Source organism: Sphingomonas sp. PSPC2-2 (assembly GCF_049897725.1).
Classification (GTDB): Bacteria; Pseudomonadota; Alphaproteobacteria; order Sphingomonadales; family Sphingomonadaceae; genus Sphingomonas.
Genome location: NZ_JAFCWU010000006.1, coordinates 169,679 through 225,459, shown reverse-complemented (window position 1 = coordinate 225,459; position 55,781 = coordinate 169,679). Strand labels below are relative to the sequence as shown.

Here is a 55,781-nt window from a genome sequence, read left to right as displayed (position 1 = left end):
GCACAACTGCACCTGCCCCGCCGCATGATGCGCACGGTGCGTGGTCTGCGCCTGGAACATCAGTTCGTCGAACGGCAAGTCATACAGCGCCGCGATTTCCCCGCGCGTCCAGTCGTTCCTGACTTGCTCCCCTCCCGCTTGCGGGAGGGGTTGGGGGAGGGCCTGCTGGTACGGAGCAGCACTCGTTGCACTGCCCTCCCCTAGCCCAGTTTCAGGTGAACGATGCCCCGCATCGTTCAGGTCCGTCTGGGGGACGGACCGACCTGAAACTCGCAAGCGGGAGGGGGATTCCATCACGTCACTCATTCCACACTTTCCTCAACCGGGGGCATATTATGCCCCAGCAATCGCAACACTTCGCCCGCCGCCTCGACCAGATTGGTGCCGGGCCCGAAAATCCCCTGGACGCCCGCATCGCGCAGGAATTGGTAATCCTGCGCCGGGATCACCCCGCCCGCGATCACCTTGATGTCGCCGCGCCCCGCGTCCCGCAAATGGCCGATCAGCTCGGGGATCAAGGTCTTATGGCCCGCCGCAAGCGACGATGCGCCAACCACATCGACATCACGCTCGATCGCGAGCTTGGCGGCTTCGGCCGGCGTCTGGAACAGCGGCCCCGGCACCACCTCAAAGCCGAGATCGCCGAACGCCGACGACACCAAATTCGCACCCCGGTCATGCCCGTCCTGCCCCATCTTGGCGACGAGCATGCGCGGTTTGCGGCCATTGCGCGTTTCCAGCGAAACGACGCCGTCCTTCAAGCCCTGCCACGCGGCGTCGAAGGCGTGCGCGCCGCCGTAAATGCCCGACACCGGCGTCGGCACGGTGTCATAGCGCCCGAACACGTCCTCCATCGCGGAGGAAATTTCGCCCAAAGTCGCCCGCTGCCGCGCGCATTCGACCGCGAGCGCGAGAAGGTTCGATCCTCCCCGGATCGGGGAGGTGGCAGCCGCAGGCTGACGGAGGGGGGCCTCCGCACGCGACCCGCCCGCGTGGGGCACGCCCCCTCCACCCTTCGCTATATGCTCAGGGTCCCCCTCCCCGTGCCGGGGAGGATTGGCGCGCGCCCCCTCGCGTAACGCCTCCAAAGCCGCCTGGCACTTCGCCTCATCGCGCCCGGCCTTCACCCGGGCGATCCGCGCAATCTGCGCCTCGCGTACCGCGACATTGTCGACATCGAGAATGTCGATCGGGTCCTGCTCGGCCAGCTTGTACTTGTTAACGCCGACAATGACGTCCTCGCCCTTGTCGACCCGCGCCGCACGGCCCGCCGAGGCTTCCTCGATCATCGCCTTGGGCCAGCCTGCCGCCACCGCTTGCGCCATGCCGCCCTCGGCCTCGACGCGCTGGATGATCTCCCACGCCTTCTCGACCAGTTCCTCGGTCAGGCTTTCGATATAATAGCTGCCGCCCAAGGGATCGACGACCTTGGTCATCCCCGTCTCTTCCTGCAGCACGATCTGCGTGTTGCGCGCGATCCGGGCGGAGAAATCGGTCGGCAGCGCGATCGCCTCGTCGAGCGCATTGGTGTGGAGCGACTGCGTGCCCCCCAGCATCGCCGCCATCGCCTCGACAGTGGTGCGAATCACATTGTTGTACGGATCCTGCTCGGTCAGCGACACGCCCGACGTCTGGCAATGCGTGCGCAGCATCTTGGAGCGCTCGTCCTTGGCGCCAAGATCGGTCATCACGCGGTGCCATAGCTTGCGCGCCGCGCGCAGCTTGGCGACCTCCATGAAGAAGTTCATGCCGATCGCGAAGAAGAAGCTCAGCCGCCCGGCGAACGCATCGAGGTCCAGCCCGCTCGCCATCGCAGCCTTGGCATATTCGCGCCCGTCGGCGATCGTGAAGGCCAACTCCTGCAGCTGCGTCGCACCCGCTTCCTGCATGTGATAGCCGGAAATCGAGATCGAATTGAACTTCGGCATATGCGCCGAGGTGTAGGCGATGATGTCCGAGATGATCCGCATGCTCGGCGCAGGCGGATAGATATAGGTGTTGCGGACCATGAACTCCTTGAGGATGTCGTTCTGGATCGTGCCGTCGAGCTGATCCTGTGACACCCCCTGCTCCTCGCCCGCGACGATGAAGAAAGCGAGGATCGGGATCACCGCGCCGTTCATCGTCATCGAGACCGACATCTTGTCGAGCGGGATGCCGTCGAACAGGATCTTCATGTCGTCGATCGTGTCGATCGCCACGCCCGCTTTGCCGACATCGCCGGTCACGCGCGGATGGTCGCTATCATAGCCGCGATGCGTCGCCAGATCGAACGCGACCGACAGCCCCTTCTGCCCCGCCGCCAGGTTACGCCGGTAGAAAGCGTTGGAGGCTTCCGCAGTCGAGAAACCCGCATATTGCCGGATCGTCCACGGCCGCCCCGCATACATTGACGCGCGCACCCCGCGCGTGAACGGCGCGAAGCCGGGCAGACCGGGATCGATCCCTGCCACATCAGCCGCAGTGTAGAGCGGCTTGACGTCGATCCCTTCCGGCGTGTGCCAGGTCAGATCACGCCCCTTCACCTCTTTCGCGGCGAGGGCCTGCCAGTCTTCAAGGGTGGGTTTGTCTGTCATCGGTCCATTCCTCCTCTCCCATCGGGAGAGGATACGAAGGCTTAGCCGCGCAGCGGCTTAGCCGAAGTTGGTGAGGGTGACCCTCACCCTTCCGCCGCCTTACGGCGGCTCCCTCCCTCTCCCAAAGGGAGAGGGAATGCAACTCACGCCCCCTTGAACACCGGCTTGCGCTTTTGCAGGAAGGCGATGCCGCCCTCCATCGAATCCGCACTGCCGCGCACGGTGCGCTGGTTCTCGGCTTCCTGCAGCATGGCGGCGGCATAATCGACTTCATAGGCGTGGCGGATCTGCCGCCGCATCAGCCCCAAGGCCACCGTCGGCCCCGCCGCCAGCCGATCGGCCAAAGCGAACGCCTCGGCATCGAGCGCATCGTCGGCGACGACCTTGTGGATCATCCCCCAGTCGAGCGCCTTGGCCGCCGCGACGCGCTCGCCCAGCAGCATCATTTCGGTCGCGCGCGCACGGCCGATCAGCCGCGGCAGCATCCAGCTTGCGCCGCCATCGGGCACCAGCCCGATATTGACGAACGCCTGCAGGAAATAGGCCGTCTCGGAGGCCACACAGAAATCGGCGGCCAGCGCCAGGCTGCAGCCGATCCCCGCCGCCGGCCCGCGCACCGCGCTCACCACCGGCACGCTGAGTTCGGCAAGCGCCGCGATCGTCGGGTTATACGCCTCGGTCAGCGCCTTGAAGGTGGTGTTGCCCGGATCATGGCTGCCCAACGCCCCGCCCGCGACATCCGCGCCCGAACAGAAGCCGCGCCCGTTCGCCGCGATCAGCACCGCGCGCGCACCGTCCAGCGCAGCCAGCGCCTCCCGCAATTCCACGAACATTTCGGGCGGCGCGGCGTTCAGCCGCTCGGGCCGGTTGAGCGTCAGCACCAGCACGTCGCCGCGCCGTTCCTGCTGGATCATCGTGTCGGTCATGGCCTCTCCCTATCTTCGCGCGCATGCTGTCCGGACAAAGGCGCACCCACGCAACGTCGCTTTGATCCGTCCCTACAGAGCGGACATATCATGCGTCCACTCGCCTATGTCACGGGGCATGCCGCGTCAGCCGTGCGCCAGCGCGGGCGTTTCCATCACTTCGACCAGCACGCCCCCCATATCCTTGGGGTGCAGGAAGACGATCGGCGTGCCATGCGCGCCGATACGCGGCTCACCCAGCACCGTCACGCCCTTGGCCTTGAGCGCTGCCACCGCCGCATGGATTTCGGGCACTTCGAAACAGACATGGTGCTGCCCCCCGGCCGGATTCTTGCGCAGGAAGCCCGCGATCGGCGAGCTGTCGTCATACGGCTCGATCAGTTCGATCTGCGTGTTGGGCGTGTCGATGAAACACACTTTCACGCCCTGCGCGGGCAAATCGAACGGCGCGCCGATACGGGTCGCGCCCAGAACGTCGCGATACAAAGCGATCGAGCGTTCGATCGAGGGCGTGGCGATTCCGACATGGTTGAGCCGCCCCAGCGTGAAATCGGCGGCAGCGGAAGACGGCTCGGTCATCGACAATCGGCCCTTTGCAAACGCTTATTGATCGTCCGGTGTCGCCGGAGCGGCCGGCGCCGCGGCGGCCACCAGCGCGCGCGCGGGCGGCTTGCCCAGTTCATAGCCGCACGCCGTCAGCACTTGCCGGATCGGCGCTTCGCCGGGGCCCGTAAACTGCGCTTCGACGATCTTCTCCTCGGGGTCCACCACGCGCACCTTGATCGCTTTGCCGTGCGCGATCATCGCGGCGAGGTTGCTCACCACCAGATCGTCGCTGACGAACGCGCCATTGCCCGGAAATTGCCAATTGGTGCCAAGCCAGCCGCCATCGTCGATGTTGATCGCCACCGGGCGCGGCTGTGCCGCCGCGAAGCCGGGCTTGGGGATGAATTGCAGCGAGACGATCTTCTCGCTGGTCGCATCGCAGCGCACCACCAGGCGCGCTGTGTCATCGCTCGACCAGGCGGAGGTCGAGGTCGCGACGCTCTTGCCGCTGGTGCGCGTCTGCACCGCCCAGGGGGCAGGCGCAGCGGCGGGTGCGGGCGCTGCCGCCGCCTGGAGCAGGAGCAGCGCGAGCATCACTGTGCCACCACGCTTTCGGGCAGATCCTTGCCGAACACCCGCTGATAATATTCCGCCACCAGAGCGCGCTCCGTTTCATCGCATTTGTTGAGGAAGGACAGGCGGAAGGCAAAGCCGACATCGCCGAAGATCAGCGTGTTCTGCGCCCAGGTGATCACGGTTCGCGGGCTCATCACGGTCGAAATGTCGCCGTTGATGAAGCCGCGTCGCGTGAGATCCGCCACGCGCACCATATTCTCGACCTGCTTCTTGCCCTCGGGCTGATCATATTCGCCCGATTTGGCGAGCACGATCCGCGCCTCGACCGCCGCTGGCAGATAGTTGAGCGTGACCACGATGTTCCAGCGGTCCATCTGACCCTGGTTGATCTGCTGGGTGCCGTGATACAGGCCCGACGTATCGCCCAGGCCCACCGTATTGGCGGTGGCGAACAACCGGAAATAGGGGTTGGGGCGGATCACGCGGTTCTGGTCGAGCAGCGTCAACTTGCCCTCGGTTTCCAGCACGCGCTGGATCACGAACATCACGTCGGGGCGGCCCGCATCATATTCGTCGAACACCAAGGCGGTCGGCGTCTGCAGCGCCCAGGGCAGCAGCCCCTCGCGGAATTCGGTGACTTGCTGGCCGTCCTTCAGCACGATCGCATCGCGCCCGATCAAGTCGATGCGGCTGATATGCGCGTCGAGGTTGATGCGGATGCACGGCCAGTTCAGCCGCGCGGCGACCTGCTCGATATGCGTCGATTTGCCGGTGCCGTGATAGCCCTGCACCATCACGCGGCGGTTGTGCGCAAAGCCTGCGCAAATCGCCAGCGTCGTGTCCTTGTCGAACACATAGGTCGGGTCGAGATCGGGCACGCGCTCATCGGCTTCGCTGAACGCCGGGACTTCCATGTCCGAATCGATCCCGAACAGGTCGCGGACCTTCTTCATCTGGTCGGGCGCGTCGAGGATCGTAGTCTCGCGGCTGTCGGGCTGAGTGTTCGGAATCGTGGTCATTGCTGAATGCTCTGCAAGGTGGTTGCCCCCTCCCTAGCCCTTCGTATCGCGCGAAGTCGAGACGTGAGTTTCATGCAATTTTGGGCGGCAGTTCGAACACAGTGCAGAAGCGTGCGGCGAGTGCGACATCGCCGCTGACCGCCAGCCGCCCCCACGACACCACCTCCGCCAACGGCGTCGTGCCGAACAGCGCGGGCAGAAAGGCGTTGGGCTCGCCTTCAAACACCGCATCGGGATCGGCGACGTCGCCGCGGCTGACCGTCAGCGCGCCATCGGCAATGCGGGCACCATAACGCTCCTTACCGAGCACGAAACCGAACGCCCCGGCAAAGCCCCGCGCTCGTTCGGGGTGAAACATCATGCGCAGCGCCAGCATCAGCGCCACGCGCGAAAAGGGCAGCGACGGGTCATGCGCGGGCGACCGCAACGCCCAGCGCCCCAGCGCCATCACGATCGGCTCGGCTTCATACCCCCACGGCGTCAGCGCATAGACCTGGACATTGGCGGGCGGCGGCAGCGTCGCGCGCGCGAGAATCCCTGCCGCCTCCAGCCCCTGCAACCGCTGCGTCAGCACGTTGGCGCTCAGGCCCGGCAAACCGCCGCGAATTTCGCTGAAACGTCGCGGCCCCAGCAGCAATTCGCGGATGATCAGCAGCGACCAGCGCTCCCCCACGAACTCCAGCGCCAGCGCGGTTCCACACGCATCGTCATACCAGCGCTTCGTCGCAACCGGAGGGGTTTTGGTCACTTTTTCTAACTTCATGGTTGTTTTAAGTAACCTGAAGATGCATCAAATACAAACAGCGAGTCGCAAAAGGAGAGGTGCGCCGTGGCCAACGCCGTCTTTATCAATTTGCCCGTTGCCAACGTCGCTGCGTCCATCGCCTTTTACGAAGCGATCGGCTGCACCAGAAACGAGCAGTTCTCCAACGCCTCCGGTGCCGCGATGACGTGGTCGGATTCGGTCAGCTTCATGCTGCTCGCCCACGATCTGTACAGCAGCTTCACCCCCAAACGGATCATCGATGCGCACGCGACCAGCGGCGCGCTGTTCGCGCTGGCGCTCGATTCGCGCGAGGCGGTGGATGCGTTTGCGGCGCGCTCGCTGGCGGCGGGCGGGCGCGAGGCGCACGGCGCGGAGGACGAAGGCTTTATGTATTCACGCGGGATCGAGGATCCCGACGGCCACGGCCTCGGCCCGTTCTGGATGGATGCCGACGCCGCGCCCGCTGCGCAGCCGCAGGCGGAAACGGCCGGCTGACCCGATCAATCCCGCCACCCACCCTCGAACGATCAGGAGAGGACGCATGTATATCGACGGCTTCGTGATCCCCGTGCCGACCGAGCGCAAGGCCGAGTTCCTCGACCATGCGCGCCTGGTCGACGCGATGTTCCTGGAACTCGGCGCGACGCGCATCGTCGAGGGCTGGGGCGACGACGTTCCGGCGGGTCAGCACACCGATTTCGCACGCGCCGTCGCCGCGACGGCGGAGGAAACGGTGGCGTTTTCGTGGATCGAATGGCCCGACCGGGTGACGCGCGATGCGGCAATGGAAAAGATGCGCAGCGACCCCCGGATGGCGGACACGCCGATCCCGTTCGACGGCAGGCGCATGATCTTCGGCGGGTTCGACCCCGTCCTCGACCTCACGGCCTGACCTTAACGCGAGAGGAGCGCCCCATGACCAACCCACACGGCACCCCGATCTGGTACGAGTTGCAAAGCATCGACCCGCCCGCGTCGAAAGCGTTCTACGATCACGTCATCGGCTGGTCGATCGGCGAGCCCACTCCCGAAATGGATTACCGCATGATCGAAACCGGGCACGGCGCGGTCGGCGGGGTGATGCGGCTGACGCCCGAGATGGCAGCGGGCGGGGCGAGGCCCGGCTGGCTGTTCTACCTTGGCGTAGACGATGCCGATGCGACTGCCGATGCGATCAAGGCCGCAGGCGGAACGGTGCATATGGGCCCGTGGACCATGCCGGGGGTCGGCCGCATGGCGGTGGTCGCCGATCCGCAGGGCATCCCCTTCTACATCATGCGCGGCGACAGCGACGCATCGAGCACCGCTTATGAGCGCACCGGCATGGGCAAGTGCAACTGGAACGAGCTGATCACTCCCGATCAGGACGCCGGCGACGCCTTTTACCGCAGCGTGTTCGGCTGGAACTATCCCGACGTCATGCCGATGGGGCCGATGGGCGAATATCGCTTCATCGCGGTCGGCGACCTGACCTTCGGTGCGACGATGCGGCATGACGGCTCGGGCCCGCCGCCCGGCTGGCGCTTCTATTTCCGCGCGCCCGATATCGAGGCGGCAGCCGCCAAGGTGACCGAGGCGGGCGGCAGCGTGACGATGGGGCCGATCGAGGTCCCCGGCGGCGACCGCATCATCGTGGCGAGCGATCCGCACGGCGTCGTCTTCGGCGTGGTCGGCCCGGGTGACGCTGCCGTCGCGGAGCATTGAGCGATCAGGCGAACGCCGCCGCGCTCTTTAGCTGGGTATAGGCTGCGATCACGTCCTGCAGCTTGCTCTCGAAACTGCGGTCGCCGCCATTGCGATCGGGGTGATATTTGCGCACCAATTCGGCATAGCGTTCGCGCAAACCGCGCCGGTCGACATCGGGGGCGAGCCCCAGCACCTTGAGCGAGCGCCGGTCGACCTCCGACAAAGGCCGCCCGTCCTTCCGCTCTGGCTCCATCTTGCGCCGGAAACGCGCGCCGATCGCGTCGAGCGGGTCGCTGAAATCGGACCATTTCGGCGGCACGTCCCCGCCCGAATGCGCGAAGGCGCGCGTCTCGCGCTCCCATCCGGCGAACGGGCGCTGTTGCGCGTGGATTTCCTCGGGGCTCATACCGTTGAAGAAATTGTAGCGCGCGTTGAACGCGCGGACATGGTCGAGGCAGAACCAGCGATAGCCACGCGGGCCATCCGCACCGAAACGCGGTCCATCGCCCGCCGGCGCGCGAAATTCACCGGCTTCGTTGCAGCCCGGTTCCTCGCACACGCGCCCGCTTCCCTCCACGCGTCCGTGGAAGCGCGGGGCGGGCCGCTCTCTCGCGCCATCTTTCTTGTCGTCGTCGCGGGCCACGCGGCTCCCTCAAATGCAAAAGCGGTCTATATAGGCGCGATGACAGACCCTGCCACCGCCCCCCATCCGATTCCGCGCCCGATCGTCGACGAGATTCGCGACCGCCTCGTCGCCGCCCTCTCCCCGACCGCGCTCGATGTCTCCAACGACAGTGCGCAGCATGCCGGGCATCTGGGTGACGACGGCACCGGCGAATCGCACTTTACCGTCACGGTCGAATCCGGGGCCTTTGTCGGTTTGTCGCGCGTTGGGCGACAGCGTTTGGTCAATCAGGCGCTGGCGGACCTGCTGCGGGACCGCATTCACGCCCTCGCGATCCGCGCCCGGGCTCCGGGAGAATAAGCGATGCGCTACGGTCTGTGGTATTGGCCCGGAATCCAGGGCCGTGGCGAATTCATCAGATTGCCGCTGGAGGCAGCGGGGATCGCCTATGTCGAATGCGGCCGCGTCGAGGGTGAGGACGCGCTGGTCGCCAACATCCTGCTTTTTCTCGGCGACCATCATCAGGTCGGCGCATCGCGCATTGCCGACCGGTTGTGGCTCAACCAGTTGCAGCTGACGATCGCCGACATGGTCACCGAGGTCCACAGCGTCCACCACCCGATCGCCGGGTCACTGACCTATGAGGCGCAGAAGGACACTGCGCTCGCGGTAGCCAGGGTGTTCCGCGAGGAGCGCATGCCCAAATTCCTCGATCACTTCGAGCAGGCGGCCAATAGCGGTTCGGGCGAATGGCTAATCGACCATCACTGGACCTATGCCGACACGTCGCTGTTCCAGTTGGTCGAGGGGCTGCGCTATATGTTCCCCAAGCGGATGGCCGCGCTCGAGCCCGCTTATCCCGGCCTGATCCGCATCCACGATCTCGTCGCCGATCTGCCCGGCATCCGCGCCTATCTGAAGAGCGAACGCCGCCTGCCCTTCTCGCAGAACGGCATCTTCCGCCATTATCCCGAGCTCGACGCTGCATGACCCGCACCCCCCGCCCCGCCGCGCGCATCGTGTTGCTCGATCCGGCGGGGCGCGTCCTCTTGTTCCGTTTCGACCCAGATGACCGCCCGCCTTTCTGGTGCACGCCCGGCGGCGCACTCGATCCGGGCGAAGACTATCCCGCCGCCGCCCGACGCGAATTGCTGGAGGAAACCGGCTTCGATCTCGATCCCGGCCCCGAAATCCTACGCCGCGTGGTCGATTTTCTGACGATCGAAGGCGTGCCCGTCACCGCCGACGAACGCTATTTCCTCGTCCGCGCGCCGCACGACCGGATCGAGACGCACGGCCACACCGCGCTCGAACAGCGCGTGATGACGCGCTGGCGCTGGTTCACCCGCGCGGAACTGACGCAAGCGACCGAGCCCTATTTCCCGAGCGACCTGCTCGCCCTTCTCGCCGATCTGGAGGCACAGCCATGACCAATGACGATCTGATCCTGCAGACGATCACCCCCTCGACCCACGATCTCGGCGGCTTCAAGGTACATCGCACCTTGCCGTCGCGACCGCGCACGATGGTCGGCCCGTTCATCTTCTTCGACCAGATGGGCCCCGCACGGCTGGAGGTCGGCACCGGCATCGACGTGCGCCCGCACCCGCACATCAATCTGGCGACGGTCACCTATCTGTTCGCAGGCGCGCTCGGCCACCGCGATTCGATCGGCAGCGACGTGGTGATCGAGCCCGGCGCGGTCAATCTCATGACGGCAGGGCACGGCATCGTCCATTCCGAACGCTCGCCCAGCGCCGAGCGCGCGGTCGGCCCCGAATTGTCGGGCATCCAGACCTGGCTTGCCTTGCCCGAAGCGGATGAAGAGCGCGATCCCGCCTTCGAGCATGTCGCCAAGGCCGATCTGCCGACGGTCGAGACGCCGGGGGCCCGTGCGCGCGTGGTGATGGGCAGCCTATGGGGGCAGAGCGCGCCGACCACCACTTATGCCAGCACGATCTATGCCGACATCGTGCTCGATGCAGGCGGCGCGGTGCCGATCGATGCAGAGGCCGACGAGCGCGCCATCTACATCGCGATTGGCGAAGCGACGCTCGACGGCATGACGCTGGAGCCGATGACGCTCTATGTGCTCAAACCCGGCGTCGCCGCGACGCTGCGCTCCGCCACCGGTGCGCGCGCGATGCTATGCGGCGGCGAGGCGTTCACCACCCCGCGCCACGTCTGGTGGAATTTCGTCTCGTCCAACCGCGACCGCATCGAAGAAGCCAAGCGCGCCTGGACCGCAGGCGAATTCCCCAAGGTGCCCGGCGACGACAAGGAATGGATCCCGATCCCCGGCGTGCCGAAGACCGTGAGTTATCCTTAAATCTACTCCCCTCCCGCTTGCGGGAGGGGTCGGGGGAGGGCATGTTGAATCGAACGCGCGGTGAGAGAAGGTCAGGCCCTCCCCTAACCCCTCCCGCAAGCGGGAGGGGAATTTCAATGCCCACCTTCACCCTTACCCCCATCCCCCTCCCGACCGGCGTAACGCTCGACGTCGCCACCGCCGGCGACCCGGCGCACCCGCCGATCATCCTGCTCCACGGCTTCCCCGAATCGCACCGCACCTGGCGGCACGTCATCCCGCAGCTCAGCGCCGATCATTTCGTCATCGCGCCCGACCAGCGCGGTTTCGCGCGCTCGTCCAAGCCAGCAAATGTGTCCGATTATACCCCCGACAAGATGGTCGCCGACTTGCTCGCGCTCGCCGATCATTTCGGCCTCACCACCTTCACGCTGGTGGGCCATGATTGGGGCGGCGCGATCGCGTGGATGGCGGCGCTGCAAAACCCTAAGCGCATCACGCGGCTGGTGATCGTCAACGCGCCGCACCCGTTCGTCTTTCAGCGCACGCTGTTCGACGACATGGCGCAGCGCGCGGCGAGCCAATATATCCGCGCCTTCCGCAACCCCGATTTCGAAAAGCACGTTGCCGGTATCGGCCTGTCGGCGTTCTTCGACGGCAGCTTTTCGGCGCATACCGATCTCGCCAAGCTGGCCGAGGAAAAGCCCATCTATCTCGACCAATGGGGCCAGCGCGGCGCGCTCACCGCCATGCTCAACTGGTATCGCGCCAGCCCGATTATCGTCCCGGCAATGGACGAAACGCCCGAGCGCCCGGCCTTTCTCGACGCGCCGTTTCCCCCGATCCAGCAGCCGACGCTGGTGGTGTGGGGCCTCAAGGACGCCGCCCTCCTACCAAGCCAGCTCGAAGGTCTCGACGCGCTCGTCCCCGACCTGACGCTGGTCAAGGTCGATGCCGGGCATTTCGTCCCCTGGGAAAACCCCGACGCGATCGTCGCGGCAATCCGGGAGTGGGAACCCTAATCCTCCCCGGTACGGGGACGCCACCTAAATCCTCCCCGGAACGGGGAGGGGGACCGTGAGCATTCAGCGAACGGTGGAGGGGGCTCTCCCCAAGCGGTCCGCCCGTGGCAGCCCCCCTCCACCACCAGCCTGAAGAAGGCTGGCGGTCCCCCTCCCCGTGCCGGGGAGGATCAAACGCGCACCCGCGCCGCTTCAGGCAACGCGACCGAAGGCAGCGCATCCCCGGACTCTGCCCCCGTATCGACCCACGTCCCATGCGCATGCGCCGTCGCAACCGTCGCCCATTCCCCTGAGCCCGGCCACGACCGCGCCCGCACCACCTGATGCCCGAGCGCCCGATCGGGCTCCATCATCACCCAGCCGAGCGGCCGCTCCGCGCTCGCCCGCGCGCCCGCCGCCTTCATCGCAGCGCGGATGCGCTCGGCCACCGGCTCGGGCAGATATTGCCACACCACCGAATGCATCAGCACGCGCGTCACGCCCGCTTCCTGTGGCTCGGCCAGCCGCGCTTCGATCCAGTCGGCGGCATCGGCCTGCACCAGATCGACCCCGCGTTCGACCTGCATCGCGATCGCCGCGCGCACCCGCACCAGCCGTTCGGGCGTCTCGGGCCAGACATAGGCTGCCAGCCGCGCCGCCACCGTGGGATCGGTCGCATCGAGCGGCTGGACGTCGCAGCCACGCACCGACACGATCTCCAGCGGCACCACCGGCGCAGGCGGCCCGCCCCACTCAGGCGTAATCGTCACCGGCGAGTCGGCAGGCCCATAAAAGGTCCCGCCCAGATCGAAGCGATAGCGGTCGATCAGCAAATTCAGCCCCGCGCTCGACCCGATCTCGAGCAGCTCGATCCTCGGCCCGTGCCGCCGTGCGATCTCGATCAGCCCCAGCAGCAACGCCGCCGATCGCCCCGGCTCATTGGTCTGCGGCGGCCCGTCGAGCCACGGCAGCAGCGCCGCTTCGTGTTCGGCCAGCACCCGCTCCAGCGTGGCGATAATCTCGGCCTGTTCGGTCACGCGTCCCGCAAAGACCGCCGCCAGCCCGTCATCCCTGCCCGCCTGCACCAGCGCATGCAGCCCGCCAAAAAAGCGCAGCGGCAACGCATCGCGCGTCGGCTCGCCCGGCCAATCGAGGATGCGCGCGCCCATCGCGGTGTCGCGCGTCAGCCCCGCCGCCACCGCCGCGCACATCCGGCCATAAATCGGCGCGGCATTGGCGTCGCAATAATGCTGCTGAATCAGGAACGCCCCGCGATTATTCTGCTCGCTCGCCATCTGCCATCTCCGTTTGCATATCCGTTCGTTTCGAGCGTCGTCGAGAAACCGGGCCTGGCGCGGCGCTGCTGTTTCTCGACTGCGCTCGAAACGAACGGGGGGGGTATCGTCGGCCCCGTTGTTGCGCCCACCCCCGCCCGCAAGTAAAGCCCGGCGGATATGGCCGATCCCATCATCATCGCCGTGCCCAAGGGCCGCATCCTCGCCGAGGCTGTTCCGCTGCTCGAACGCGCCGGAATCGTTCCCGAAGCCGCCTTTCGCGACGAGGATTCGCGCGCCTTGCGCTTCTCGACCAACAATCCCGGCATCGACTTGATCCGCGTCCGCGCGTTCGACGTCGCCACCTTCGTCGCACACGGTGCCGCGCAGCTTGGCATCGTCGGGTCGGACGTGCTGGCGGAATTCGATTATTCGGAGCTTTATGCCCCGGTCGATCTCGGCATCGGCCATTGCCGCCTGTCGGTCGCCGAGCCCGCCGCAATGGCCGCGCAGGACGATCCGCGCGGCTGGAGCCATGTCCGCGTCGCCACCAAATATCCGCACGTCACCGAAGCGCATTTCGCACGCCGCGGCGTCTCGGCGGAATGCGTCAAGCTGAACGGCGCGATGGAACTCGCGCCTTTGCTCGGCCTCGCCCCGCGCATCGTCGATCTGGTGTCGTCGGGCCGCACGTTGAAGGAAAACGGCCTGGTCGAGGTCGAAGTGATTTGCGAGGTGACCAGCCGCCTGATCGTCAACCGCGCCGCGTTCAAGACGCGCGGGCAAGTGGTGCCGCTGGTCGAGGCGTTCCGCCGGGCGGTTGCGCAGGAGGTGGCGGCGTGAACACTTGTCACCCTCACCCTTCCGTCGCTTCGCTCCTCCCTCCCTCTCCCAATGGGAGAGGGAAGGGGCCCGCGCGGCAAAGCCGCGTGGGAAGGGTGAGGGTGACCAACCAATGATCCGCCTCACCACCACATCCCCCACCTTCGCCGCAGACTTCACCGCTTTGGTCAACGCCCGCCGCGAAGCCGATGCCGATGTCGCGCGCGACGTAACCGCCATCATCGCGCGCGTCCGTGACGAAGGCGACGCGGCGGTGCGCGCCTACACCCAAAGCTTCGACCGCCACGATCTCGACGCCACCGGCTGGCAGATCGACCGCGAAGAATGGCGCGCCGCCTATGACGGCCTCGCCCCCGATCTGCGCGCCGCGCTCGATCTCGCGGCGGAGCGCATCGCCACCTATCACGAGAAGCAGAAGCCGCAGGGCAGCGACCTGACCGACGCGCACGGCATCCGCACCGGTGCGCGCTGGAATGCGATCGAAAATGCCGGGATCTACATTCCCGGCGGCCGCGCGGCCTATCCCAGCTCGGTGCTGATGAACGCCATCCCCGCCAAGGTCGCGGGCGTCGATCGCGTCGTCATGGTCACCCCCACCCCCGATGGCGAGATCAACCCGCTGGTGCTCGCCGCCGCGCACATTGCCGGCGTCGATGAAGTGTGGCGCATCGGCGGCGCGCAAGCCGTCGCCGCGCTTGCTTATGGCACCGACCGCATCGCGCCGGTCGACGTCATCACCGGCCCCGGCAACGCCTGGGTCGCCGAGGCCAAGCGCCAACTCTACGGCGTGGTCGGCATCGACATGGTGGCGGGTCCCTCGGAAATCGTCGTCGTCGCCGATGGGGCGAACCGCGCCGACTGGATCGCCGCCGACCTGCTCAGCCAGAGCGAGCATGACCCGACCAGCCAGTCGATCCTGTTCACCGATGACGCCGCCTTTGCCGATGCCGTCGCGGCCGAGGTCGACGCCCAGATCGCCACGCTCGCAACATCCAAGGTCGCGCGCGCGGCATGGGACGCGAACGGCGCGATCATCCTGGTGCGCGACCTCGACGAAGCGCTGCCACTGGTCGACCGCCTCGCGCCCGAACATCTCGAACTGGCGTGCGACGATCCGCAGCCGCTGTTCGACCGCGTCCGCCATGCCGGATCGGTGTTCCTCGGCCGCCACACGCCGGAAGCGATCGGCGATTATGTCGCCGGCCCCAACCACGTCCTCCCCACCGGCCGCCGCGCCCGCTTCGCCAGCGGCCTGTCGGTGCTCGATTTCATGAAGCGCACCAGCTTCCTGCACTTGGACCCCAAGGGTCTGGCGGCGATCGGCCCGGCGGCGGTCGCGCTCGCCGAAGCCGAAGGCCTCCCCGCCCACGCAAGATCGGTGGCGCTACGGCTGAAATAACCTCACCGTCACCCCGGGCTCGTCCCGCGGTCCACCGCGCCGCATAGTCGGCAAACGATCGTCACGGACGACCGTGGACCCCGGGACAAGCCCGGGGTGACGGTCTGCGCGGCTGGTCCGGTGCCCCCCAAAAACACCCAACTTCCCGTTCCCCGCTTTTTCGCTTAAAGGCCGCGCAATGTCTTCCCACGCCACCCCCCGTACCGCCGCCCGCTCCAAAGCACGCGCCGCCGCCCGTCTCGCCGCCGTCCAGGCGCTGTATCAGCATGATATGGAAGCAACGCCGATCGCGCAGTTGCTGAGCGAATTCCACAATCACCGCCTCGGCGCGACGATCGAGGATGCCGAATATGCCGAGGCCGAAGTCGGTTTCTTCGACGATGTCGTAAAGGGCACCGAGGCGCGCCTCGGCGAGATCGACACCGCCATTGCCGGAAAGCTTGCCAAGGGCTGGAACCTCGCCCGGCTCGACAAGGCGATGCGCGCGATCCTGCGGGCGGGCACCTATGAATTGCTGGCGCGCGCGGACGTGCCGGTCGGCACCGTCATCACCGAATATGTCGATGTAGCGCACGCTTTCTTCGACAAGCGCGAGGCGGGTTTCGTCAACGGCCTGCTCGACGCCATCGCCAAGGACGTCCGCGCATAAAGATGGCGGAGGTCATCAACCTCCGCCGCGCCCGCAAGGCGCACACCCGCAAAGCGGCAGAAGCCACCGCCACCATCAACCGCGCCGCCTTCGGGCGGAGCAAAGCTGAACGCGAGGCGGCGGCAGTGGACGCCGGGCGGCTGGAACGCGGGCTGGATGGGGTGAAGCGGGAGGAGTGAGCAAGGGCGATTGTCCGCTCTCGCCCAATATCTGCCACTTAGCCGCTCTTGTTGGCGTCCCTATTGCGGACGTTCACGCAGTTCTCCACTCTCGCGTCATGCCTTCCCAGTGCATCCGAGCCGCATTTGCCTTGATCGCGTCGCTATCGTTAGCGGGTGCGATGCCCAACCCTCCTGACAATAACTACATAGCCTTAACTGCGTCCGATTTGCGAAATATGGTGTTAGGTCACTATATTCGTGATTGTGAAGGTTCAGTAGACGCTGGTCCTCTCATAATAGAACGGAACGCGCGCTTTGAGAAAGTGACTGGTTTTGGGTCCTATGACGGAACATACTCTACGCATCAAAACACGATTTATTTCGTGACAAGGCACACCAAGTCGCCAATAATTTTCTTCATGAGATTTTTCAAAGATACCAGTGGTAGCTTATTCGTCACCGACGAACTGAATCGAACTCCTTACCCCATCCATATTCGACCCATTGATAGCCATGCGCACGATCTGACCTGCGCGCATAGCCCCCGTCCGACTAATCGGTAATCTTCCGAAAAGCCGCCAGACCCCTCCCCACCACCCGCAGACATCCGCCCCCGCCCCCGCTACACCGGCGCGCATGACCGAAGCCGATTTCCTCGCCGCCTTGCGCGCGCTGCCGCTGCATCCAGGGGCGTTGGGCCTGCGCGATGACGCCGCGCGGCTGGGGCGGCTGGTGCTGACCAGCGATACGCTGGTCGAGGGCGTGCATTATCTCGCCAGCGATCCAGCCGGGGATGTCGCGTGGAAGCTGGTGGCGACCAACCTGTCCGATCTCGCCGCCAAGGGCGCGGTGCCGGTCGGGGTGATGCTGAATTATCCTTTGCGTGCTTCGCAGCCGCCGCCCCCGCGCTCAACCCGTCACCCCGGGCTTGTCCCGGGGTCCACCGCGCGGCAAGACCAACCGCCGCAGGACACGCCGCACCGTGGACCCCGGAACAAGTCCGGGGTGACGGGGACGGGCACTGCGGAAGCGACCATGGGCGATGCCGAAAATTGGGACACCGCCTTCCTCACCGGCCTCGCCGAGGCGCTCACCCGCTTCGCCGCGCCGATCCTCGGCGGCGACACCGTCTCGCTCCCGCCGCACGCCCCGCGCGTGCTCACGCTCACCGCGCTCGGCGACAGCGCGCACGCCCCCAGCCGCAGCGGCGCGCGCGCAGGCGATGCGCTGTACGTCACCGGCACGATCGGCGATGCCGGGGCCGGGCTCGCCATTGCGCGCGGGGAAAGCGGCCCCGCCGATCTGCTCGCCGCCTATCGCCGCCCGCAGCCGCGCCTCGCCGAGGGGCAGGCGCTCGCGCCGATCGTCAGCGCGATGATGGACGTGTCGGACGGCCTGCTGATCGACGCGCACCGCATGGCCCAGGCGAGCGGCCTCGCCGTCACCATCGATCTCGCCACCGTGCCGCTCTCCGACTCGTACCGCGCCTTCGTCGGCGACACGCTGCCCGCGCGCCTAACCGCCGCCACTGCAGGCGACGATTATCAATTGCTGTTCGCGCTTGCCCCAGACCAGCCCCTTCCCGTCCCCGCCACCCGCATCGGGAGCTTCTCGCGCGGGGAAGGCATCACCCTCACCGACGCGGGCGCGCCGGTCGAACTGCCGCCCCGGCTCGGCTTTCAGCACGGGTAGCAACCGCCGCTTGCCAAGCCATCCCCCGGCGCTAGTCTGGCGGCCAAGCGTGGGGGCGCAAGGAGAGTCTGTCCGGGCGACCATCCCACCGGAAACCATGGGAAAGGATACGCATGACGATCGTCTATGCCGCCATCATCTGTGGGCTGATCGCCGTCGCCTACGGCATCATCACCAGCGCCCAAGTCCTCCGCGCACCGCCCGGCAACGAAAAGATGCAGGACATCGCCGCCGCCATTCAGGAAGGCGCGAAAGCCTATCTCGGCCGCCAGTACCGCACCATCGCCATTGTCGGGGTGATCGTGCTCGCTTTGGTGTGGGTGTTCCTCGACGGAATGCGCACCCCCATCTCCGCCGTCAGCTTTGCGCTCGGCGCGGTGCTGTCGGGCGTGGCGGGCTATGTCGGCATGAACATTTCGGTGCGCGCCAATGTCCGCACGGCGGAGGCCGCGCGCACATCGCTGCAAGGCGGGCTGACGATGGCGTTCCGCTCGGGCGCGGTCACCGGCTTGCTGGTGGCGGGGCTCGGCCTGCTCGCGATCTCGGGCACCTTCTGGTATCTGGCGGGCACGAACGGCAGCGCGGCGGGCGCGCCCGTCGTGGTCAAGGCGCTCACCGCCTTGGCCTTCGGCGCCTCGCTCATCTCAATCTTCGCGCGTCTGGGCGGCGGCATCTTCACCAAGGCCGCCGATGTCGGCGCCGATCTGGTCGGCAAGGTGGAAGCCGGCATCCCCGAGGACGACCCCCGCAACCCCGCCACCATTGCGGACAATGTCGGCGACAATGTCGGCGATTGCGCCGGCATGGCCGCCGATCTGTTCGAAACCTATGTGGTCACGATCGGCGTGACGATGATCTCGGTCGCGCTCGCGCTCAAAAATGCCGATCATCTGCTGCAGGTTATGACGCTGCCGCTCATCGTCGGCGGGGTGTGCATCCTCACCTCGATTATCGGCACCTTCTTCGTGCGGCTGGGCAGTAGCGGCTCGATCATGGGCGCGCTGTACAAGGGCTTCTGGGTCAGCGTGGGCCTGTCGATCCCCGCCATCTATTTCGCCACGCAATATACGCTGGGCGACATGAACACGCCGCTCGGCGGCAACGCCTTTCTCGGCGATGTCGGCGCGTTCACCGGCATGAAATTGTTCGGCGCGATGATGATCGGCCTCGCCGTCACCGGGCTGCTGGTGTGGATCACCGAATATTATACCGGCACCAATTTCCGCCCGGTGCGCAGCATCGCCAAGGCATCGGAAACCGGCCACGGCACCAACGTCATTCAGGGCCTGGCGATCAGCCTGGAATCGACCGCTTTGCCCACGCTCGTCATCGTCATCGCGGTGATCGCCGCCTATCAGCTTGCGGGCGTGATCGGCATCGCCTTTGCCGCCACCGCCATGCTGGCACAGGCCGGGATGGTGGTCGCGCTCGATGCCTATGGCCCGGTCACCGACAATGCCGGCGGCATCGCCGAAATGGCGGGCCTGCCCGATGACGTGCGCCACCGCACCGATGCTCTGGACGCGGTCGGCAACACCACCAAGGCGGTGACCAAGGGCTATGCGATCGGCTCGGCCGCGCTCGCAGCGCTCGTGCTGTTCAACGCCTACACCTCGGACTTGGGCCGCGATTTCCCCGATCTCACGGTCAATTTCCAGCTCTCCAACCCCTATGTCATCGTCGGGCTGCTGCTGGGCGCATTGCTCCCCTATCTGTTCGGCGCGATGGGGATGACTGCGGTCGGCCGCGCGGCGGGCGCGGTGGTCGAGGAAGTCCGCGCGCAGTTCCGCGACAATCCCGGCATCATGGCGGGCACCAGCCGCCCCGATTATGCCCGCACCGTCGATCTCGTCACCAAGGCCGCGATCCGGGAAATGATCATCCCGTCGCTGCTGCCCGTACTCTCCCCGATCCTGGTCTATTTCGTCATCACTAGCGTGGCGGGCCAGGCCGAGGGCTTTGCCGCCTTGGGCGCGATGCTGCTGGGCGTGATCGTCTCGGGCCTGTTCGTCGCGATTTCGATGACGTCGGGCGGCGGCGCGTGGGACAATGCCAAGAAATATATCGAGGACGGCCATCACGGCGGCAAGGGCAGCGAAGCGCATAAGGCCGCCGTCACCGGCGACACGGTAGGCGATCCGTATAAGGACACGGCAGGCCCGGCGGTGAACCCGATGATCAAGATCACCAATATCGTCGCGCTGCTGTTGCTCGCGGCCTTGGCGGCGGCAGGATAAGGTTCACGGCGCGGCGGCGGCACTTCATCCGCCGCCGCGCCGCGCGACATTCCATCGATCAGGTCGGTCGGTAGGCAGCGACGCTCTGCATGGCCCCGCTCACCAGGCAATTCGCCACGCAGATCAGCACATGGCCGTCTTTCTCGGGCGGATGTCCGCTATACACCTCGAGCACCGCGCGCTTGCCAACGGCGGGGCTGGCACCAATCTGCAAGGTCATCACATTATTGGGGGCCTGCGCCATCAGCCCGGAGAGCGGGCCGTAAATGCCCTCCTCCTGCTGCACGACGGTTTGCAGATAGCTAAGCGGCTGGTTGCCGTCGCACGCTTTTTGAACAATCGACATTAGCAGGGCCCTCCGACCGCAACCTTGAAACGTTGGCAAAAGGTCTCGAGTTTCTCCGTCGTCCGCGCTGCATCGAGCAGGTTCAGCGCATTGAGGAGCGGATCGGCGTCGCTCGGCTCCCCGCCCGACACGCGCTGCAGCAGCCCCAACTGTGCCGCCGTTGCTGCTTTCAGGAGAATAGCGATCTTTTCCCGGCGGTCCTGCAAATCCTGTGCAACCGGCGCGACGATCTGGATCGCCTTGATGTCTGCATTTGCCTGGGTCGCCTGCACCCCCGCGTGATTGGAAATCTCGGTGATGGCACCGGGAAGCGTGCCAGCAAAGGCGTAGTCATCGATGTCGTTGAGCGCGCGGAACAGCGAATATGCGGCGACATCCTGCGATTCGCCCTCGCGGATGCGGGCCAGCACTTCGCGCCGTTTCGCCACCATCTGCGCCAGCATCGCGGGCATGGTCATGTTGTACAGCGCCTGCTTCTCGAACGAGGCGCGCGCCCCCAGTACGCCGGCCGAGGCCGCCGACAGCGCCTTCGACGCCGCGCTCACCGAGCCGACCCCGTTCAGCGCAAGCGCGATCCAGTCGGTTCCGACACCGAAGCCGACCCCTTCTTTGTAAAGATTGCGCTCATATTCGCCAAAACGCAGGTCGATCGCGCGCAGCCGGGCGTCGATGATATCGTTGCGGCACGCCTTCTTGGCCTGGCAGGAGTCATAGGCGGTGACCTTTGCTGCCAGCAGATACGGCGCAATTTCGGCATTGACTTGCGTAGTATCGAACGCCGAATTTGGAAATCCGCTCACGGTCGCGCACCCGGCAAGCGACATGGCAAATCCCCCGACGGCCACTCTTCGCAAAACATCACCCATCCCGCGCGCGATGATATTGATCGGAACTAATGGATCACCTGGCACCTCCACCCCCTCCCCATATCGTTTATTAGAAAGCAAACTCAAACTGACACAGTGTGCTGCTATTATCAATAAAATGATGTTTTCTACAGTCGAGTTATATTTCAGATATTTATGTGCCATCTCGTGTCAGGCACGCTGCAACCATGCCTGCGGAGTCTTTGGATCGGCATGGCAGGTACAAAGAAACGGCACCGCACTCGCACATTTTGTGACGGGTGGTCGTTTTCACACAATAATCGCGTTTTTTCTTTTCATCCCCCTTGTCAGCGCGCGCGTCGGCAATAAAGCTCGGCTGCATCCTGGGGGAGGAAAATCACCGTGATACTATACCGTTACTGGCAGGCGCTGGCGATCATGACTGCGGTATCCGCCGGTGTCGTCCACGCGCAGGGGCCCGCGCCGGTTGCCGCCCCCACCGCCGCCACCGCGCCGCTCCCCGCCGAAGCCTTTGCCAGGCTCCCCTTTCTGCAAAACCCCGAACTCTCGCCCGATGGCACGCGCGTCGCGGTCAAGATGGCGATCAAGGGCGAGCAACGCTTCGCCATCGTCCCGCTCGACGACACCAGCAAGCTGGTGATGATCAGCCCCGGCCCCAACGATCTCAACAGCTGGGCCTGGGTCAATAATGACTGGCTCGTCGCCACGATCGGTGCCACCGCCCCGGTCGAGGGGGATAGCTGGTATCTGCGCCGCACGATCGGCATCAGCGCCGATGGCAAGAAGATCAACGTGCTCGGCAAGGATCTCGCCGCGCAAGGGGCCGACGACATCCTGTGGATCGCGCGCGATGGCAGCCCGCACATCCGCCTCGCCCTGCAAACCTCGATCTATCGCGATACCGCAGGGTTCTGGCCCGAAGTGCGCGATTTCGATGTCACCAACGGCCACAGCGTGCAGGTGCAGCCGCCGCGCGAAACCGTCATGGACTGGTATGCCGATGGCACCGGCACGGTGCGCTCGGGACTTGCCTATGACGATGACACGCGCTCCTACCGCTTGCTCTACCGCGACAGCGCCGCCCAGCCCTTCCGCACGCTCGTCAAGGCGAAGGGCAAGGATGCCGATCTCGGCAACACCCCCGCCATGTTCCTGCCCGAACCCGGCAAGGCGCTGTCGATCAGCGATGCCGATGACGTGACCGCGCTCTATCCGCTCGATCTGGCAACGCTCAAGACCGGGGCGAAACTGTTCGGCGTGCCCGGTTATGATATTGACAGCATCATCAGCGACGAGAGCGGCACGCGCCTCGTTGGCGTGCAATATACCGACACGCGCCCGCGCGTGCACTGGATCGATCCCGCGCTCGCCGACATCCAGACCAAGCTCGATGCGGCCGTCGGCACCCGCACCGCGCGGATCGTGTCGTGGAGCAAGGATTTCCAGGTGCTGATCGTCCATGTCGGCGGCCCCGATCGCCCCGGTGCCTATTACATCTTCCGCCAGGCCGAAGGCGTGATGCACATGATGGGGACGGTCAACGAAGCGCTCGGGCTGAAGGCCTATGCCCCGGTGCGCACGATCAAATACAAGGCGCGCGACGGGCTCGAAATCTCCGCCGTGCTCACTTTGCCGCCCGGCAAGGAAGCAAAGAACCTGCCGCTGATCCTGCTGCCGCATGGCGGCCCGTTCGCGCGCGATGACGAAAGCTGGGACTGGTGGACGCAATTCCTCGCCAGCCGCGGCTATGCCGTGCTGCAACCCAATTATCGCGGGTCCTCGGGCTTCGGCACCGCCTTCACCAAAAAGGGGCGCGGACAATGGGGCCTCGCCATGCAGGACGATTTGACCGACGCCGTCAAATGGGCGGCGGATAGCGGCCTCGCCGATGCCAAGCGCGTTTGCATCGTCGGCGGCTCCTATGGCGGCTATGCCGCGTTTCGCGGGGCGCAGCGCGATGGCGCGGTGTATCGCTGCGCGGTGTCCTTTGCCGGGGTGTCGGATATGCCCGCCATGCTGCGCTATGACGGGGCCTTCCTCAATGGCGGGCGCAACAAGGATTATCTGCGCGACCAGGCCCCCGATCTGAAGGCGGTTTCCCCGCTTTACGGCGCGGCGCAATTCTCGATGCCGATCCTGATCATGCACGGCAAGAAGGACACCGTCGTCCCCGTCAAGCAATCGCGCGACATGGCGGCGAAGCTGAAGGCGGCGGGCAAGCCCTATCTCTATATCGAGCAACCGCTGGGCGACCACCATTTCACGCGCGAGGCCGACCGGCTGGAGTTTCTGAAGGCGTTGGAGGCGTTTTTGAAGGAGCATAATCCGGCGTAGCGCCCAAGGCTAACGGCGCAGCCGTTAGCCGCGGATCCGCGCAAGCCCGGCCGGCGAACGGGCGGGCTCCCCGCCCGATCCGACCGACGACGCGGCTTTGCCGCGGCGCTGGCCACCACCCCGCCACCTGCCGCCAAAGCGCTTGCGTTTCTCGGGCCTAATCCGCCACATGCGTATCCACGGGGAGTACATGATGCGGCTGGGCTGGGACGAGATCAAACGCCGCGCACGCGCGTTCAGCGAAGACTGGGCGGATGCGCATTACGAAAAAGGCGAAACCCAGTCCTTCTACAATGATTTCTTCGACATCTTCGGCGTCAAGCGCCGCCGTGTCGCCACCTATGAGCAGCGCGTAAAGCTGCTCAGCAACAAGCACGGCTTCATGGACCTGTTCTGGCCGCGCACGCTGCTGATCGAACAGAAAAGCGCCAAGCTCGATCTCGACAAAGCAGGCACCCAGGCGCTCGATTATATCGACGGCATCGCACCTGCCGAACAGCCGCGCTACGTGCTGACGTGCGATTTCCAGACGTGGCGGCTGCTCGATCTCGATAGCGGCTCCGAAACCCGCTTCAAGCTCGCCGACCTGCACAAACATGTCGAGGCCTTCGCCTTCGTCCTTGGCCGCCAACGCACCTTCGAGACGCAGGCTGGCGTGACGATCAAGGCCGCCGAACTGATGGGCCGCCTGCACGACGCGCTGGAGGCGGCCAATTACAAGGGCCATGATCTCGAACAATTGCTGGTCCGCTTGCTGTTCTGCATGTTTGCCGACGATACGGGCATCTTCCAGCCCAAGGACCTGTTCCTGGAACTGCTGCAGAACGACACGCGCGAGGATGGCAGCGACACCGGGCGCGTGCTGATGGAATTGTTCGACGTGCTCGATACGCCCGAAAGCGATCGCCAGACCGGCCTGTCGGGCGAACTCAACGCCTTCCCCTATATCAACGGCCAGCTCTTCACCGGGCGGCTCCGCACGCCCGTGTTCGACAAGGCGATGCGCCAGCATTTGATCGATGCGTGTCGGCATGATTGGACCGGGGTCAGCCCCGCCATTTTCGGCTCGCTGTTCCAATCGGTGATGGACGCCCGGGAACGCCGCGCAAAGGGCGCGCATTACACGTCCGAAGCCAATATCATGAAGGTGATTGGCCCGCTCTTCCTCGATGATCTGCGCGCCGAGCTAGACCGGCTGGTCGCGCGCCGCACCGGGCGCGATGCCGCCTTGCTCGAATTTCAGGCCAAGCTCTCGCGCCTCACCTTTCTCGATCCGGCGTGCGGCTGCGGCAATTTCCTCGTCATCGCCTATCGCGAAATCCGCCGCCTCGAACTCGCTTGCCTGCAAGCGCTCTACCCCACCCAGCAAATCGATGCGGTGCTGCTCAGCCGCGTGACGGTCGCGCAATTTTACGGCATCGAGATTGAGGAATTTCCCGCGCGCATCGCCGAAGTCGCGATGTGGATGGCCGATCACTTGGCCAACAACGAATATAATGAAGCGTTTCAGGGCAATAGCGCGCGCATCCCGCTCAAGGATTCGCCGCACATCCTCAACGCCGACGCGCTCGACACCGATTGGTCGAGCCTGATCGCGCCGGAAAAGCTGCACTACATCATGGGCAACCCGCCCTTCATCGGCGCGAAATTCCAGACGCCCGAACAACGCGCGCAAGTCCGCGCAATCGCCGGGCTCGGCGGCAGCGGCGGCACGCTCGATTTCGTCGCCGCGTGGTTCATCAAGGCCGGAGCATATCTGAACGGTGCCACCACGATCCTCCCCGGCACGGGGAGGGGGACCGCCAGCGAAGCTGGTGGTGGAGGGGGGCCTCCGCACGCGACACCCACGATGGCGAGCCCCCTCCACCAGCCTGCGGCTGGTCCCCCTCCCCGTGCCGGGGAGGATCAGGTCGGCAATCGCCGCATCCGCATCGCCTTCGTCTCGACCAATTCGATCAGCCAGGGCGAACAGGTGGCGCAGCTCTGGCCGATCCTGTTCGATCGCTTCCATCTCGAAATCGCCTTCGCCCATCGCACCTTCAGTTGGGGCAGCGAAGCGCGCGGCGCAGCGCACGTCCATGTCGTCGTGATCGGGTTGACCCACCGCGATAATCAGCCGAGCGAGAAGCGGTTGTTCAGCTATCCCGACATTCGACGCGAGCCGATTGAAAGTCGGCATGATGCGCTGACGGCGTACCTGTTCGATGCACGGGGTGTGATGAACCGGCATTTGGTGGTGTCAGAATCCACCAGCCCGACTTCTCCCCGCCCAGCAATCTCATTTGGTAATATGCCTAACGACGACGGAAATCTAATCTTATCCACCGCCGAACGCGCTGCTCTATTATCCTCCTACCCGGACGCCGAATCATTCATAAAGATTCTTGCGGGCGCAAAAGACTATATTGAAGGAAGCCACAGATTTTGCTTTTGGCTCGTGAAAGTTGATCCATCAATAATCCGAAGCATACCACCCATCTTGGAACGATTGCGTCGCAATCGAATTTATAGAGAATCAAGCACAAGGCTTACGACAAGAAAACTTGCCGGCGCACCCGGATTGTTCGGAGAAATCCGTCAAAGCGATCAGCCTTATGTACTCATTCCGCGCCACTCATCGGAACGCAGAGAATATGTTCCTTTTGGCTTCTTTGGTCCTGAGACGATTGCACATGATAGCTGCTTATTCATGCCAAACGCCGATCTCTTTGATTTCGGCGTCATGACGAGTCGAGCACATATGGCGTGGCTCGCTCAAATGGGCGGCCGCCTTAAGAGCGATTTCCGCTATTCAATCGGCCTCGTCTACAACACCTTCCCCTGGCCCGACGCCACGCCCGCACAGCGCGCGAAAATCGAGCAGCTTGCGCAAGCGGTGCTCGATGCGCGCCTCGCGCACCCGACCGCCAGCCTCGCCGATCTTTATGATCCCGATACCATGCCGGGCGATCTGCGCCGCGCGCACCATGCGCTCGATCTGGCGGTGGACCGGCTCTACCGCAGCGCGCCGTTTGCCTCGGACCGTGACCGGGTCGAGCATTTGTTCGGCCGCTACGAAGCGCTGGTAAACCCGCTCGCCACCACCGGCGTAAAAGCCAATCGCCGCGTCGCCCGCAGAAGCGCCGCCCAGCAGGAACCGGATGCATGAAGCCCGCCCACGTCGCCACGATCCGCAAGGACGATTTCTACGTCCCCACGCTGCAAGTGCTGCGCGATCTGGGTGGCTCCGCCTCGATCGAGGAGATTGAGGAAAAGCTGATCGATCGCTTCGGCTTCACCCAGGCCGATCTCGACGCGACCTACCCCACCAGCGGCGACAACATCATCACCGACAAAATGTCCTGGGCGCGCAGTTATCTGAAATTCCCCGGCTTCGTCGCCAACGATTCGCGCGGCGTGTGGGTGTTGACCGAGGCCGGTCGGCTGGTGGTGGATCAGCCGCTCGAAACGCTGCGCCAGCGCATCCGTTCGGCCAAGGCGGCGCGGCGTGCGGAGCAGCTCAAGGCCAAGGCGTCCAGCCTCGTGCTCGACCCGGCCGAGGAGGAGGCCGACGAAGCCGTCGCCGGCTGGTCCGATCTGTTGCTCGCCAAGCTCCAGTCGATCGAGCCCGCCGCGTTCGAGCGGCTGTGCCAGCGCTTGCTGCGCGAACATGGCTTCACCCGGGTCGAGGTGACGGGCAAATCGGGCGATGGCGGCATTGACGGGCAAGGCGTGCTGCGCGTCAATCTCGTCTCCTTCCACGTGTTGTTCCAGTGCAAGCGCTACAAGGGCTCGGTCGGGGCCTCCACCATCCGCGATTTTCGCGGGGCCATGCAGGGCCGCGCCGACAAGGGGCTCGTCATCACCACCGGCACCTTCACCCCCGATGCCAGGCGGGAGGCGACGCGCGACGGCGCGCCCGCGATCGATTTGATCGATGGCGAGGCGCTGTGCGATTTGCTGCGCGAGGTCGGGCTCGGCGTGGTGGTGCGCCCTGTGACGACCTATGAGGTCAGCGTCGACCAGGCCTTTTTCGACGAGGTGTGAGGCCCTGTCCTACACGCCCCCGCTCTGGCATTCTCCCCCGGCATCGCCCGCCGCGCGCGGGCGCGCCGCTCTTTCGCATCGCTGCACCGCTTTTCCCAACGGGCACCCCGCCCGCGTGCTTTTTCGCATTTTCTTATGGCGCATATGGGCGAACTTCCTGAAATTTCGCCCGCCGCGCCGCCCGCTCCGCCGCCGCCTGCGCGCGGCTTTCCTTTTGGCGCATCATCGGCTAAGGCGCGCCCTTCAAGAATTCCCCAAAATCACCAGAGGTTTGTTTGGCAAAAGAAGAACTGCTCGAAATGCGCGGCCAGGTGGTGGAGCTTCTGCCCAACGCCATGTTCCGCGTGAAGCTTGAGAACGATCATGAAATTCTCGGTCACACCGCCGGCAAGATGCGCAAGAACCGCATCCGCGTGCTCGTCGGCGACGAAGTGCTGGTCGAACTGACGCCCTATGATCTCACCAAGGGGCGGATCACCTATCGTTTCAAGTGATTCGGACGCGGTGGTGCGCCAGAGCCCGCCGCTCGTCCTCGCCTCCACCTCCCCGCGCCGCGCCGATCTGCTCGCGCGGCTGGGGGTAACGCCCGCCCGCATCGCCGCACCCGACGTCGACGAGACGCCGCTCAAGGCCGAGCCGCCGCGCGCCTATGTCGAGCGCGTCGCCCGCGCCAAGGCGCTGGCCGTCGCGCGCGCGCCCGGCGAAGTCGTACTGGCGGGCGACACCACCATCGCGCTTGGCCGCCGCATCCTCGGCAAGGCAGAGGATGACGCCACCGTCCGCGCGATGCTCGGCTTGCTCTCGGGCCGCCGCCACCATTGCCTGAGCGCGGTGTGCGTCATCGCCGCCGATGGCACGCTGCGCCAGCGCCTGTCGGACACGATCCTCGCCTTCAAGCCGCTGTCGGCCGCCGAGATCGACGCCTATGTCGCCAGCGGCGAGGGGCTGGGCAAGGCCGGGGGCTATGCCATTCAGGGCCGCGCCGAGGCGTTCGTGCGCTTCCTGTCGGGCTCGCATTCGGGCGTGATCGGCCTGCCCTTATTCGAAACGCGCGCGCTGTTGCTGGCGGCAGGTATAGCGCTTGGCTGAATGGCTGTATGAGGCCGGGATCGGCGAAGCGCGCGCCGCTTTGGTCGAGCATGGCACCATCTTGGAAGCGCGACTCGCCCCCGATCGCCCCGGCCCGGCGCTGGGCGCGGTGCTCGCGGCCCGGCTGGTCGAGATCACCGTCAAGGGCCGCGAGGGCCGCGTCAGCTTCGCAGGCGGCGAGGCGCTGCTCTCGCCTTTGCCCCCCGGCATCACCCAAGGCGCCGCGCTAACGGTCGAGCTGGTGCGCGAGGCGATCCCCGAGCCCGGCCGCACCAAGCTCCCGCGCTGCGCCCCCGCCGAGGGGCCCGAACGCGCCGGGCCGACGCTGCTCGAGCGCATTACCGCGACCGGCGTGCCGGTGCGGATCTGCCACGCGCATGAGCCCGATCATCTCGAAGCGGCGGGCTGGTCGGAGGTGCTCGAGGAAGCGCTGACCGGCGACATCGTCTTCAGCGGCCCGGTCGGCGGCGCGCTCCGCATGAGCCCGACGCCCGCGATGACGCTGTTCGACGTCGATGGCTATCCCCCGCTCGATCCGCTCGCGCTCGCCGCCGCGCGCGCAGTCGCCGCCGCGATCGTGCGACTCGACATTGGCGGCTCGATCGGGGTCGATTTCCCGACGCTGCAAGGCAAGGCCGCGCGCGCCGCGGTCGATGCCGCGCTCGACGCCGGGCTCCCGCAACCGTTCGAGCGCACCGCGATGAACGGCTTCGGCTTCGTCCAGATCATCCGCCGCCGCAGCCGCGCCTCGCTGCCCGAACTGCTCCGCGCCGATCCTGCCGCCGCGCAGGCGCGCGCGCTGCTCCGGCGAATCGAGCGCACCCCGCCGCCCGTTCCGGCACACAACCGCGTGCCCGCGGCGGTGCAAAAAGCGCTGGCGGCCAATCCGCACTGGATCGCCGAGCTCGCCCGGCGTACCGGCGTGGCCCCGATCTTCGAGGTGGCATGATGGCGCGTTCCAAACCCTGTCCGCTGTGCGGAAAGCCCCCGGTGGCCGCGCATGCGCCGTTCTGCAGCCAGGGCTGCCGCGACCGCGACCTGCTGCAATGGCTGGGCGAGGGCTACGCGCTTCCCGTGTCGACCCCGCCGGGAGAAGAACAAGACGGGCTAGACAGCACGCCAGAGCGCGATTAAGAGGCCGCTTCCCCGAGCAACTTCGGGTGTGCCCGAGTAGCTCAGTTGGTAGAGCATGCGACTGAAAATCGCAGTGTCGGTGGTTCGAATCCGCCCTCGGGCACCATTTTCTCAGACAGCGTTGGAGAGATGGTGATGCGCACGGCCTTCATCACGGGTGGAACCGCCGGCATCGGTGAGGCCGCCGTTCGGGCGTTTGTCGGGGCCGGGTGGCGCGTCGTCACCACCGGCCGCCGCGCCGACCGCCTTGCCGCCTTGGCCGAATCGCTGGGCGAAGCCGTCCACACGCTCGCCTTCGACATTCGCGATGCCGCCGCCCTCGACGCCGCCCTCGCCAGCCTGCCCGCCGATTTCGCCGACATCGACCTGCTGATCAACAATGCCGGCCTCGCGCTCGGCACTGCACCCGCGCAGGAGGCCAGCCTCGACGATTGGCAGACGATGATCGACACCAACGTCTCGGCGCTGGTCGCGGTCACGCGCAAGCTGCTGCCAGGTCTCGTCGCGCGCAAGGGCGCGATCATCAACCTGTCCTCGGTCGCCGCGACCTACCCCTATTCCGGCGGCAATGTGTATGCCGCAACCAAGGCCTTCGTCCGCCAGTTCAGCCTGGGCCTGCGCGCCGATCTGCACGGCAAGGGCGTGCGCGTCACCTCGATCGAACCCGGCATGGTCGAAACCGAATTCACCGTCGTTCGCACCGGCGGCAATCAGGCGGCGTCCGACGCGCTCTATGGCGGCGTCAATCCGATGACCGGCGACGATATCGCCGAAACGATGCTGTGGGTCGCGCAATTGCCGCCGCACCTCAACATCAACCGGCTCGAACTGATGCCCGTCAACCAGTCCTTTGCCGGCTTTGCGGTGGCGCGCGAAGGCTGATCGCGGCGCGCACCGCACCGATATCGTCAAGCGCGCGGTAAGCGTAACGAGATTTTAGGGGGCTTTGGACCACAAGCCACGGGTCGCACACCATTCAGGTCCGCCCGCATGCGCTATCCCTTGATTGCCCCCAACCCGCCCCGGCTCAGCGCCCATGTCGAAGCGCTCCGCCGCGTCGAGGCCTCTGGCGTGTTCAGCAATAACGGTCCGGAAGTGCGCGCCTTCGAGGCGGAGGCGACCGAGACCCTGTTCGGCGGCCGGGGCGCGAGCCTTGCGGTCGGCAATGCCACGCTCGGCCTGATGATCGCGCTGCGCGAAGCCGCCGGGGATCGGCCCGCGGGTCGCTACGCCCTGATGCCCGCCCTCACCTTCGCCGCGACCGCGCAGGCTGCGTTGTGGGCGGGCCTGACGCCGCTCATTTGCGACATCGATCCGAAGGACTGGGGTGCCAGTGCCGAGGCAGAGGAACAACTGCTGCGCGACTATGGCGACCGTATCGCCGTCCTGCTGCCCTATGCGACCTTCGGCAATGCGATCGATCTCGATCGCTATGCCTGGCTCCAGCGCCAGCACGGCGTCGGTGTGGTGATCGACGCCGCCGCCTCGCTCGGCACCCGCGACGCTGGCGGCGCAGGCTTCGGTGCGGACGCGCCGTTCGCCGTGGTCCATTCGATGCACGCGACCAAGACCTTCGCGGTTGCCGAGGGTGGCCTGATCCATTCGGGCGACGCGCGGCTGATCGACCGGCTGCGCGCGATGACCAATTTCGGATTCGAAGCGGGGCGTAACGCGACGCTGCCCGGCCTCAACGCCAAATTGCCCGAAGTGATCGCGGTGATGGCGCGCGCGAAACTGGCCGAAATCGATACCGTTTGCGACCACCGCGCGGCGCTGGAGGCGGCCTATCGCACCCAGTTGGTCGGCGTCGATTTTCAGGAGGTCGAGGGACAGCGCCGCGCCAGCCAGTTCATGCCGATCCTGCTGCCGGAAGGCATGGGCTCGCGCCGCGACGCGATCAGCGCCGCGCTCGAAGCCGAAGGGATTGGCTGTGGCCGCTATTTCAGCCCGCATCTGGGCGAACAACCGCTGTTCCAGCGCGAGGCGATGATCCTGCCGACCCCAATTGCCGATTCGATCGCTGGGCGGATGCTGTCGCTCCCCGTCAGCGACACGCTGAGTGTTGCCGACGTCGGCACCATCTCGGCGACGTTCAACCGCATTCTTGCCAAGGAAGCGCGTGTTCCCGCCACGCCGCGCGCGCGCCCGATCGCCTCATTGCTGCTGGTCGGTGGTGGTCCTGCGGGCACTGCCTTGCTCACCGCCGCCGCCAAGCGCGGGCGTTTGCCCGAACTCGCCGCGTCGGGGCTGGTCATCGCCGAACGCGATGACGGGCTCGGCGAGGGCACGCTCGGGCGTTATGCGATCACCTCGGACAGCACCGCCGAAACGTTTCTGAGCGCAGTGAAGGACAGCCCACACCCCGAACTCGCCACGATGATCGATCATCCGAGCGCGCGCGTCGTCGCACGCTATGTCGGCGCACTCGGCGTGCCGTTGGTCGATGCCGGGCGGTTCGTCCGCGCGACGGGCGAACGGCTTCATGGGCTGGTCAACGACCATGGCGGCACCGTGCTGACCGGCCATGAGGTTCTCTCGACGAGCGCCACCGCCGGTGGCCTATGGTCAAGCCGCCTGCGCCGCCGCAGCGACGGGGTGGAATTCGAGCAACTGTCAAAGGCGGTCGCGATCGCCACCGGCGGACATCAACCGCTCGACCGGCTTGTGACGCAACGCGTCGGCGGGGTCGCGCTGGTCAGCGAAGTCGGCGATCGCCTGATGCAATCGGACGAAGCATTGTCGCTGGGTGGCCCGGCCAAGATTGCCGATTTGCTTTCGACCCGGCGCAATCCGAAAATCGTCGTCATTGGTGGTTCCACCAGCGCGATTGCCACGATCGTCTTGCTGCTCAAGACCGCCAGCATCCCCTTCGGCGCAGGCGCGATCACGCTGCTCCACCGCGAGCCGCTCCGTCCCTTCTACCCGACCCCCGAGGCGGCACGCGCGGAAGGCTTCACCGATTTCGGCCCGGAGGACATCTGCCCGGTCAGCGGCTTTGTCTACCGTTTGGCCGGATTCCGGCTGGAAGCGCGCGAACTGGTGTTGCGGATGCTGCGGATCGATGGACGTACCCCCGATCCCCGCCTGACCGTGCATCAGGTGACGGGCGACGACGATCCCGTCACCCGCGCTCATCTCGCCGAGGCCGACATCGTCATCGCAGCGCTCGGTTATCGTCCGCGCGCACTGCCAATCCAGGATACGAACGGGGGGCGCATCGCGCTTGCCGCCGATCATGGCGCGGCAATGGTCGATCGGCACTGCCGTATCGTCGATGCGAACGGCGCGCCGATCCCCGGACTCTATGGCATCGGGCTTGCTGCGGGCTTCGTGCCATGGGGCAAGCTTGGCGGCGAGGCGAGTTTCTCGGGCCAGGCCAATGGCCTGTGGCAGTGGCAGAACGACGTCGGCGCGATGATCGTCGATCAGGTGCTGGACGACGCGGTGCGGGCGGTCGCATGACACTAGGCCTGCCAGCGCCGACGGTCAGCGTCGTGATGCCGACCTACAATGGCGCGGGCCTGATCGGCGAGACGATTGCGTCGCTGCAGGCGCAGAGCCTCCGCGATTTCGAACTCATCATCGTCGACGATTGCTCCACCGACGACACCGTCGCGGTGATCCGCGGCTTCGACGATCCGCGTATCCGGCTGATCCAGTCGCAGAAAAACCGCCGCGTCGTGCTGAGCCGCAACGCCGCCTTTGCCGAGGCACGCGGGCGCTATATCGCCGCGCTCGACCATGATGACCTGTGCCACCCCGACCGCTTCCAGCGCCAGGTCGCGTATCTCGATGCGAACCCCGGGATCGTATTGGTCGGCAGTGCCGCAAATGTCCTGGAAGACGGGGCGATTGTGCCGTCATCGCTCGCGCCACTCTCCACGCCCCCGGTCATCGCGTGGTTGCTGCAGATTGAAAACCCGCTGGTTTGGTCGTCCGTAATGCTGCGCACCGATGCGGCGCGGCAGCTTGATCCGTTCATGCGGCCGGAAATGGTCTATGCCGAGGACTTCGATCTCTACCACCGCATCGCGGCCTTTGGCGGCGTCGCGCGGCTGGACGACGAACTGCTGACCTATCGTCGCCACAGCGGCGGGGCGTCGCAAACGCAAGCGCAGGCCATGCGCCAGGCCGCAATCCGCGTTTTGACCGGAGTGTATGTCGAGGCGTTTGGCGACGCGGCGGCGGAGACGGCCGATTTGATCGTCACGCATGTCATGGGCCAGCAACCCGTGCCGGATCGGTCGACCTTGGAACGCGTGGGATCGGCGCTGGTCGCCTTGCAGGACCGGTTCCTGGCCCAGCATCGTCCAGATCGCGAGAGCCGCAGCCTCATCCGCTGGGAAACCGCGCGTCGCTGGGCCCGAATCGGTCGAGCGGGGCTTCGGACCGGTACGCTGCGGCTGGGCGACGCGGCGGCGGTGCGCCCGCCGCATCTAGGCTTGGGCTATGCCGGGATCGAGGAGCTCATCCTATCGCGGATCGTCGGGTCGGTACGGGCAGCACAGCGGCGGGTGCGCAAAGACGCGGCCGCCTAGGCGCATAAAACCGCCTGGGGAAATTAATTCAAACTGCGACTTTTACGCAACGCCCACCAAATGGGTCGCCTATCATGCGATTTCGCCACGCCAATCCCGATATGTGAATTTTATGTGACATTTCAGCGCCATTTCAATGACGTTGACTGTAACAATCTTGACCCAAACCCTGTGTAGCCGCCCGGAACACCAGGACGCCTAGGTCCAAAGGTTCAGGGGATTCAAAATGACTGTTCGATCGGGCTTCCGCCTGCAACTCCTCTTGGGTGGCGCTGCTCTCGCCATCAGCGCGACGCCAGCGTTCGCGCAGACCGCGCCGACCGCTGACGCGGCCGCACCAGCGGCGACCGCCACTCCGGAAGATCAGGGCCTCGGCGACATCGTTGTCACCGCGACCAAGCGCGAAACCAACCTCCAGAAGACGCCGATCTCGATTTCGGTGCTCAACACGCAGGGTCTGACCGACCGCCACGTGCTCAGCTTGTTCAACCTCGCCGACGGCACGATCCCGTCGCTGCGCGTTGCAACCTTCGAAGCACGCCAGTCGGCGCTGACGATCGGCATTCGCGGTATCGTCCCTTACGATCAGAACCAGACCGCTCGCGACGGCGGCGTCGGCGTCTATATCGACGGTGTCGCGCTGGGTAAGACGCAGGGTCTGAACGCTGCGCTGTTCGACATTGAGCGCATCGAAGTGCTGAAAGGTCCGCAGGGCACGCTGTTCGGTCGCAACACCGAAGGCGGCGCGCTGTCGTTGGTCTCCAAGGCCCCGACCGGCGTGTTCGATGGCCGCATCACCGGCGGCGTCGGCAATTATGGCAGCCACAATGTCGACGCGCATCTCGACCTGCCGTCCTTCTACAATATCGCGCTGAAGTTCGACGGCGTGTACCAGCATCAGGATCCGACCGTGAAGGATCCGCTCACGGGTTCGACCGGCTGGAACTATTATGATCGCAAGGGCGGTCGCGCCGCTGCACGCTGGCAGCCGGTTGACGGCTTCACTGCCGACTTCGCTTATGATTATGCGAAGGACGAAAATACGCCGCAGTACAGCCAGCTGATCAACTACAACCCGAACAACTATGCAGTCGGCACCTACAACGCGGCTGGTGCGCTGACGCTCAACGGCGTCGCGTGCGGCGGCACCATCGCAGCAGGCAGCACCAAGCCTGTCTGCGTCGCGCCCCGGGGCCCGCTGGTCGGCGTGCATCCTGGTCGCCAGACCGTCGCCGATGTTGGCGTGCCGCAGCAGCCGAGCGTCGATCTCACGCACGGTTTCTCGGCCAATCTGAAGTACAAGCTGGCCCCGTGGATCGAGCTGCGCTCGATCACCGCATGGCGCGGCGTCAGCACTGACCAGTGGGACAATTCGGGCGGCCCAGAGCGCAGCTCGTTCGCGCCGTTCGTGCCCAACACCGCCAACCCGACGGCGATCAACACGACCGGCACGTTCAGCCGTTACAGCCTTTCGTTCCTGCGCCAGCATCAGTTCAGCCAGGAATTCCAGGCCGTTGGTAGCATCCCTGAGTTCGATTACGTCGTCGGTGCCTATTACTATACCGAACACGCGACCGAATATGCGGCGACCCCGCTTTCCAACCAGTGGAATAGCGACGGCACGGCCTACACCATCCGCAGCCCGATCCCCGGCAACTCCTCGGCGATCACTGGCGCGAACTCGGGCTACCAGCAGTACGATCCGTCGTGCAACAACACACTGGGTGCCACCGTTGCGCAGTTTGCCAACAGCTGCCAGTTCATCACGCGCGCCAGCCAGGCTGCCGACCACAACTACTCGGTGTTCGGCAACCTGACCTACACGCCCGAATTCCTGGGCAATGTCCTCCACATCACCGCCGGTGGCCGTTGGACCAAGGACGATCGCCACGGCACGCTGTACGTCGTCAACAACCGGTCCGATCTGGTGACTGCGGGTACGGTGTCGCCGTTCTCGTTCAAGAACAGCATCAGCCGCTTCGACCCGATGTTCAACATCGCCTTTGATGCCAGCCGCGACGTTCACTTCTACGCCAAATATTCGACCGGCTTCCGTGCCGGTGGCGCAAACGACCGTTCGCTCCAGTTCAACGCGTTCGGGCCTGAAGCCGTCAAGTCGTACGAAATCGGTGCAAAGATGGACTTCTGGAACCATCGTGCGCGCCTGAACATCGCCAACTACATCATGGATCGCACCAACACGCAGTTCGACTTCGATTATTTCGATACGGACGGCAAGAGCGTGACCAACGGGACCCACATCGAGCAGACCACGAACGCTGGCAACAGCAAGATCCGTGGTGTTGAAGTCGATCTGACGGTGAAGCCGATCCCGGAACTGACGCTGACCGGTTCGTATGCCTATACCTACTGGCGTGCACCGTCGGCGGTGAACCCGCTGGCACCGGGTGCTCCGGCGCAGCAGCTCTACATCGTGTACACGCCTAAGAATGCGGCGTCGGGCGCAATCGACTATGTCGTGCCGATCAACGTTGGCGACGCGAGCGTTCGCCTGCACCTCGACGGCAACTATTCGAGCAGCCAGTACAGCTTCCAGCTCGAGCCGACCAAGACCGACGCAAGCTTCGTCATGAACGGTCGCCTCGCACTGGCCGACATCGCGGTGAACGATCATAACAAGGTCACCGTTTCGGTCTGGGCGCGCAACCTGCTCGACACCACCTACATCTACCGTCGCTCGGCTGCGAACTCGTCGCCGGTCGTCAACTACAATCCGAACGGCACGGTTGCCTCGACCAACTATGGCGGCATCCTCGGCGACTATGCCAACTTCAACGCACCCCGCACTTGGGGCCTGGAGCTTTCGGCTAAGTTCTGATCTGCTCTAACGACGGATAAAACCCGGCCCGAGCATTGCTCGGGCCGGGTTTTTCTTTGTCAAACGCCCTTGCAGCACCTCATCGCGCGCAGCGGAATCGGCGCGAAATCGGGTGTGTCGCCGACGTAACGCCGTCTCCCCGGTAGAATTTAGAAAAGTGCGGCGACCACCGCTGCGACCTCGGCCGCGTCGCGGCCGTCGATCGGGACCTCGCGTGCGGGATTGACGCTGTAGCCGCCGAGCACGCCATCTCGATCGATCGTGACGGCCACGACCCGCCAGGCCGAACCTTCTCGAACTGCGGCCAATCCCCCTGCGACCGGATAGCGACCGGGATCGACCACCACGACCGCATGCCCCGGCAACCCCCCGCCCAACGTCGCGCGCCCTACGCGGAGCGCGAACGCCGCATCGCTGACGTCGCGCGGCGCGTCGATCGTGCCGCCAGTCTTGACGAAATCGATCAACCCGTCGGGCAAAGGCGCGCCATAGACGGTCAGCGCGCGCGCATGTGTCGAAGACGACGGGCGGAGCACGACAGGCTCCTCATCCGGGCTCTGCTCGACCGGAAGCGACGGTGCCGGAATTGAAGGGTGCGCCGCCGACAGCTTGCTCAACTCCTGGGCGAGGCTTGCGATCCGATTCCGGCTCCGCGACCATCGATGCTCGGGGTCGACAATGTGTTCGAGAAAGGGAGCCAAGCTGCCGTCATGATACGCCGTCAGGACAGCCTGCCGGAGCGCTGCATCGTCAGCCACGCCAAACATCCGCAAAAGCGCCGACCGTACCGCAGCGTTCCAGCGTGGCCACGGTTTTGCTGCGTTTTCGACCCGTGACAAATTCACTTGGGCCAGCCCGAAACGCTCCTCGACATCGGCGATCGTGAGATCCGCATCCAGCGCTCGTCGCGCCCGTACCGCTGCGGCCAGCAGCAAGGCGAAGCGCTCCTCGTCGCTGTCGAGCGGCTTCCCATCGGCAAAGGGTTGCGCCCATTCGGCGATATTGAAGCCGGGATCATCAATGTCCACGAGCAGGTCGATCGGGGCGATACCAAGAGCAGTGGCAATACGGACAAGTTCATCCGTCCGCGCGACCACTTCGCCGCGTTCTATCTTGGACAGTCGAATGTAGGGAATTTCGGGCAGAACCGCCGCGAAGCGCAGCAGTTTCAAAAAACCGGCCGCGCGGCGCTTCTCCCGCAGTCGGTTGGGAAACACGATATTGCGAAATGGATCGATCCGTATCTCGGCCAGATCGCGCCGACCGGCTTTTGCTTTGTTGTGGGTTGATCCGCCGATCGTCGATTCCATTGCCCGCTCCGCCGGAATCCACTGCCCTGGCTATCCCTAGGCGCGCTTGTAGGCAGGGTGGGCGGAGCGGTCAACGCGGTCGCGAAATCCGGGGCAGGTCTCAATGCAGACGGTGGTCGCCCAAAGTGGCTTGGCCGAAAAGGCTCCCGTCGGCAAAAGGCAAAATCGTGACCGCGGCGGCGCGGCCACTGCCGTGCAGTTCCAGCCAGCCCGGGGTGCACGGCGCGGGATAATTTGGCGAAAACGCCACCCCGATGCCATCCGTCACCACCCCGAGACAGGGTGGACTCGCACCATCGGGCCAACGCCCCGCGAAATAGCCTAGCAACGCCGCACCGGCGCGCTGCAGTGCACCTTCCAAAGACGACGCCGGGGCGAATGCAGGAGCACCGGCGGTCAGTTCCGCCCATACGTCCATGCGATGGTTCCAGCATGTCAGACGAAGGGTGCCCCGCTCTGCCGTCACGCCGATAAGGGCGGTCTGGTTACCGACCTGCATCAATGCGCCGGCACAGCGGGCGAGCCGCGTTGCAAGGGCAGTGAGACGGCGATTGGGCCGCGGAAGCGGACGCTGCAACCATTCAACGCGGATGTTTTGAAGGTCGATGTGCATGGTTCTGCCAATCGTTTTGGATCAAGGGACCACCCGGGCGACCGCTCGTGGAGGGTCGCCGGGCGAGATCACGGTCAGTGTGTCGTCCGCGACCCGTGCACCGGCACTTCCTCTGCCAAGAGATGAATGGAAAACGGTTCGGGCAACGATGTCCGGCCTGCTTGCGCGATCCGTCCGCTTGCCGCATCGGCCGCGTGCACCGTGTCGAACGCCGTAACCTGTACCAGGCGGTTGTGCGGTGCCGAGGGATCGGGCAGCAATGACACCGGCGCGGTGCGCAGCGGCGGCGGTGACTTTGGCTTACGCGGCGCTGGAGCGGCGTTACGCTGGCGCAGTCCCTCGGTCATCAGTGCAAAGCGCGGGTCGCGTGCGGTGAGTTCGACGATCGTGCGCGCTGCCGACTTGGTGATCTGGCGAACCCGTTCTTTGGTGACCCCGGTTTCATTCGCGAGATCGTCAAGCGTTGCGGTTTCGAAGATCCGTCGGGCGACAATTTCGCGATCGCGTGCCAGCTTCTCTTCCAGTTTGTCGAGCTGCTCGGGATCGATTCCGTGGGTGGCGGTCTTGAAACGCGGCGCGCCCTCGATGCGGACGGGTGCCGCCCGCTTGGCGCGAGGCCGCCGCCGCAACTGGTCAAGCGACACCTGCCGCAGATGGTCGACATACGCATCGATCAGCGCGTTCATCGCGGATTCGGCGAGGTAGGTCGACGCACAGGCTTCGGTCTGTTCCAGCGCCAGTTCGTCCTCGATGGTCACCTCGACCGCGCCGTCTTCGGTCTCGGAACGGGCCGTTAGCGCATCGAGCGAAACAGTCATCGCGCCAACCTTGCGCGCCGACGGACGCTGATCCGCCATCATCCGGAACCGCAGGCTCTGCAATTCGCCGCGGATCTGCCAGTTCACGAAAGTGGTGAACTGCGCCTTGGTTGGATCATAGGCTTCGATCGCGCGGTGCACAGCAATGGCGCAGCACTGCTCGGCATCATCCCAATGTGCGGCCAGGCCGTACTGGCGAATGAAATGGCGGATACGCGGCGCAATCAGTTTCAAAATATTCGCAAACGCACGATCGACGGCAACGCGCTGCCGTGCGGTCTGTTTGGTGTCGCGCGGTGTATTTTCGATGATGGTGGCGACTGCGGCTTCGAGTGCTGCTGTGGTCTTCGACATCGATCTTCCCCAATAAGTGGGCAGCCCCTACTGCCCTTCGCTCTGGAGACCGGTGTCGCGGAAAAATCCTAACAACGTGGAAACGATCCTATACGTAAAACTACAAGGACGCCGCGCCAGCACCGTTACGTCTTCAATATCTTGTTTTATTCCAATCTATTATCCCGCACCCCGGTCGAGCTTACATATATTGGATGATATTGGATATAATAGCATCTTCGCCCCAAAATAGCGCGATGCGAGGGCTTAAATCGCGAAGTTGGCGGGCTGAATCCGGCGATCTATGTAAGCGAGAAGCCATTGCTGGTGAGCGCGAGTTGGGTCGCCGGCCTGTGCGATACGCTTCTCCGCATCTGCCGCGCCGACTTGCGCGCGCAGCAATACATGCGCGCGCGCAGGCAAAATCCCACCTTTGAGAAATCGCACCGCATCCCCCAGGCCGAGATGATGAGCGAGGTACGCCGCGCGGGCCGTCGTCTTCACGCTGTCGTCGGTGGTAATCCCCCGCCGTTGCAACTGGGAAAGGTTTTGCCGCGCATAATCGGCGATACCGTCGATCGCGCTCGTCGGATCATACCGCAGCGCGAGTAAGGCTCCGCGCGCGGCACCGCTGACTTTGCCATCCGGGTTAAGCCATCCTTTTGCCTGTGCCGTAGCGTTCAGCGCCGTACCGGGCGTTTCGGCAAGACCTTCCCATGTCGCGTTGAGGAACTGACCGAGCCCCGCAGCGCTTGAGCGTGGATTGCGCGAGTGGCAGTTCCAACTGCCGTCACGGCCCTTGGCCGCCTCGGCGTCGACAATGGTCGCCAGCGCGGTCGCGGGAATGCCGGTACGCTGCGCCGCTTCGCACAGCACTGCGCGGAAACGGGCATTGGGGCCAAGCCCACCATCGCCCCCCGCCACCGCCGTGGACACGACCGCTTCCGACGGCGACGAGGGCGCAGCGGATGACGAAGACTCCGTCACCGCCGCCGGATCGTCGCACGGACACGGCACGGTTTTTACAGACCCGTCGTCGGCCGCATTGCCCTGTGGGGCCAGCATTTTCAGCAGCGCGTCCATATCGCTGCGCGTTAACCCCGGATCTGCAGCGGTGCGGTCTGGCGCACCACCATCGCCGAGCGCAGCACGCCACAACGTATTGGCCAGTTCGGTTTGCGCGGTACTGTAAATTACATGGGCGCGCTGAGTGGGCGTCATCGCCGCCAGGGCGGTTCGATCGATCATCGCCCGGCCACCCTGCTGCGCGCCAGCCGAGCCGCCGCAATATCGTCCAGCCGCCCTTGCTCGCTAGCCTCTTGCGCTCGCGCCATCTCGTCGCGGTGCCGATCCACGGCCCCGTCAATGACACGCATCGAGCCATAGGCTTCGGCAGCTTGCGCCCGAAGGGTTGCAAGCCGCGTTTCGACACTGCGGGCTTCGTGCTGCAATCGCTCGCGCTCGGCGCGCATCCGGGCCAACCACGCGTCGGTCGTAAGCCAGCCGACGGCATGCCCGACCGCGCGCTCGCGCGCGACCGACTGGGTCAAGGAGTCGGATTCCCGCTCGATCAGGCTGTGGCGTTCCACCTCCACACTGATCGCCACGCGTACGGTCTCGACCGCGCGTTGCTGTACGCGCTGTGCGGTATCGAACGGGGTTCTCACGCGGCTTGCTCCAGCATGGCGGCGAGCATGGCGAAGCCGGCAGCGCAATCGCCCTGGTCGTCCTTGCCCTGCCGCAGCATCGTCTCGATTTGCGGCGCGATCGCCACGGCGCGATCGATCTCGGCGCTCGACCCTGCTTTATACGCCCCAAGCCGAACCAGCTCTTCCATGTCGGCATAAGTAGACAGCAACGCGCGCGCGCCGAGGCGCGTCGCGTTTTCGGCGTCGCTCAGGCAATGCGGCAAGGTGCGCGACACCGATTTTAGGACGTCAATCGCGGGATAGCGTCCGCGTTCGGCAATCTTGCGGCTCATCACCACATGGCCGTCGAGAATACCGCGCACCGCGTCTGCGACCGGTTCGTTATGATCGTCGCCATCGACCAGCACGGTGAACAGACCGGTGATCGAGCCTTGGCCGGGCAACCCCGGCCCCGCCCGCTCCAACAAACGCGGCAGTTCGGCAAAAACAGTGGGGGTATACCCCTTGGTCGCGGGGGGTTCGCCGGACGCCAGCCCGATCTCGCGCTGCGCCATCGCAAAGCGCGTGACCGAATCCATCAGGCACAGGACGTTCAGCCCCTGATCGCGAAAATGCTCGGCAATCGCGAGCGTCGTCCACGCCGCCTGCCGCCGCATCAACGCGGGAGCGTCGGAGGTCGCGACAACGACGACGCTGCGCGCCAGGCCTTCCACCCCTAGATCGTCTTCGACAAATTCCTGTACTTCGCGGCCGCGTTCGCCAACCAGACCGATCACCGCGACATCGCACTCGGTCCAGCGCGCCAGCATCGACAGCAAAACGGATTTGCCGACGCCGGAGCCTGCGAACAAGCCAAGGCGCTGGCCCTCGCACAATGGAGCGAACAGATCGAGCACGCGCACCCCGGTCTCGACCCGCTTGCCAACCCGTGCGCGATCGGCAGCGGGCGGAGGCGTGGCCTTGATCGGGCGCGGATCGGGCCCGAGCGGAAGCGGGCCAAGCCCATCGATCGGGCGACCGAGCCCATCGACCATTCGTCCCAGCCACCCGGCACTCGGCCGGATCGACACCTCACCCGCCGTCAAGTCGGCGCGCATGCCAAGGCCGACGCCCTGCGGATCGGTAAAAGGAAGACACAGCGCAATGCCGCGGTCGAGCGCCGTTACCTCGGCCTCGATCTCGCCCCCGGCGATCCGGACACGGCTGCCGATATGAGCCGCGCCAACCAGCCCTTCGACCTCGATCAACGCACCACGTACCGCGACCACCCGCCCGAAACGGGTATCAGGCGATAGCGCGCGGATCGCGCGGGCAGCGCCAGCCAGCGTAGGCATGGCCCGCTCAGGCCTCCGCGTTTTCGAAGGATGGAACCGGCGTCTCCAGCGCGATCAAATCCCGCGCCGGGGCCAGCGCACGATAAAATTCACCGCGGGCGATGTCGTTAGCGAAGCGCACGCACGCCTCCTTGGTCGCGTCCTGAGCGCCGGGATTGAGCAGCTCGCGCAGCGCAACCAGCGTCGCTTCCTGGTGCTTTTCGCGACCGTCCGGGTCGATATAGGCCAGCATGCAGGAAAAATAGAGCTGGCGTGCGGGGGTGGTGGCCTCCTCCGGCCGCATGACTTCGCGACCGCGCAAAATCGACACCGTGTTTTCGATGCGCAACTGCGTACGACCGACGGCGCTGATCACGGCACCGTTCAGAATGGCCTTCTCGCCATCTCGCAATGTGATCCTCAACATAATCGTTGCGTCCTCTCAATCTCCCATTGTTATAGGACCATTCCTGCCTGGTCGGCCGAACAGGGCGGCAAAAATTGCCGACCTTAGGATTTCTCTACAAATAGTTGCCTGGCATCCGAGCCTCGCGGCGATCCTATCCTATAAAATAAGCGAGCGAGCCGCGTGCTGCGCACTGCAAGGAGATCCGCATTGAGCCTCTATTCCGCCCTGTACGCCGGCGTTTCCGGCCTGAATGCGCAGTCCAGCGCCATGGCCACGGTTGCTGACAACATTACCAATATCAACACGGTCGGCTATAAGGGGACTGAAGCGCAGTTCCGCACGATGGTCACCGATGGCCGTGCCCAGGCCAACTATTCGGCAGGCGGCGTCGCCGCAGTCTCGGTCGCGCAAGTTTCAAAGCAGGGTCTGATCCAGTCCTCCAGCAGCAATACCGACCTGGCGATCGACGGCGGCGGCTTTTTCGTCACGCGCACGTCGACAGGCAGCACCGCCGACCCGGCCTTTACCCGCGCAGGATCGTTCCGCCCCGATGCCGAGGGCTTTCTGCGCAACGCGAGCGGCCTTTATTTGCAAGGCTGGCGTCTCGATGCCACGGGCAGCTATACCAATACCGGCGGCCTGAATGGGCTTGAATCCGTCCGCGTCAGCGACCTCGTAGGGACGGCTGTGCCGACCACGCGCATTCAAGTTCGCGCCAATCTACAATCCACCACGGCCGTGCATGTTGGGGCCTATACTGCGGGGAACCTCGCCAGCGGAACGGTGACCCCCGATTTCAAGCGCTCCTTCGACGTCTACGATTCGCAGGGCGGGTCGCACCGTCTGACCATGGCCTTTCTCAAGACAGGCGCGAACCAATGGGCATCGGAAACCTATGCCGAGCCGGCCAGCGACGTGACGGCGGCAGGCGGCGTGTTGTCCAGCGGCACCGTGGCGTTCAATCCCGATGGCAGCCTTAACAAGACCGGTTCGACCGCAACGCTGTTCAATCCGCTCAGCATTTCCTGGACCAATGCGGCCGCGTCGGCCCCGGTGACACTCGCAATCGGCAGCGATGCCGGCCTAGATGGCATTACCCAGTTTGGCAGCGAATCCGCATTGATCTCCTCGAACGTCGACGGCGGCCAGCTTGGCCAATTGTCCTCGATCGACATCACCAAGACAGGCCAAGTCAACGCCGTGTTTTCTGACGGCAAGACCCGCTCCGTATTCCAGCTCCCAATCGCCAATTTCCAAAATCCCGACGGCCTGACCCGCCTGCCCGGCAACGCGTATGCGAGCAGCAAGAATTCGGGTACTTTCACGCTGAACAAGCCCGGCTCGCTCGCAGCCGGCACGGTCGCTGCAAGCTCGCTCGAGGCGTCAACGGTCGACCTCGCCGGTGAGTTCACCAACATGATCCGCTTTCAGCGGGCGTATAGCGCAGCATCCAAGATCATCACCACCGCCGATGAAATGCTGCGTGAAGTCAGTGACCTGAAGCGCTGATCGGATGACGATGGGGGCCGGTCATGTCGCTTAGCGAAATTCTGGGGTCGGCGACGTCGGGGCTTGCGGCGGCGCAGGCCGGCCTGCGCACGGTATCCAACAACATCGCCAATGTCGGCGTGGCGGGCTATGCGCGCGAAAAGGTCTCGCTGGCGACCCGCGTCCATTCGGGCGGGGTCAGCGGCGTCGTCATCGGCGAGCCGCAACGCATCGCGGATCGCTTTCTCGAAGCCTCCGTCTATCAGCGTGGCGGAGACTTCGGTCGCGCCGATGTGACGTCGTCCTACCTCGATCGGCTCCAGTCCTTGCTGGGACAGCCAGGCGATGCGTCCAGCTTGCCTGCAAAGCTCGATTCAATTTCGGCGTCCGCCATCGCGCTCACCGGATCACCCGGATCGGCCCAGACGGTCGCGTCGTTTACCGGCAATGTGCAGGACGCGATTTCGTCGATGCAACAGCTCAATGGCGACGTCACGAACCTGCGCGGCGATGTCGAATCCGAAGTCGGCACAACGGTCGACCGGATCAACGGGCTTTTATCCCAAATCAATGATTTGAATGGAACCGTATCGCAGCAGGTCGGCCAAGGTCGCAGCACCTCGGGAGCGGCCGATCAACGTACGACGGCGCTTACCGAACTTAGCAGCTTGGTCGCGATCACGGTACGCGATCAGCCGGATGGCCGGGTTTCTATCGAAACCGCCTCGGGTGCGACACTCCTTGACCGGCGTTTGCGACAATTATCGTATGCTGGAACCGGGAGTGGCGATGGGGCACAGGCCGCGTATCCGCCGATCGACATCCGCTTTGCCGATCCTGGCGGTGCCTCCCCGGCAACGGGCGAACGAATCGAAACCGCCGCAGCTGGCGGGAAGCTTGGTGGCCTGCTGGATCTGCGAGACCGCGCGCTGCCGCACTTTCAAGAGCAACTCGGCACAGTGTTCAGCGGGATGGCGGAAGCGCTCAATTCGGTGTCGAATGCGGGAACGACGGTTCCCGCACCGACCGAACTGGACGGACGGCAGACCGGACTCGTCGGCGGCGACCGTCTGGGCTTCACTGGTTCGGCAACGTTCGCAGTGCTCGGCACAAGCGGCAAGCTGGTAGCCAGCACCACGATCGATTTCTCCAGCCTGGGTGCGGGCGCGACCGTCAATGACGCCGTCACGGCAATCAACGCCGGCCTCGGTGGCGCAGCCACCGCGAGCTTCACCGGCGGCGTGCTGACCCTGAAGGCGGCGGGCGGCGGCAACGGCGTTGCCATCGCGCAAACGCCCGGCACTCCCAGCGATCGCGCCGGAATCGGCTTTTCGCAGTTTTTCGGCATGAACGACCTCGTCCGCAGCGACACCAGCATGCTGACGCCGACCGGCTTCACCGCGAGCGACCCGCACGGGTTTGGAGCCGGAGAAACCGCCAACATTGTGCTGCGCGACGTGTCAGGGCGTGCGCTGACCAGCTATACGCTCACGGGCTCGGTCGGCCCGACCATTGGCGATCTGGTTACCGAGTTGAACGCCTCGCCCTTGTCCAAATACGGCAGCTTCGCACTCGACCAGCGCGGCCGGGTGGAGTTTAGCCCCCTCACAGGCTTGTCCGGGGCCGTCTTGTCGGTCCCATCGGACTCGACCAACCGGTTCGGCAGCGGCGTCTCCTTCAGCTCTTTGTCCGGGCTGACGGGTGCGACAAGCGGCCTGGGACAGGCGAAGGTGCGCGGCGACATCAACGTCAACCCCAACAAATTGCCGCTCGCAATGCTTGATACAACGGCGGCAGTCGGTACCAAGGCGGTCGGCGCGGGCGATATTCGCGGTGCCACGGGATTTGTCGATCGGCTGGCCAAGACCATCGACCTGGGCAAGGACGGGGTCGTTACCCTCGATCACGTGTCGAGCGCATTGCTTGGCGGTGCCGGATTGCAGGCCAGCCAGGCCAAGACCAATCTGGACAACGCAACATCGCGCCGCGACGATGCGATCAATCGTCGAGACAGTTTTTCGGGCGTCAATATCGACGAGGAATTGTCGCAGATGGTCGTGCTGCAAAGCAGCTATTCGGCCTCGGCCCGTGTCATCAGCACCGCCAGCAGCATGTACGACACGCTGCTCGCGATGATCCGATAGGAGCCGCCTTATGACCCGCATCGCCACCGTCCCGCTCCAACAAGTCATGTCGAACGCCATTCAGCGGGCGCAGGCCAGACTCGCGACATCGCAGCAAAATCTCGCGACCACCAAGAAAGCCAATACTTTCGCTGACCTTGGCAGTGAATCGGTCCGCAACCTTTCGGCGCATAGCATGCTCGCGCGCCAGAGCGCGGAGACGACTGTGGCAAAGCGCGTGCAGACGACGCTGAGCCTTTATGATGCGCAGCTATCCAGTATCGATACGTCTACCGAGAACCTCCGCCAAAGCATCCTGACGGCGCTGGGCAACGGCCAGACGAGCGGTCTGCAATCGACGATCGACGGCGCATTCGAACAATATCGCAACGCGCTGAACAGTAGCGAGGGCGGCGTGGCCATGTTCGGTGGATCCCAAACCGACACCCCGCCGTTCAAGCCCAAGGCACTTAGCGATCTCGTCGGATTGGCGCAGACCGATGCGTTCGCCAATGACAATGTCGTGGCATCGGCACGTATCGCGGACGGGGTTGATGTCCCTTATGGTGTCGGTGCAAGTGCCGCAGGCGGCGGTCTTTACACCGCATTCCAGTCTCTTGCCCTGGCAGGGCCGATCGGCGCGACGCTGACCGCAGCCCAAAAGACCGCCCTGACGTCCGTAGTCGATCAATTGCAGACCGGCCTTGGATCGCTGCGCGCGGTGAACGCTGAAAATGGCCGCCGGACCACGCAAGTTGAATCGATGATCAATAGCGGCGACCAGCGGACGACGTTGCTCACCGGGGTGATCGGCGCGAATGAGGACGCCGATCTGGGCCAGGTTGCGACCGATATCTCGCAGCAAAAGACGATCCTGGAGGCGAGCTATTCAGTGTTTTCGCAGCTCGCCGGTCTGAGCCTTGTGCAATATCTGAAATAACCGCGACAGACCCGCGGTCTTCGCCGATATATCCATCGGCGAAGGCCGCGATGCTCGCTAACCCGGGGTGGAGGCGAGCAAGTCCGCGTAGACGCCCGCCGGGCTGGCCGACGGGATCGCCGCCATTGCCGCACTGATCTGTGCAGAATCGATCTTCCCGACCGGGCTGGTCAGCACATCGAACACCCCCGCACTGGGCAATGTCGCAAAAGCCGCCTGATAGCGCGCCCGCAGCGCTTGCAGCTTGTCTTCCCGACCGATCATCGCCAGCGCGATTGCATGGCGAAGGATGGTGGCCTGCGCCACCTCGCTCAATCCCACTTTGGTCGGTAGCGACGCCGCCGTCACGGTGGCCAATGCATTCCAGTCACGCCGCCGCCACAGGATTTCCGCACGGATCGCGGCACCGTCGGGCACTTCAGCAAGCGCCGCAAAAGCCGCGTCGGTCTTGCCCAGCAATGCCAGCGCCACCGCCTCGACACGCTGGCGATCCCAAACCATCGCGGGGGAATAGGTTGGCCCGCTACTGTTCCGCAAAGCCTCGATCGCCTTTGCGGGGTCGCCCGCCAGAATGCGCAACGTGGCGACGCGCACCGACAACGGCCCTTTGGCGACATCGCTGGCCCGCGCGGTAAGTTGATATTGGAGCAGTTCGGCCGCCCGCGCATACAGGCCCGCTGCCTGAAGCCGATCGGCCAGATGCACTGCCAGCAGGTCTCCGTCAGCGCCCGCCGGAGTAAGCTCGCGATAGTCCCAGAACAGGCCCGCCACGTCGGGCAAGGCCATCTTCGAATCCGGAGCGAGCATCGCGGTGAGCGATTGTTGAAGCTGCGAGAGGATTGGTCCCGCCCCTGCGCCGAGATTGCAGTAGCGCAGCAAGGTCGATCCTGTGCGCAACATCGCAACCGGATCATGCGCTGCTTGCGCTTGGGCAAATTCGACTTTCAGAATGCGACGTTCGAGATCGTCACCGCGCCAGCCGAAACGCATCGCACTAAGCTGTCGAACGGCTGCGGCTGGCGCGATCCGACGCTGTGCGATACCAACCGTCGCCAGGCCCAATGCTGCCTCAACGCGTTGCCCGCGATCTGCCGCAGCACCCACCTTCTCGAACTGGCGACGGGCATGTCCAAAATCGGCCTTCCCCAAATAGGCACGGCCACGCAGGATGCTGGCCTCGGCGCCCGCATCCTGTCGTTTCAACCAGTGCAGCGCCTGCGACCAACGACCGTCGTCGAGCGCGGCCCGGATTGCTGCCAGGGCAAAGGGGCGTCGCTCAAGGGATGGACGATGGTTGATCGTCGGCAACGCGCAATGCACCTCTGCCAAAGCGCCGCCCGGATTGCCCGCATTCTCTTGAGCCCGTAATCGCCAAGCGCAGGCTTCGGCATTGCCCAACAAGGCCGGGCCGGAAAGAGCGGACAGTGCTTCGCCAGTCCGACCGAGCCCCGCCAACGTCGCGCCGCGCGCCAGTTGGAAGGCGGGTACCAACAGCAGATCGGGATCATCGGTGGCCATCACCTGCAGTATGCCGAGCGCTTCGGGATAGCGCATTTTGCCGATCAGGCTGCGCACCTGGACCCAGCGCGCCGCTTGCCGCGTAGCCGGCGTTGCGCGCGCCAAGGACGCCCACACGTCCGCTTCGGGCTGCACGGCCCATGCAGCGCCATCGGCGAATGCGGGCTGTGCGGCCAGGATCGGGGCAAACCCTCGAAAGCGCGGGGGGCGCGGCAACTGCGTCGTCGCATTCGCCGCAGATGCCGCTGCGGAAGGCGCGGCGGTCGCCACCGGCCCGGGCGACGCCGGTGCAGTGGCAGGCGTTGCGGCAAGGGGCGTGGCGGTCGCCGAAGCGAGCGCGAGCAGCGAGACCAGTCGCATCAACGCGCCAGCAACACGGCACCGAGGCCGGCACCGCCCAGGGCGCAGCCCATACAAAAAATCAGCGACGGTACCATCATCCCGCGCTTGACCGGCCCAGATCCGGTTTGGAGGTTCGGCGTGGCGACCACGTCGCCGGCGCGCAAGGGTGCCCCGGTCGACGCTGTGGCTGCCGCTGCCGCCGTTGCGTCGCGGCTGGCAACCACGCGGACGCGACTTGGTCGCTGATCATGACTCATGGTGATACGCCTCTTCCTTTATTGTTCTATTATAGAGGGAGCGTGTCGCCCGCAGTCGTCGCGGTGACACGCTCCGGAGACATCATGCGCCAACGTTTCGCCCGAGCCATTGCCGCACTGCCAATCGTGATCGCCAGCACCGGCGCGTCCGGCGGCGCGAGCGAGCCCGCCCACGCGGCACCGCAATATGTCGCACTCGACCCCTTCGTCGTACCGATCGTGGACTCGGATCGCTTGACCGGCAATTTGCGGCTCAAGCTCGTCCTCGACGCCGGAGATGCAGCCACTGCCGAGAAGATGAAGCTGCGCCTGCCGATATTGCGCCAGGCCGCGATGGGCGGCGCGATCGACTTTGCGCGCTTGCATGCGTCGCCTTTCTTGCCGGTCAATGCGGAACTGTTGGAAGGGAATTTGACAGCCGCCATGGCTGGCCCCGATCTCGGCCACGCGCGGGTGCTGATCACGGAGGTGTCGGCGACGAACGGCTGACCGGTTGCGCGGCGCGCACCGGCCCCTTTGTAACACCGGCAGCCGGCTTCTTCCCCGCATTTGCATTGCGGCGCGCCAAGGCCATGCTCAAATTGGCGGCCCCTTGCGGCGTCATGCTCGCCAAGATCAGCGCGGTCGAACGATCCCGCATTTTTTGTGCCACCTGCATCTGCACATCCATTTCGAGTTGTTCGAAAACAACTGCGGCACGGGCAGGCTTCATCGCCTGATAGATCCGCGCCAGATTGTCATATTGCGGTGCGCTCGGCGCGGCCGCGTCAGCGACGGCGGGCTTTGCGGCGGTCGCCGCCTCCTGTCGCGCGGCCATATCAGCTTTCAACCGCGCCTCCGCCGCGCGCGCGGCCTGTTCGCGCATGTCCAGCGCGCGGTTGCGCTTCTTGGTCGCGGCGTCGCGCGCGCCAAGATCGCCCTGGATGGCGCTGCCCAAACGCGTCGGTTGCGGCTGATCCGCCAATGCTGGCAGCGCGGCGGTAACACCGTTGGCAAAGATCGACAGCCCGGCGGCCATGGCGGTCATCACGAGCAATGAGGGGCGACCCATCAGGCGTCCGCCCCAATATAGGCCGCCAGAGTACGTTCGGCATGGGCGCGCTGGTTGGCGGCAGACGTTGCCTCTACGATCCTGTCGGCGGCAGCGTCGGCGATCTCGATGATGATCCGCAATTCATCGCTCAGCTTGCGGGCATCTTCCGAGCAGCGTCCATTGGCGGCAATGCCATGCGACAGCATCGTCTTCATTTCCGACAGCACGGTCTTCGCGCGCTCGGTCGAAGCGTCCAGTGCCGCCACAACGTCGGACAGCGGCGCATTGCGCATCGCCTTCAGGCTGCGCATCATCCGCACGCTCTGGATCAGGACCGCCGCACAGAACAGCGCGGTGGCGATATTGGTACAGGCGACGAAATTCATCATGCGCACTCCTGATACGGGCTTCGGGATATAGCGGTGATAAGGCGGACGGCCATCTTGCCGCTGCGCTGCCCGATCTGGGCGCGCCCGAGCGGAACGCCACCGCATCGCAGTTCCAGCGGCGTGTCCGGGCTCTGCGACAGATTGACGACATCCCCTACCGCAAGGCCACGCAATTTATCGAGGGACATCGCCGCTTCGCCGAGCACGACATCGAGCGAGATGTCGGTCTTGCTGATTTCGGAGACCATATGCTCTTCCCAAATATGGTCGCGCCCGCTCTTCTCGCCCATAAAGCGCTGCAACAACTTTTCGCGCACCGGCTCGAGCGTGGCATAGGGGAGCAGCATCGAGAATTTGCCGCCACGACCGTCCATGTCGACCCGGAAGGTCGCCACCGCGCAGATATTACTGTTTCCTGCGATGGCCGCGAAGCGCGGGTTGGTCTCGATCCGCTCCAAACCCATGGTGATTGGCTCGATCGGTGCGAAGGCTTCCGAAAAGTCGGCAAGCGCCAGATCCAGCATACGCGACACCAGCTTGGTCTCGATCGTGGTGAAGGCGCGGCCGTCGATCAATACCGGCGCACTGCCCCCGCGACCGCCGAGCAGGGCATCGACGACGGCGTAGATCAGGCCGGACTCGACCGTGACGAGCCCGTAATTCTCCCATTCGTGAATGTGGAAGACACCAATCATGGCAGGCAATGCAACGCGCCCTACGAACTCGCCAAAGCGCGTCGAAGTAACCTCCTCCAGACTGACCTCGATCGCGTCAGAGGTCAGATTGCGCATCGAGCTGGAAAAGGCGCGCACCACACGGTCGCACACCACCTCCAGCATCGGCAGCCGTTCATGCGCGATAACCCGCGATTCCAGTACCGCGCGCAGGCCCTTCTTGGCCTCTTGCGGGACACCGATATCGCCGAACATCGCATCGATGGCGGCTTGATCGAAAGTGCCGTCGCCCAATACCGCCCCACCCATGGGGACATCGGGAAGGTCGAATTCCTCGAAATCGTCGCTCATTGCTGCACCAGGTCTTCGATCAGCACGTCCTTGACCGATCCTTCCCCAAGCGCGCCGGTCGTGCGCACCAGCAGTTCCTCCTTCACGCGAAACACCGCTGCCGAACCGGCAAGGTCCTCCGGGCGCAATTCCCGCAGGAACGGCTGATACGCGTCGAGCACCAGCGGCAGGCCTGCCTTGATCGCGTCATCCTTCATCGTGCCGGGCACGAGCATGACGTGCACCTTCAGAAAGCGGGCCGCGCCGTCCGGCGAGCGGATGTTGACGACCATTGCCGGAATATCGACAAACTTTACGCCTTCTTCTCCACCGCCGTGCTTGGCCGCCTCGGCTTTGGCCGCCTCAGCTTTGGCTGCCTCCGCTTTCGGGTCGCTCTTGCCCCCCAACAGGAAGAAGGCCGCACCACCGCCTGCCAGCAGCAGCAAGACGATTGCCGCAACGATGATCAGCAGCTTCTTCTTGCCCGCCTTGGGCGCTGCGGGGGCCGCCCCCTCCTCGCCTTCTTCGCTCGTTGTGACGTTCGGTTCCGACAAGGCCCTAATCCCCATGATTGTTTCGCCGCGCGGTCAACCCGCTGGGCAATTCCATCCTATTATAGGATCAATGGGCGGCAATTTCTGCCTAGTGGTCCAGATCGACAAAGATTTTGAAAGCAACCGCTGATGGATGTCTCTTCCTATGTGCTGCTAAGCCACGAGCAGGCGTTGCGACGTCGGCTCGACGTTGCGGCGAACAACATGGCCAACATCTCGACCGTGGGCTTCAAGCGCGAACAGCCGGTATTCCACGATTATGTCGAGCATGCCGACCAGGCGGTGACCGAAGACGCGAAAACAACCGCATTCGTGCTGGATTACGGCGCAACGCACGACACTACGGCAGGTGCGTTTCAGGCCACGGGCAATCCGCTCGACGTAATGATCGACGGCCCAGGATATCTTGCGGTCGAAGCCCCGGGTGGGGCGACCGCTTACACCCGCGCGGGGCTAATCCATGTGCTGCCGTCGGGCGATTTGGGCACGATCAGCGGGCAGCGACTGCTCGGCGAAGGCGGCAAGCCGATCAATATTCCCCTAGAAGATGCCGGCAACCTTTCGGTTGCGGCCGATGGCACCGTGTCGGGAAAGACCGGCCAGCTTGGACGCATCGCGGTTACCGTCTTCCCCAGCGAAGCCGGCGTAACCCCGCGCGGGGACGGGCTGATGACCGCGACCGGCGGGCGCGAACTTCCGGCAGCCGAAACCAAGTTGCGCAGCGGTGGCGTCGAAGGATCGAATGTCCAACCGATCAGCGAAACCGCCGACATGGTCGAGATTTTGCGCGCGTACCAATCCAGCCAGCAAATGTCCCAGAGCATGACCGACATGCGCCGCAAGGCGATCGATCAACTCGGCAAGATCGGCTGATCCCCCACCCCACTTCCTTGAGTGAAAGGCCCATATCATGCGCTCTCTTTCGATCGCCGCGACTGGCATGCTCGCGCAACAGACCAACGTCGACGTGATTTCAAACAACATCGCCAACATGAACACGGCCGCTTTCAAACGGCAGCGCGCAGAGTTTCAGGACTTGCTGTATCAGGAGGTTTCGCGTCCGGGCTCGGCCTCCGGCGGCGCAGATGCGAAGATCCCGTCCGGCATTCAGATCGGCGCGGGTGTCAAAACAGGCGGCGTCTACCGGATCCTCGAACAGGGCGCGTTGACGCAGACCAGCAATCCGCAGGACGTGGCGATCCAGGGCAAGGGCTATTTCCAAGTCACGCTTCCCTCGGGCGAAACGGGTTATACGCGCGATGGCAGCTTCCAGATTTCCGACCAGGGCGAGCTGGTGACGCAGGATGGCTATGCCGTTCAGCCCGGCATCACGCTCCCGCAGGGTGCCGTGGATTTCAATATTTCCAAGACCGGCGAGGTTCAGGTCACCCTGTCGGGCAACCCCACCCCGCAAACGATCGGCCAAATTCAGCTTGCGTCCTTCATCAACGAATCCGGACTGGAGGCGAAGGGCGGCAACCTGTTCCTGGAAACCAATGCGTCCGGCAAGCCCACCGCCGCCAACCCTGGTGAGCCGGGTTTTGGTACGCTGAGCCAGGGTTTCATCGAAGCCTCGAACGTCAATCCCGTCTCGGAAATCACCGCGCTCATCAGTGCCCAGCGTGCCTATGAGATGAACAGTCGCGTGGTGAAGACGGCTGATGAAATGCTCTCCACTACGGCGCAGATGCGATGAGCACGCCCCTCGGTCGCGCGGCACTCTTTGCGCTGCTGGCGTCTGCGCCGGCCATCGCCTGGGCGCAGCCGCCCGAGGCGGTCCGGGTCGCAGTGCTCGACCATCCGATCGCGCGCGGCGACGTGCTGGCCCTGGCCGACTTTACCGAGGATCAGCGTCCTGCGGCACAGGCACGCATGGCGCTGCCGCCGCGCGATTGTGCCGGGCTCGAAGCGCGTCGCGCGCTTCCTTCGGGATCCATCGTCATGGCGTCCGACCTGATGCCGCAGCAGCTCGTTCGTCGCGGGGAGCCCGTGATGATCCGCGTGGTCAGCGGTGGCCTGACGATTTCCGCCAGCGGGCGTGCGCTTGCCAGCGGGGCGAAGGGCGAGATGGTGCGTGTCGTCACCAACACCACCAGCCGAACCCTCGACGGCATCGTCGACGGCACCGGTTCGGTCCGCATCGTCGCACCTTGAAGAACGACCCGATCCGCCTTCCACCTTCGGCCGAACCGAAAGAACCGCTATGAAAAAGACTCTTGCGCTGCTTCTCCTCGCCAGCACCCTCGCCGG

Annotated in this window: 58 protein-coding genes and 1 tRNA gene (2 of these 59 running past the window's edge); 35 read left to right on the top strand and 24 right to left on the bottom strand. The window is 65.0% G+C overall.

The annotated features are described in order from the left end of the window. The 7 genes from bioB to ACP7BY_RS12950 all read right to left on the bottom strand — a co-directional run. Positions 1-240, bottom strand: partial view of a biotin synthase BioB gene (bioB, locus tag ACP7BY_RS12980; RefSeq protein WP_405053027.1) — the beginning only. The gene continues 864 nt to the left of window position 1, outside the view; the window shows 240 of its 1,104 coding nt (coding positions 1-240); it begins with the start codon at positions 238-240; the stop codon falls past the left edge of the window. A gap of 62 nt (positions 241-302) precedes the next feature. Further along, positions 303-2,576 carry a methylmalonyl-CoA mutase gene (gene scpA, locus ACP7BY_RS12975; protein ID WP_137903229.1) on the bottom strand — a complete coding sequence of 758 codons (2,274 nt, stop codon included), beginning with the start codon at positions 2,574-2,576 and terminating at the stop codon, positions 303-305. 143 nt (positions 2,577-2,719) lie between these two features. Then, on the bottom strand, positions 2,720-3,502 hold the full coding sequence (locus ACP7BY_RS12970; RefSeq protein ID WP_033967131.1) for an enoyl-CoA hydratase-related protein: 783 nt from the start codon (positions 3,500-3,502) through the stop codon (positions 2,720-2,722). Between the two features lie 126 nt (positions 3,503-3,628). Then, positions 3,629-4,081: a methylmalonyl-CoA epimerase gene (gene mce, locus ACP7BY_RS12965; protein WP_137903228.1), complete on the bottom strand. Its 453-nt coding sequence runs from the start codon at positions 4,079-4,081 to the stop codon at positions 3,629-3,631. Between the two features lie 24 nt (positions 4,082-4,105). Beyond that, positions 4,106-4,642, bottom strand: a complete 537-nt coding sequence (locus ACP7BY_RS12960) for a hypothetical protein (RefSeq protein ID WP_137903227.1) — start codon at positions 4,640-4,642, stop codon at positions 4,106-4,108. After that, positions 4,642-5,643: a cobaltochelatase subunit CobS gene (cobS, locus tag ACP7BY_RS12955; RefSeq protein ID WP_033967133.1), complete on the bottom strand. Its 1,002-nt coding sequence runs from the start codon at positions 5,641-5,643 to the stop codon at positions 4,642-4,644. Before cobS ends, ACP7BY_RS12960 begins: the two co-directional genes overlap by 1 nt. Before the next feature lie 70 nt (positions 5,644-5,713). After that, a complete protein-coding gene (locus ACP7BY_RS12950) occupies positions 5,714-6,391 on the bottom strand; it encodes a winged helix-turn-helix transcriptional regulator (RefSeq protein WP_231565347.1) in 678 nt (225 codons plus the stop codon). Positions 6,392-6,472: 81 nt separating this feature from the next. On the opposite strand from ACP7BY_RS12950, the gene ACP7BY_RS12945 reads away from it, so the two are divergent. The 3 genes from ACP7BY_RS12945 to ACP7BY_RS12935 are packed head-to-tail and all read left to right on the top strand — an operon-like array spanning position 6,473 to position 8,113. Then, positions 6,473-6,904, top strand: a complete 432-nt coding sequence (locus ACP7BY_RS12945) for a VOC family protein (protein ID WP_033967135.1) — start codon at positions 6,473-6,475, stop codon at positions 6,902-6,904. Between the two features lie 46 nt (positions 6,905-6,950). Continuing rightward, positions 6,951-7,301: a DUF1428 domain-containing protein gene (locus ACP7BY_RS12940; protein WP_033967136.1), complete on the top strand. Its 351-nt coding sequence runs from the start codon at positions 6,951-6,953 to the stop codon at positions 7,299-7,301. A 23-nt stretch (positions 7,302-7,324) separates the two neighbouring features. Further along, positions 7,325-8,113: a VOC family protein gene (locus tag ACP7BY_RS12935; protein ID WP_137903226.1), complete on the top strand. Its 789-nt coding sequence runs from the start codon at positions 7,325-7,327 to the stop codon at positions 8,111-8,113. A 4-nt stretch (positions 8,114-8,117) separates the two neighbouring features. Here ACP7BY_RS12935 and ACP7BY_RS12930 read toward each other — a convergent pair whose 3' ends face one another. After that, entirely contained in the window at positions 8,118-8,738 is a 621-nt protein-coding gene (locus ACP7BY_RS12930; protein ID WP_033967137.1) for a J domain-containing protein, read from the bottom strand. Positions 8,739-8,777: 39 nt separating this feature from the next. On the opposite strand from ACP7BY_RS12930, the gene ACP7BY_RS12925 reads away from it, so the two are divergent. The 5 genes from ACP7BY_RS12925 (at position 8,778) to ACP7BY_RS12905 (ending at position 12,050) form a co-directional block, all read left to right on the top strand. Continuing rightward, positions 8,778-9,080: a BolA family protein gene (locus ACP7BY_RS12925; RefSeq protein ID WP_033967138.1), complete on the top strand. Its 303-nt coding sequence runs from the start codon at positions 8,778-8,780 to the stop codon at positions 9,078-9,080. A gap of 3 nt (positions 9,081-9,083) precedes the next feature. Further along, a complete protein-coding gene (locus ACP7BY_RS12920) occupies positions 9,084-9,710 on the top strand; it encodes a glutathione S-transferase (protein WP_033967139.1) in 627 nt (208 codons plus the stop codon). Next, positions 9,707-10,150, top strand: coding sequence for an NUDIX hydrolase (locus ACP7BY_RS12915; protein WP_137903225.1), 444 nt, complete (start codon positions 9,707-9,709; stop codon positions 10,148-10,150). Before ACP7BY_RS12920 ends, ACP7BY_RS12915 begins: the two co-directional genes overlap by 4 nt. Next, on the top strand, positions 10,147-11,049 hold the full coding sequence (locus ACP7BY_RS12910; RefSeq protein WP_033967142.1) for a pirin family protein: 903 nt from the start codon (positions 10,147-10,149) through the stop codon (positions 11,047-11,049). Before ACP7BY_RS12915 ends, ACP7BY_RS12910 begins: the two co-directional genes overlap by 4 nt. Positions 11,050-11,165: 116 nt before the next feature. Further along, on the top strand, positions 11,166-12,050 hold the full coding sequence (locus tag ACP7BY_RS12905; RefSeq protein ID WP_137903224.1) for an alpha/beta fold hydrolase: 885 nt from the start codon (positions 11,166-11,168) through the stop codon (positions 12,048-12,050). Positions 12,051-12,220: 170 nt separating this feature from the next. On the opposite strand, the gene ACP7BY_RS12900 is transcribed toward ACP7BY_RS12905, so the two are convergent. Then, on the bottom strand, positions 12,221-13,324 hold the full coding sequence (locus tag ACP7BY_RS12900; protein WP_137903223.1) for a DUF2332 domain-containing protein: 1,104 nt from the start codon (positions 13,322-13,324) through the stop codon (positions 12,221-12,223). 159 nt (positions 13,325-13,483) lie between these two features. Between ACP7BY_RS12900 and hisG the strand changes: the two genes are divergently transcribed. From hisG to ACP7BY_RS12870, 6 genes are all read left to right on the top strand, one after another. Then, on the top strand, positions 13,484-14,146 hold the full coding sequence (gene hisG / locus ACP7BY_RS12895; protein ID WP_137903221.1) for an ATP phosphoribosyltransferase: 663 nt from the start codon (positions 13,484-13,486) through the stop codon (positions 14,144-14,146). Between the two features lie 112 nt (positions 14,147-14,258). Next, entirely contained in the window at positions 14,259-15,545 is a 1,287-nt protein-coding gene (hisD, locus tag ACP7BY_RS12890; RefSeq protein WP_137903220.1) for a histidinol dehydrogenase, read from the top strand. A 178-nt stretch (positions 15,546-15,723) separates the two neighbouring features. Beyond that, complete coding sequence (nusB, locus tag ACP7BY_RS12885) at positions 15,724-16,194, top strand: transcription antitermination factor NusB (protein ID WP_033967425.1); 471 nt, start codon at positions 15,724-15,726, stop codon at positions 16,192-16,194. Positions 16,195-16,196: 2 nt separating this feature from the next. Beyond that, the gene (locus ACP7BY_RS12880; protein WP_081988868.1) at positions 16,197-16,373 is read left to right on the top strand and encodes a DUF4169 family protein; all 177 of its coding nucleotides are present in this window, start codon (positions 16,197-16,199) and stop codon (positions 16,371-16,373) included. Between the two features lie 618 nt (positions 16,374-16,991). Then, positions 16,992-18,047 carry a thiamine-phosphate kinase gene (locus ACP7BY_RS12875; protein ID WP_137902872.1) on the top strand — a complete coding sequence of 352 codons (1,056 nt, stop codon included), beginning with the start codon at positions 16,992-16,994 and terminating at the stop codon, positions 18,045-18,047. Between the two features lie 113 nt (positions 18,048-18,160). Further along, positions 18,161-20,284, top strand: a complete 2,124-nt coding sequence (locus tag ACP7BY_RS12870) for a sodium-translocating pyrophosphatase (protein WP_137902871.1) — start codon at positions 18,161-18,163, stop codon at positions 20,282-20,284. A 58-nt stretch (positions 20,285-20,342) separates the two neighbouring features. On the opposite strand, the gene ACP7BY_RS12865 is transcribed toward ACP7BY_RS12870, so the two are convergent. Both ACP7BY_RS12865 and ACP7BY_RS12860 read right to left on the bottom strand, forming a co-directional pair. Further along, positions 20,343-20,630, bottom strand: coding sequence for a hypothetical protein (locus ACP7BY_RS12865; protein WP_033965256.1), 288 nt, complete (start codon positions 20,628-20,630; stop codon positions 20,343-20,345). After that, the gene (locus tag ACP7BY_RS12860; protein WP_137902870.1) at positions 20,630-21,661 is read right to left on the bottom strand and encodes a hypothetical protein; all 1,032 of its coding nucleotides are present in this window, start codon (positions 21,659-21,661) and stop codon (positions 20,630-20,632) included. The genes ACP7BY_RS12865 and ACP7BY_RS12860 overlap by 1 nt, the downstream gene beginning before the upstream one ends. 234 nt (positions 21,662-21,895) lie before the next feature. Between ACP7BY_RS12860 and ACP7BY_RS12855 the strand changes: the two genes are divergently transcribed. The 12 genes from ACP7BY_RS12855 to ACP7BY_RS12800 all read left to right on the top strand — a co-directional run bounded on the left by ACP7BY_RS12855 (position 21,896) and on the right by ACP7BY_RS12800 (position 37,438). Beyond that, entirely contained in the window at positions 21,896-23,812 is a 1,917-nt protein-coding gene (locus ACP7BY_RS12855) for an alpha/beta hydrolase family protein (RefSeq protein WP_033965259.1), read from the top strand. Between the two features lie 193 nt (positions 23,813-24,005). Beyond that, positions 24,006-26,960, top strand: coding sequence for a class I SAM-dependent DNA methyltransferase (locus tag ACP7BY_RS12850; protein ID WP_405053307.1), 2,955 nt, complete (start codon positions 24,006-24,008; stop codon positions 26,958-26,960). Beyond that, a complete protein-coding gene (locus ACP7BY_RS12845) occupies positions 26,957-27,838 on the top strand; it encodes a restriction endonuclease (RefSeq protein WP_033967323.1) in 882 nt (293 codons plus the stop codon). Before ACP7BY_RS12850 ends, ACP7BY_RS12845 begins: the two co-directional genes overlap by 4 nt. A 275-nt stretch (positions 27,839-28,113) precedes the next feature. Next, positions 28,114-28,332: a translation initiation factor IF-1 gene (infA, locus tag ACP7BY_RS12840; RefSeq protein WP_010162480.1), complete on the top strand. Its 219-nt coding sequence runs from the start codon at positions 28,114-28,116 to the stop codon at positions 28,330-28,332. Between the two features lie 13 nt (positions 28,333-28,345). After that, positions 28,346-28,927: a Maf family protein gene (locus ACP7BY_RS12835; RefSeq protein ID WP_137902868.1), complete on the top strand. Its 582-nt coding sequence runs from the start codon at positions 28,346-28,348 to the stop codon at positions 28,925-28,927. Then, positions 28,920-29,876: a ribonuclease gene (locus tag ACP7BY_RS12830; RefSeq protein WP_137902867.1), complete on the top strand. Its 957-nt coding sequence runs from the start codon at positions 28,920-28,922 to the stop codon at positions 29,874-29,876. The genes ACP7BY_RS12835 and ACP7BY_RS12830 overlap by 8 nt, the downstream gene beginning before the upstream one ends. Then, positions 29,876-30,061 (top strand): DNA gyrase inhibitor YacG, encoded by a 186-nt coding sequence (locus tag ACP7BY_RS12825; protein WP_029622962.1) that lies wholly within the window; start codon positions 29,876-29,878, stop codon positions 30,059-30,061. Before ACP7BY_RS12830 ends, ACP7BY_RS12825 begins: the two co-directional genes overlap by 1 nt. 30 nt (positions 30,062-30,091) lie before the next feature. Then, a tRNA-Phe gene (locus tag ACP7BY_RS12820) sits at positions 30,092-30,167 on the top strand. 29 nt (positions 30,168-30,196) lie between these two features. Beyond that, positions 30,197-30,943 carry an SDR family NAD(P)-dependent oxidoreductase gene (locus ACP7BY_RS12815; protein ID WP_033966270.1) on the top strand — a complete coding sequence of 249 codons (747 nt, stop codon included), beginning with the start codon at positions 30,197-30,199 and terminating at the stop codon, positions 30,941-30,943. Positions 30,944-31,051: 108 nt separating this feature from the next. Next, positions 31,052-33,523 (top strand): DegT/DnrJ/EryC1/StrS family aminotransferase, encoded by a 2,472-nt coding sequence (locus ACP7BY_RS12810; protein WP_033966254.1) that lies wholly within the window; start codon positions 31,052-31,054, stop codon positions 33,521-33,523. Continuing rightward, positions 33,520-34,599 (top strand): glycosyltransferase family 2 protein, encoded by a 1,080-nt coding sequence (locus ACP7BY_RS12805; protein WP_033966256.1) that lies wholly within the window; start codon positions 33,520-33,522, stop codon positions 34,597-34,599. The genes ACP7BY_RS12810 and ACP7BY_RS12805 overlap by 4 nt, the downstream gene beginning before the upstream one ends. 226 nt (positions 34,600-34,825) lie before the next feature. Continuing rightward, on the top strand, positions 34,826-37,438 hold the full coding sequence (locus tag ACP7BY_RS12800; RefSeq protein ID WP_137902866.1) for a TonB-dependent receptor: 2,613 nt from the start codon (positions 34,826-34,828) through the stop codon (positions 37,436-37,438). A 149-nt stretch (positions 37,439-37,587) separates the two neighbouring features. On the opposite strand, the gene ACP7BY_RS12795 is transcribed toward ACP7BY_RS12800, so the two are convergent. Continuing rightward, positions 37,588-38,196 (bottom strand): hypothetical protein, encoded by a 609-nt coding sequence (locus tag ACP7BY_RS12795; RefSeq protein WP_137902865.1) that lies wholly within the window; start codon positions 38,194-38,196, stop codon positions 37,588-37,590. 87 nt (positions 38,197-38,283) lie between these two features. Here ACP7BY_RS12795 and ACP7BY_RS12790 point away from each other — a divergent pair, with 87 nt between their 5' ends. Next, positions 38,284-38,727: a hypothetical protein gene (locus tag ACP7BY_RS12790; protein WP_137902864.1), complete on the top strand. Its 444-nt coding sequence runs from the start codon at positions 38,284-38,286 to the stop codon at positions 38,725-38,727. Positions 38,728-38,848: 121 nt separating this feature from the next. Here the strand turns inward: ACP7BY_RS12790 and ACP7BY_RS12785 are convergent, their stop codons facing one another. The 6 genes from ACP7BY_RS12785 to ACP7BY_RS12760 form a co-directional block, all read right to left on the bottom strand. Then, positions 38,849-39,166 carry a hypothetical protein gene (locus ACP7BY_RS12785; protein ID WP_137902863.1) on the bottom strand — a complete coding sequence of 106 codons (318 nt, stop codon included), beginning with the start codon at positions 39,164-39,166 and terminating at the stop codon, positions 38,849-38,851. 269 nt (positions 39,167-39,435) lie between these two features. Further along, on the bottom strand, positions 39,436-40,533 hold the full coding sequence (locus ACP7BY_RS12780) for a sigma factor-like helix-turn-helix DNA-binding protein (RefSeq protein WP_033966260.1): 1,098 nt from the start codon (positions 40,531-40,533) through the stop codon (positions 39,436-39,438). 246 nt (positions 40,534-40,779) lie between these two features. Continuing rightward, complete coding sequence (locus ACP7BY_RS12775) at positions 40,780-41,760, bottom strand: hypothetical protein (RefSeq protein WP_033966262.1); 981 nt, start codon at positions 41,758-41,760, stop codon at positions 40,780-40,782. Then, a complete protein-coding gene (locus ACP7BY_RS12770; protein WP_033966263.1) occupies positions 41,757-42,179 on the bottom strand; it encodes a hypothetical protein in 423 nt (140 codons plus the stop codon). Before ACP7BY_RS12770 ends, ACP7BY_RS12775 begins: the two co-directional genes overlap by 4 nt. Beyond that, on the bottom strand, positions 42,176-43,495 hold the full coding sequence (fliI, locus tag ACP7BY_RS12765; protein WP_137902862.1) for a flagellar protein export ATPase FliI: 1,320 nt from the start codon (positions 43,493-43,495) through the stop codon (positions 42,176-42,178). The genes ACP7BY_RS12770 and fliI overlap by 4 nt, the downstream gene beginning before the upstream one ends. A 7-nt stretch (positions 43,496-43,502) precedes the next feature. Further along, positions 43,503-43,901 carry a flagellar biosynthesis repressor FlbT gene (locus tag ACP7BY_RS12760; RefSeq protein WP_033966267.1) on the bottom strand — a complete coding sequence of 133 codons (399 nt, stop codon included), beginning with the start codon at positions 43,899-43,901 and terminating at the stop codon, positions 43,503-43,505. Positions 43,902-44,090: 189 nt separating this feature from the next. Here ACP7BY_RS12760 and ACP7BY_RS12755 point away from each other — a divergent pair, with 189 nt between their 5' ends. The 3 genes from ACP7BY_RS12755 to ACP7BY_RS12745 are packed head-to-tail and all read left to right on the top strand — an operon-like array spanning position 44,091 to position 48,434. After that, on the top strand, positions 44,091-45,392 hold the full coding sequence (locus tag ACP7BY_RS12755; protein ID WP_081988804.1) for a flagellar hook protein FlgE: 1,302 nt from the start codon (positions 44,091-44,093) through the stop codon (positions 45,390-45,392). Positions 45,393-45,415: 23 nt separating this feature from the next. Then, the gene (locus tag ACP7BY_RS12750) at positions 45,416-47,515 is read left to right on the top strand and encodes a flagellar hook-associated protein FlgK (protein WP_137902861.1); all 2,100 of its coding nucleotides are present in this window, start codon (positions 45,416-45,418) and stop codon (positions 47,513-47,515) included. Between the two features lie 10 nt (positions 47,516-47,525). Further along, positions 47,526-48,434 carry a flagellin gene (locus ACP7BY_RS12745; protein WP_033966269.1) on the top strand — a complete coding sequence of 303 codons (909 nt, stop codon included), beginning with the start codon at positions 47,526-47,528 and terminating at the stop codon, positions 48,432-48,434. 57 nt (positions 48,435-48,491) lie between these two features. Here ACP7BY_RS12745 and ACP7BY_RS12740 read toward each other — a convergent pair whose 3' ends face one another. Beyond that, positions 48,492-50,312 (bottom strand): hypothetical protein, encoded by a 1,821-nt coding sequence (locus ACP7BY_RS12740; RefSeq protein ID WP_137902860.1) that lies wholly within the window; start codon positions 50,310-50,312, stop codon positions 48,492-48,494. After that, positions 50,312-50,551 carry a hypothetical protein gene (locus ACP7BY_RS12735; protein WP_126848005.1) on the bottom strand — a complete coding sequence of 80 codons (240 nt, stop codon included), beginning with the start codon at positions 50,549-50,551 and terminating at the stop codon, positions 50,312-50,314. Before ACP7BY_RS12735 ends, ACP7BY_RS12740 begins: the two co-directional genes overlap by 1 nt. Positions 50,552-50,635: 84 nt before the next feature. Here ACP7BY_RS12735 and ACP7BY_RS12730 point away from each other — a divergent pair, with 84 nt between their 5' ends. Further along, a complete protein-coding gene (locus ACP7BY_RS12730) occupies positions 50,636-51,040 on the top strand; it encodes a flagellar basal body-associated FliL family protein (RefSeq protein WP_033964179.1) in 405 nt (134 codons plus the stop codon). On the opposite strand, the gene ACP7BY_RS12725 is transcribed toward ACP7BY_RS12730, so the two are convergent. From ACP7BY_RS12725 to ACP7BY_RS12710, 4 genes are read right to left on the bottom strand one after another with little or no spacing between them, the layout of a single operon-like run. Next, complete coding sequence (locus tag ACP7BY_RS12725; RefSeq protein WP_137902859.1) at positions 51,012-51,602, bottom strand: MotE family protein; 591 nt, start codon at positions 51,600-51,602, stop codon at positions 51,012-51,014. The genes ACP7BY_RS12730 and ACP7BY_RS12725 overlap by 29 nt on opposite strands. Further along, entirely contained in the window at positions 51,602-51,973 is a 372-nt protein-coding gene (locus tag ACP7BY_RS12720) for a DUF6468 domain-containing protein (RefSeq protein WP_126848011.1), read from the bottom strand. The genes ACP7BY_RS12725 and ACP7BY_RS12720 overlap by 1 nt, the downstream gene beginning before the upstream one ends. After that, positions 51,970-52,998 (bottom strand): flagellar motor switch protein FliM, encoded by a 1,029-nt coding sequence (gene fliM / locus ACP7BY_RS12715; protein WP_033964161.1) that lies wholly within the window; start codon positions 52,996-52,998, stop codon positions 51,970-51,972. The genes ACP7BY_RS12720 and fliM overlap by 4 nt, the downstream gene beginning before the upstream one ends. Beyond that, positions 52,995-53,546 (bottom strand): flagellar basal body-associated FliL family protein, encoded by a 552-nt coding sequence (locus ACP7BY_RS12710; protein WP_052192238.1) that lies wholly within the window; start codon positions 53,544-53,546, stop codon positions 52,995-52,997. Before ACP7BY_RS12710 ends, fliM begins: the two co-directional genes overlap by 4 nt. 114 nt (positions 53,547-53,660) lie before the next feature. Here ACP7BY_RS12710 and ACP7BY_RS12705 point away from each other — a divergent pair, with 114 nt between their 5' ends. The 4 genes in view from ACP7BY_RS12705 to flgH are tightly spaced (at most 49 nt apart) and all read left to right on the top strand, a layout consistent with a single transcriptional unit that may run on beyond the window. Further along, the gene (locus tag ACP7BY_RS12705) at positions 53,661-54,404 is read left to right on the top strand and encodes a flagellar hook basal-body protein (protein ID WP_033964162.1); all 744 of its coding nucleotides are present in this window, start codon (positions 53,661-53,663) and stop codon (positions 54,402-54,404) included. 37 nt (positions 54,405-54,441) lie between these two features. Next, a complete protein-coding gene (gene flgG / locus ACP7BY_RS12700) occupies positions 54,442-55,227 on the top strand; it encodes a flagellar basal-body rod protein FlgG (RefSeq protein WP_033964163.1) in 786 nt (261 codons plus the stop codon). After that, the gene (gene flgA, locus ACP7BY_RS12695; RefSeq protein WP_033964165.1) at positions 55,224-55,685 is read left to right on the top strand and encodes a flagellar basal body P-ring formation chaperone FlgA; all 462 of its coding nucleotides are present in this window, start codon (positions 55,224-55,226) and stop codon (positions 55,683-55,685) included. The genes flgG and flgA overlap by 4 nt, the downstream gene beginning before the upstream one ends. 49 nt (positions 55,686-55,734) lie before the next feature. Further along, positions 55,735-55,781, top strand: the 5' portion of a protein-coding gene (gene flgH, locus ACP7BY_RS12690; protein ID WP_033964166.1) for a flagellar basal body L-ring protein FlgH. The gene runs 712 nt beyond the window's last position; 47 of the gene's 759 nt are visible here — the first part of the coding sequence; it begins with the start codon at positions 55,735-55,737; its stop codon lies beyond the right edge, outside the window.

Bases quoted from the DNA above. Each gene is read 5' to 3' on its own strand.
- scpA (WP_137903229.1), bottom strand. From the start codon at position 2,576: ATGACAGACAAACCCACCCTTGAAGACTGGCAGGCCCTCGCCGCGAAA.
- ACP7BY_RS12970 (WP_033967131.1), bottom strand. From the start codon at position 3,502: ATGACCGACACGATGATCCAGCAGGAACGGCGCGGCGACGTGCTGGTG.
- mce (WP_137903228.1), bottom strand. From the start codon at position 4,081: ATGACCGAGCCGTCTTCCGCTGCCGCCGATTTCACGCTGGGGCGGCTC.
- ACP7BY_RS12960 (WP_137903227.1), bottom strand. From the start codon at position 4,642: ATGCTCGCGCTGCTCCTGCTCCAGGCGGCGGCAGCGCCCGCACCCGCC.
- cobS (WP_033967133.1), bottom strand. From the start codon at position 5,643: ATGACCACGATTCCGAACACTCAGCCCGACAGCCGCGAGACTACGATC.
- ACP7BY_RS12940 (WP_033967136.1), top strand. From the start codon at position 6,951: ATGTATATCGACGGCTTCGTGATCCCCGTGCCGACCGAGCGCAAGGCC.
- ACP7BY_RS12935 (WP_137903226.1), top strand. From the start codon at position 7,325: ATGACCAACCCACACGGCACCCCGATCTGGTACGAGTTGCAAAGCATC.
- ACP7BY_RS12925 (WP_033967138.1), top strand. From the start codon at position 8,778: ATGACAGACCCTGCCACCGCCCCCCATCCGATTCCGCGCCCGATCGTC.
- ACP7BY_RS12920 (WP_033967139.1), top strand. From the start codon at position 9,084: ATGCGCTACGGTCTGTGGTATTGGCCCGGAATCCAGGGCCGTGGCGAA.
- ACP7BY_RS12915 (WP_137903225.1), top strand. From the start codon at position 9,707: ATGACCCGCACCCCCCGCCCCGCCGCGCGCATCGTGTTGCTCGATCCG.
- ACP7BY_RS12910 (WP_033967142.1), top strand. From the start codon at position 10,147: ATGACCAATGACGATCTGATCCTGCAGACGATCACCCCCTCGACCCAC.
- ACP7BY_RS12905 (WP_137903224.1), top strand. From the start codon at position 11,166: ATGCCCACCTTCACCCTTACCCCCATCCCCCTCCCGACCGGCGTAACG.
- ACP7BY_RS12900 (WP_137903223.1), bottom strand. From the start codon at position 13,324: ATGGCGAGCGAGCAGAATAATCGCGGGGCGTTCCTGATTCAGCAGCAT.
- hisG (WP_137903221.1), top strand. From the start codon at position 13,484: ATGGCCGATCCCATCATCATCGCCGTGCCCAAGGGCCGCATCCTCGCC.
- hisD (WP_137903220.1), top strand. From the start codon at position 14,259: ATGATCCGCCTCACCACCACATCCCCCACCTTCGCCGCAGACTTCACC.
- nusB (WP_033967425.1), top strand. From the start codon at position 15,724: ATGTCTTCCCACGCCACCCCCCGTACCGCCGCCCGCTCCAAAGCACGC.
- ACP7BY_RS12880 (WP_081988868.1), top strand. From the start codon at position 16,197: ATGGCGGAGGTCATCAACCTCCGCCGCGCCCGCAAGGCGCACACCCGC.
- ACP7BY_RS12875 (WP_137902872.1), top strand. From the start codon at position 16,992: ATGACCGAAGCCGATTTCCTCGCCGCCTTGCGCGCGCTGCCGCTGCAT.
- ACP7BY_RS12870 (WP_137902871.1), top strand. From the start codon at position 18,161: ATGACGATCGTCTATGCCGCCATCATCTGTGGGCTGATCGCCGTCGCC.
- ACP7BY_RS12865 (WP_033965256.1), bottom strand. From the start codon at position 20,630: ATGTCGATTGTTCAAAAAGCGTGCGACGGCAACCAGCCGCTTAGCTAT.
- ACP7BY_RS12860 (WP_137902870.1), bottom strand. From the start codon at position 21,661: ATGGCACATAAATATCTGAAATATAACTCGACTGTAGAAAACATCATT.
- ACP7BY_RS12855 (WP_033965259.1), top strand. From the start codon at position 21,896: ATGACTGCGGTATCCGCCGGTGTCGTCCACGCGCAGGGGCCCGCGCCG.
- ACP7BY_RS12850 (WP_405053307.1), top strand. From the start codon at position 24,006: ATGCGGCTGGGCTGGGACGAGATCAAACGCCGCGCACGCGCGTTCAGC.
- ACP7BY_RS12845 (WP_033967323.1), top strand. From the start codon at position 26,957: ATGAAGCCCGCCCACGTCGCCACGATCCGCAAGGACGATTTCTACGTC.
- ACP7BY_RS12825 (WP_029622962.1), top strand. From the start codon at position 29,876: ATGGCGCGTTCCAAACCCTGTCCGCTGTGCGGAAAGCCCCCGGTGGCC.
- ACP7BY_RS12815 (WP_033966270.1), top strand. From the start codon at position 30,197: ATGCGCACGGCCTTCATCACGGGTGGAACCGCCGGCATCGGTGAGGCC.
- ACP7BY_RS12810 (WP_033966254.1), top strand. From the start codon at position 31,052: ATGCGCTATCCCTTGATTGCCCCCAACCCGCCCCGGCTCAGCGCCCAT.
- ACP7BY_RS12805 (WP_033966256.1), top strand. From the start codon at position 33,520: ATGACACTAGGCCTGCCAGCGCCGACGGTCAGCGTCGTGATGCCGACC.
- ACP7BY_RS12800 (WP_137902866.1), top strand. From the start codon at position 34,826: ATGACTGTTCGATCGGGCTTCCGCCTGCAACTCCTCTTGGGTGGCGCT.
- ACP7BY_RS12785 (WP_137902863.1), bottom strand. From the start codon at position 39,166: ATGGACGTATGGGCGGAACTGACCGCCGGTGCTCCTGCATTCGCCCCG.
- ACP7BY_RS12780 (WP_033966260.1), bottom strand. From the start codon at position 40,533: ATGTCGAAGACCACAGCAGCACTCGAAGCCGCAGTCGCCACCATCATC.
- ACP7BY_RS12775 (WP_033966262.1), bottom strand. From the start codon at position 41,760: ATGATCGATCGAACCGCCCTGGCGGCGATGACGCCCACTCAGCGCGCC.
- fliI (WP_137902862.1), bottom strand. From the start codon at position 43,495: ATGCCTACGCTGGCTGGCGCTGCCCGCGCGATCCGCGCGCTATCGCCT.
- ACP7BY_RS12760 (WP_033966267.1), bottom strand. From the start codon at position 43,901: ATGTTGAGGATCACATTGCGAGATGGCGAGAAGGCCATTCTGAACGGT.
- ACP7BY_RS12750 (WP_137902861.1), top strand. From the start codon at position 45,416: ATGTCGCTTAGCGAAATTCTGGGGTCGGCGACGTCGGGGCTTGCGGCG.
- ACP7BY_RS12745 (WP_033966269.1), top strand. From the start codon at position 47,526: ATGACCCGCATCGCCACCGTCCCGCTCCAACAAGTCATGTCGAACGCC.
- ACP7BY_RS12740 (WP_137902860.1), bottom strand. From the start codon at position 50,312: ATGCGACTGGTCTCGCTGCTCGCGCTCGCTTCGGCGACCGCCACGCCC.
- ACP7BY_RS12735 (WP_126848005.1), bottom strand. From the start codon at position 50,551: ATGAGTCATGATCAGCGACCAAGTCGCGTCCGCGTGGTTGCCAGCCGC.
- ACP7BY_RS12730 (WP_033964179.1), top strand. From the start codon at position 50,636: ATGCGCCAACGTTTCGCCCGAGCCATTGCCGCACTGCCAATCGTGATC.
- ACP7BY_RS12725 (WP_137902859.1), bottom strand. From the start codon at position 51,602: ATGGGTCGCCCCTCATTGCTCGTGATGACCGCCATGGCCGCCGGGCTG.
- ACP7BY_RS12720 (WP_126848011.1), bottom strand. From the start codon at position 51,973: ATGATGAATTTCGTCGCCTGTACCAATATCGCCACCGCGCTGTTCTGT.
- fliM (WP_033964161.1), bottom strand. From the start codon at position 52,998: ATGAGCGACGATTTCGAGGAATTCGACCTTCCCGATGTCCCCATGGGT.
- ACP7BY_RS12710 (WP_052192238.1), bottom strand. From the start codon at position 53,546: ATGGGGATTAGGGCCTTGTCGGAACCGAACGTCACAACGAGCGAAGAA.
- ACP7BY_RS12705 (WP_033964162.1), top strand. From the start codon at position 53,661: ATGGATGTCTCTTCCTATGTGCTGCTAAGCCACGAGCAGGCGTTGCGA.
- flgG (WP_033964163.1), top strand. From the start codon at position 54,442: ATGCGCTCTCTTTCGATCGCCGCGACTGGCATGCTCGCGCAACAGACC.
- flgA (WP_033964165.1), top strand. From the start codon at position 55,224: ATGAGCACGCCCCTCGGTCGCGCGGCACTCTTTGCGCTGCTGGCGTCT.